This is a genomic window from Azospirillum sp. A23, assembly GCF_042938965.1.
In the GTDB taxonomy this organism is placed as follows: domain Bacteria; phylum Pseudomonadota; class Alphaproteobacteria; order Azospirillales; family Azospirillaceae; genus Azospirillum; species Azospirillum melinis.
This window is the reverse complement of sequence record NZ_CP170667.1, coordinates 1,908,457-1,965,255: the sequence shown is the minus strand read 5'-3', so window position 1 is coordinate 1,965,255 and position 56,799 is coordinate 1,908,457. Positions and strand designations below refer to the sequence as shown.

The following is a 56,799-nucleotide window of genomic DNA, read 5'->3' as shown; positions in this document are numbered from 1 at the left end:
TGACGATGCTGGCCTCGTCCACCTCCGGCGCCGACGACCCCCAGACGGGGAAGCGGGCGAAGACGGTGGTGGAGGTGTGGTCGTGGTATTCCACCTCGGCGTCGGCCAGCGCGGTCTTCTCGACCACCGACCACATCACCGGCTTGAAGCCCTTGTAGAGGCCGCCGTTGACCGCGAACTTGTGGATCTCGCGGACGATCTGCGCCTCGGCCGGGAAGGTCATGGTGGCGTAGGGCTGCTTCCAGTCGCCCTCCACGCCCAGACGGCGGAACTCGGCGGCCTGGATGCCGACCCACTCCTCGGCGAACTGGCGGCATTCGGCGCGGAACTGGATGAGCGGCACGTCATCCTTGTTCTTGCCGGCCTTGCGGTACTTCTCCTCGATCTTCCACTCGATGGGCAGGCCGTGGCAGTCCCAGCCGGGGACATAGTCGGCGTCGAAGCCCTGCATCTGGCGGAAGCGGACGATGACGTCCTTCAGGATCTTGTTGACCGCATGGCCGATGTGGATGTTGCCGTTGGCGTAGGGCGGGCCGTCATGCAGCACGAACTTCTTGCGGCCCTTGGCGCCGGCGCGCAGCTTGCCGAACAGGTCCATCTCGGCCCAGCGCTTCAGCAGCTCGGGCTCCTTGGTCGGCAGGCCGCCGCGCATGGGGAAGTCGGTGCGGGGCAGGAAGACGGTCGATTTGTAATCGCGGGTCATATCGGATCCCTGGGGAAGGCGTCACGATCGGGCGGCGATTTCCGCCTCCCGACACACATAAGGTCTCGATCCCGGCCCTCCTCAAAGAGCCGGGCCGGTAATTCGCGCGTCTCGCGCAAGGATCCACGGAAAGCCGGTCATCGCGCGCGATATTAGCGGCGTGCGCGGTGCGGTCAAGGATGCGGCGCGGCATTGCTGCCGCGCCGGGGTTTCGATCCTCACTGGGCATGGCGATCGTCAGGCCCGAAGGACGGAGGTCATTCTCTTGGCGACCTGTCGGTGCTGAACGGGTGTGGCCCGATTTTAGACCGCTGCGCTCCAGGCGCTGTGAACGAGCGGAAGCCAGTTGGAGTATTGGGAACCGTTGAAATAGGCGTTCTCAATCGTACCGACATATTCGGTTCCGTCGTTTCTCAAGGCGTTCTTGATGACGATGCCATTGTCGATCCCACTGCCGTTCCATTGCCCGTCCTGGTAGAGGTACAGGGTCGAATGATCGGCGCCGAAGCCTATCTGGAGATTGCTCGGCAGGTTAACCGCCCAAAGAACGTCACCGTTGTTCAGTTCATTTCCGCTGGCATCGTCAATGACCGTGACGCCGGCGGTGGCGAAGTCATGGTAATAGACATCATTGCCGGCCCCGCCTTGCAGAAGATCGGCGTTGAACATGCCGGCGGCAGCGCCGCCACCCAGGAGCGTGTCGGCTCCGTTGCCGCCGAAAAGCTGGTCCGTTCCGGGGCCGCCATCCAGATAGTCGTTCCCGTCATCTCCCCAGAGCCAGTCGTTGTCTTCCTGACCATAGAGGACATCGTTGCCTTGAAGGCCATTCAATCGATCATTGCCATAACCGCCGTAGAACGTGTCGTTTCCGGTGTATCCGATTACCGTATCATTGCCGCCGAGCGCGAACACTCTCCAGTCGCCAACATAACCCCCGGATGTCGGCACTTGGACGGAGTCATTGTTTTCGGTCAATTGAGTCTGAAACGCCATGTCATTCTCCAGTATGTATTGGCCGGCGCATTGACGCTGCGCAGGTAAAATTTCTGTATCTGGCAAGGAGAGTCAACATACATAAATCGCTGACGTTTCTAATGATTAGAAAACTAAGGGAAGGATTGTGGCGCAGTAATGATGATTGCTGGTTAGATCGCGGTACAATGGGGTTGTTTGTTGAAATTGACTCCCATTATATTTTATGAATAATTGTCCCGAGGAATTTTCAGGGGGTGCGGACAAATGGATGTCTTGAAAGCAGGAAAAGGGGGGTACGATGTCAATAGTGCGCTGATCTCACGATCAGCGAATGGTGCTGCCCCGACCTCTCCCGCAACCAAGCCTTCAACCGGAATCAACACCGATGGGAGCGATGGCGGTCGTGCCGCCGGCCCCGTCGATACGGTATTCCTCTCCGAGCAGGCGAGCCGTGCCTTGCGCGTCGATCTCAGCGCGGAAGCTTTCGCAGCAGGGCCCGCCGCCAATTCCGGTGTCGCCGCCGCCGTCAAGGACATGGACAAGATCGTTCCGGCGATGCAGCGCCACGCCGAAGAAAGCAGCCGTTACATGGAAAAGCTCAGCGCGCTGGCGCGGAGCACGTTCGGGCTGGGTGACAATGTCAGCATCACGACCAGCGGAGCCGGGAACGCCATGCTGGACAATCTCGCCAAGGAGAACGGCCTCCAGAAGCCGGCAATCCCTGACATTCTGAAACAGAGCGGCCTGTTGAAGGACGATACGGAGGTGGACGCCCAATCGCGAACCGGGCTCTTCGGCATGAGCGTCACTGCGGCCGGCGATCCCGACTTCGGGAAACGCATGGACCTTGCGTTCGATCGCGGAGCGAAGGTTCCCGATGGAAAACTTTCCCTTGTCGCCTTGAAGGACGGGAACCCGGCTACGGCCGGAACGATGAATGCCGTCAGGAATGGAGCGCTCTCCAGCCTGACCAATCTGGGCGCGCAGGATGGGGGAAGCCTGTTCGCGATCACCGACGGCTCCGAAGATGGCAAGGCCACGGTTGCGGCGTCGGTCCGTTCCTTCGGTATGGACGACCGGGTCAAGACCTCGGCGATCGGCATTCTGAAGACGATAGGGCACTACCTGCCTGGCTGACGGCGGCAGTCAGCCAAGCAATGCCTGACCATATCCACAAGCGAGGTGCGGAATATTGGCGGCGTGTGCGGTACGGTCCAGGACGGCCCATCAGGACGGCCCATGTCCCGCCGGCGCACGGCAGGGTCCGAAAATACCGCTGGTCACGGGATGGTGGTAAATCTTAGGGTGTTCGCGCCGCGGACGAAGGGACAGGGAAATTCCTGAACGGCGGTTCCGGGCATGCGGCACGCGCAAGGGCATTGGCGGGCATGATCGACCAGCGGACCAGCGTCTTCCTGTCGGAGTTCCTCGACACCCCCAACAGGGATCCGGCGGTTCTGGACCGCTTCCTTCTACAAGGGCCGGACGGCGGCCGGCGCGGGACGAAACCGCGCCTGAAGGTCGCCTTCTTCGATTTCTGGCCGGAGTTCGATCCGTCCGTGAACTTCTTCGTGGACATCCTGTCCGCCCGCTTCGAGGTGTCGGTGGTCGAGAACGACAGCGACCTCGCCATCGTCTCGGTGTTCGGCACCCGTCACCGGGAAGCGCGGACGGCCCGGTCGATGTTCTTCACCGGCGAGAATGTGCGGCCGCCGCTCGACAGTGTCGATATGTCGGTGTCTTTCGACCGCATCGACGACCCCCGGCATTTCCGCCTTCCGCTCTACGTCATGCATGCCTACGACCATCTGCGCGAAGGGGCGGCGCCGTATTTCTGCCATTCCGTCCTGCCGCCAGTGCCGCCGTCGCGGGAGGACGCCGCAGAGCGGAAATTCTGCGCCTTTCTCTACAAGAACCCCAACTGCGCCCGCCGCAACGACTTCTTCCACATGCTCAGCGCCCGGCGCCATGTCGAGTCGGTGGGCTGGCTGCTGAACAACACCGGCAGCGTGGTGAAGATGGGCTGGCTGCCGAAGATCCGGGTGTTCTCCCGCTACCGCTTCGCCTTCGCTTTCGAAAACGCAAGCCATCCCGGCTATCTGACCGAGAAGATCCTGGACGCTTTCCAGGCCGGTGCGGTGCCGCTCTATTGGGGCGATCCCGGCGTCCTGCGCGATGTCGCGGCCGGCAGCTTCATCGACGTGTCGCGATACTCCTCCGACGAGGAGGCCATCGACGCCATCCTGGCCGTCGACGATGATTACGGCGCCTACCGCCGCTACCGCAGCACGCCGCCCTTCCTCGGCACGGAGGATTTCCATTTCGATGCCTACCGTCTGGCCGAATGGATCGAAAGCCGTCTTTGACCGTGGGGAGGTGGAGCGATGAGGCGGGTGTTGTTGAATTATGCCGACGGTGCCTTCACGACGGCGCAGAAATACAATGGCAAGACCGGCATGGAGACCGGTGGCTTCGACGGCGTCGCTATGATGGGGCGCCAGCGCATCGATGCCGCTTTCGCATCGCGGAACCGGCATGTGCTGGACCAGCCTCGCGGGGCCGGCTATTGGCTGTGGAAGCCTTACTTCATCGACCGGTTGCTGCGCGAGACTCTGAAGGACGGCGACATCCTGTTCTACAGCGACAGCGGCGCCCATTTCGTCCACAGCGTCGATCCGCTGATCGAGATTTGCCGGCAGCGGCGCGATCTGCCGATCCTGCTTTTCACGCTGGAGGATGATCACCGCAACGGCGTCTGGACCAAGCGCGACTGTTTCCACTTCATGGGGCTGGACCGACCCGATGTCGTCGAGGCGCCGCAGATCATGGGCAGCTTCATCATGTGCGAACGCGGGCCTGAAACCATGGACTTCGTCGCGCAATGGCTGCGGCTTTCCCAGGATGCCCGGCTGATCACCGACGCGCCCAATGAATGCGGCCTGCCGAACTATCCGGAGTTCCGCGACCATCGCCACGACCAGAGCATCCTCAGCCTGCTCGGCCGCCGCCATCGCGTGACAACGATTCCCGACATCTCGCAATGGGGGGACGGGAGCCGTCCGGCCGGGATTCCCCGCATCATGGAACACACGCGCTGGCGCGACTAGGGCCGATTGTGGCAGACAGAAGCCCGGTCCATTCCCTTCAACCGCCAGCGGCGATCGGCAGCAGCGCATGACCAGTTTTGCCCGTGCCGTGGCGGCGGAAAACGCCGGCAGGCTGGAGGAGGCCAGGGCCCGCTACCTCGACGTCCTACGGGCCGAGCCGCAGAACCCGGCGGCCCTGCACCGGCTGGGGGTGGTGGAGTTGCGGCTGGGCAACCCGCGCGACGCGGTGGTCCTGTTCCAGAAGTCGCTGGCCATCGCCAAGGACCTGGAGGTCTATCTCGATTTCGGAGCGGCGATGGCCGGCATGGCCCGCTGGGATGCGGCGGCGACGGTCTATGGCGCCGCCCTGCGGGTCGCCCCCGCATCGGCCGACGCCCATTACGGTCTGGCGATGGCCCTGCACCGGCAGGGGCGCCCGCAGGATGCCGAGCCCCATTACCGCAAGGTGCTGGCGACCTTTTCCTATCTGGGAGAGGTCCACAACAACCTCGGCGTCGCCCTTCAGGACCTCGGCCGGTTCGCTGAAGCCGCCGCCGCTCATCGCGAGGCGGCGCGGATCGATCCCGCCGACGCGGCGTCCTGGTCAAAGCTGGGCGTGGCGCTCCATGCCATCGGACAGGGGGCCGAGGCGGAAGCCGCCTTCCGCAAGGCGCTCGGCCTTGCGCCGCAGGATGCCGACTGCTGGCACAACCTGAGCGGCCTGCTCGACGCCGGCGGTCGCCCGGCGGAGGCGCTCGCCGCCGGCCGTCTTGCGGTCGCGCTTGATCCGGGGAGCGCCCGCAACTGGCTGGCCCTGGGCAATGCCGCCGGTGCCGCGCGGCGCCTGGAGGAGGCATGGCGCGCCACGTCGGCTGCGGCCCGGCTGGAGCCGTCGAGCCCGGCGGCGCGCAACAATCTCGCCAGCGCCTTGCATGAACTCGGGCGCTGGCGCGAAGCGGTGGCCGAATACCGTGCGGCGCTGGAACGGCAACCGGACTTTCCGGTGGCCGAGATCAATCTGGCCCAGGCTCTGTCGGGGCTGCGCGAGGCGGACGGGGCGCTGGCGGTCCTGCGGGCCCTGCTGGCCAGGCAGCCGGCGAACGGCGAGGCCTGGCGGCGGCTGGGCAGTGTGCTGGCGGAGGCCGTCCGCCCCGATGCCGCGGTGGCCGTTCTGCGCAAGGCGGTGGCGCTTGCCCCCGGCGAGCCGGACGCCCAGGCCGATCTGGCGATGGCCGCCGCGCTGGCCGGCTGGAGCACGCAGTCGGTGGATGCCTGCCGGCGGGTCCTCCGGCTGGTTCCCGGCCATGCCGCAGCCCTCGGCCAACTCGTGCATCAGCAGAGACTTCTGTGCGACTGGCGCGATCTGGACGGGCTGGAGGCGGAGCTTCTCCGGCAGGTGCGCGCCGGGGCGGAGGGGGTGTCGCCCTTCGACGTCCTGTCCTGCGCCTCGACCCTCGCCGACCAGCAATCCGCCGCGGCCCGCTGGGCGGCGGCGAAGGCCCGCGGCGCCAGGACCGTCACCCGGCCGGCGGCGGCCGCAGGCGATGGGCGGTTGCGGATCGGCTATCTGTCGTCGGATTTCCGTGAGCATGCCATGGGCCACCTGATGGTCGATGCGCTGGAAACCCATGATCGGTCCCGCTTCGCCATCACCGCCTATTCGACCGGCCTCGACGACGGCAGCGCGCTGCGCCAGCGGTTCCAACGAAGGATCGAGCGCTTCGTCGACCTGCGCCGCCACACCGACGCCGATGCGGCGCGGACGATCGCGGCGGACGGCATCGACATCCTGGTCGATCTGACCGGCTTCACCTCCTTCTCGCGCACTTCGATCCTGGCGGCCCGTCCCGCCCCGGTGCAGGTCAATTGGCTGGGCTATCCCGGGACGCTGGGCGCGCGCTATGTCGACTACATCGTCGCCGATCCCACGGTGATCGCGCCGGGCGAGGACGGCTTCTTCAGCGAGCGGGTGGTGCGGCTGCCGGATTGCTATCAGCCCAACGACCGCCGGCGCGCCATCGCCGAGGCCACGCCGACGCGCGGGGACTGCGGGTTGCCCGAGGACGGTTTCGTCTTCTGCTGCTTCAACAGCGCCTACAAGCTGACGCCCGCCTTGTTCGACGGCTGGGCGCGCATCCTGGCGGCGGTGCCGGGCAGCGTGCTGTGGCTCTATGCCGGGACTCCCCAGGTGGCGGTCAACCTGCGCCGCGAGGGCGAGGCCCGCGGTCTTGATCCCCACCGGCTCGTCTTCGCCCAACCCCTGCCGCACGCGGAGCATCTGGCGCGGCACCGGCTGGCCGATCTGTTCCTCGACACGCTTCCCTACAACGCCCACACGACGGCCAGCGACGCGCTGTGGGCGGGCCTGCCGGTGCTGACCCGGCGCGGGACGACCTTTGCCGGGCGCGTGGCGGCCAGCCTGCTGCGGGCGGCCGGATTGCCCGAGCTGATCGTCGACGGGCAGGAGGCCTACGAGGCGGAGGCGGTGGCACTCGCCCGGTCGCCCGGACGGCTCCGCGACCTGCGGCAGCGGCTGGCACTCAACCGGCCGGTCTGCCCGCTGTTCGACACGCCGCGCTTCACCCGGCATCTGGAGGCGGCCTACCGGGCGATGTGGGACATTCACCGGGCCGGCGGTGCGCCGCGCCCGATCACCGTCACGGCTGAGGACGCCGGTGGTCCGGCATCCGCCATGGAGGGAAGAGGGGAGAACGCATGACCACCGGCGAGAGCACAGGAGCGCGGCTGCACATCGTCGTCCCCTACCGGGATCGCGAAGACCATCTCCGGCAGTTCGTTCCCTGGGTGAGTGCTTATTTCGACCGTCTGGCGCAGCCGATCGATTATCGCGTCACCTTCGTAGAGCAGGAGGCCGGGCTTCCCTTCAACCGTGGGGCGCTGAAGAATGCCGGCTTCCTGCTGGGCAAAGGGCAGAGCGACTATGTCTGCCTGCACGATATCGATTATCTGCCGGTCGATGCCGATTATTCCTGGGCCGACTGCCCCACCCCGATCCTATGGTACGGGGCGGAGCTGCGCCCGGTGGCGCCGGGACGCTCGGACCGCACGGTGACGACCAACCTCGAAAGCACGATGGGCGGCGCGTTGTTGATGCCGAACGCGGCGATGCGGCAGATCGACGGCTATTCCAACCTCTTTTGGGGCTGGGGATACGAGGATTTCGACTTTTCGCTGCGCATCCGGGCGCGCCGCATCCCAACCGGCCGGCGCAAGGGGCGTTTCCAGCCGCTCGACCACGTCAACGACGGCTTCACGCCGGACGCGACGCCATCCCCCATTTCCCTGGTGAACCGCCGGGTGCTTCAGGAGCTTTGGTCTTCCGGCAAGATCCCGGCCGGCGACGGTTTGTCCTCGCTGTCCTTCGAGGTACTGGACCGCAGGCCTTGCGATGGGTGCGTCCTGGGCGCGCAGGACCGTTGGGAGATCGTCCGGGTTCGCTTCGCCCATGTCCCAACGCCGGAACAGGCGGCGGCGGACGGCACCCACGCCTGACATCGGCCTGACATCCGCGGGGGGGGGGGCGGCGGCTCCACCGCCCCCCGGTATCGTCACATGCTCGACTTGCCGCCGTGGGCGGACGACCAGCCGACCGGGTCGTTCAGGAACTTTTCGACTTCCGACAGGGTGTTCTCGTCGAAATAGCGGTTGTCGCGGGCGACCTTCAGCACATCCCACCAGGTGCACAGCGCGTGCAGGCGCACGCCGATGGCGTCCATGTTGACCTTCGACTGCGGGAAGATGCCGTAGTGGAAGATCACGAAGGTGTCGGTCACCTGGGCGCCGCCGTTGCGCAGCGCGGTGACGAAGTTCTCCTTGCTCTTGCCGTCGGTCGCCAGATCCTCGACCAGCAGGACGCGCTGCCCCTCGGTCAGCAGACCCTCGATCTGGGCGTTGCGGCCGAAGCCCTTCGGCTTCTTGCGCACATACTGCATCGGCAGTTCCAGCCGGTCGGCGATCCAGGCGGCGAAGGGGATGCCGGCGGTCTCGCCGCCCGCCACCGCGTCGATGGCCTCATAGCCGATCTCGCGCTCGATGGTGGCGACGGCGAAATCCATCAGCGCCTTGCGGGCGCGCGGGAAGGAGACGATGCGGCGGCAGTCGGTGTATACCGGGCTGGCCCAACCCGAGGTGAAGATGAAGGGCGTCTCGGCGTTGAAGTGCAGCGCCTTGATCTCCAGCAGGATCTTGGCCGCGGTGGCGGCGATGGTGGCCTGATCGGGCAGGGTCGACATGGAAGAAGGGCTCCGGAAAACGGGATGGCATCGCGCGGATGCCCATTGTGTAGCGGGGGAGGGCGCGATTCGCAATTCCCGACCATCCTTGCCCGCTCATCCCGGCAGCAGGCGGGCATTCGCCGTCAGGCTGTCTGCACGGTGCGGGTGTAGCTGTCGACATCCGTCCGCAGCTGCTGCATCTCCCGGCGCAGCTTGGCCGCGGCCCCGGCCAATTCGCCGGCGGTGCGGTCGGTCCGCACGATGACGTCGTGGACGCCGCCCAGCATGCCGGACATCGCCGTCACCGCGCCCGACCCGTCCTTCATCGCCCGCAGGATGCCCTCCGCCGCGTCCGATTGGCGCGACACCGCATCCGCGATGGCCGCCCCGCTGTCCCGGGCCGCATCCACCGTCCGGGAAACCCCATCCATGGCATGGACCGCTTCGTCCACGATGGTCTGGATGCCGGCGATCTGGCTTTGGATGTCATCGGTCGCACGCGCGGTCTGGCCCGCCAGGCTCTTGACCTCGCTGGCGACCACGGCGAAGCCCTTGCCGGCCTCCCCGGCACGCGCCGCCTCGATGGTGGCGTTCAGCGCCAGCAGGTTGGTCTGGCTGGCAATCGAATTGATCAGGCCGACCACCTCGCCGATGCGTTGCGACGCCTCGGCCAGTTCGCGGATGCGGCCCGCGGCTTCATCGGTCCGCTGGACGGCGTCGGCGGTCATCCGGGCGGCCTTCCCGCTGTGGCGGCCCACCTCGTCGATGAGGGCTCCCAACCCATCGGCGCCAGCGGCGGCGTCGCTCACGATGCGGCTCGCGGTGTCCGCATGCCCGCGCACATGACCGACCTCGTCCGCCGCGCGGCCTGCGTCCTCGGACATCGTGCCGGCGGTGGATTGAAGCTGTTCGCTGGTGGTGCCCAGCCCGCTGAGAATGATCTCGGTCTGATGGGTGAAGCGTTCCGTGGCGTCGTTCAGGGCGGCAAGTTTGCGCTGCTCTTCGTCCCGCCGCGTCTCCTCCTCGGCCCGGCGGCGGTCGAGATCGCTTGCTTGGCTCTGCATCAGCATCACGGCCGCGGTCACCCGGCCGATGGCATCGTCTACCGGATACCTCAATGCAATATCGCGTCGTCCGCGCCCGATCTCGGCGATTCCGTCCGCGGCGCGGTCGAGCGGCCGGGTGATCGAGCGGCCGATCACCAGCGCCATCAGGGCCGATCCGCCGATGGCCAGTGCGGTCACCACGCCGATCAGCCCATAGGCATAGGTCGTGATGGTGGCCGAATTGCCGTTGCTCGCCTGGTTTTCCGCCCGGATCAAGGTGGACAGCGCTTCGTTGCGCTCCTCCAGCCGATGGAAACGCTCCAGAAAGCCGGCAAGCCCGTCCTTCGCCTTCGCCCTGTCGCGCAGGGCCACCTCGATCAGCCCCTCCGCCGCCCGGATGTACTCCTCCATCTCGGGCAGCAGTTCATCCAGCCCCCTGCCGATGGCGGGACTGAGGGCAAGGTGCCGGTTGGCGCTCAACGCCTCGCGAAACGTGTCGGCATGTTCCTTGAGATCCTTTCGGACCTCGTCCCGCTCCGCTTCCGCTCCGTCCGGTCCGGTCAGAAGAGCGGCAAGCACGTCGGCACGCAGGGCGTCGTGCATCATGTCGCCCGCCTGATGGTTCGACAGGGCTTCCCCCGTGATCAGAACCTGACGGTTCGCACCATCGACCACGGAGAGCGCCGAGACGGCGACGCCCCCCACGACCAGCAAGGCGAAAGCGAAGGACAAAGGCAGCAGAGACAGTTTCCGGGACAGGGTCAGGACGGACATCTGCACAACCCTTCATTGGTGCGCGAAATGGGATTGACGCATCATCCGTGCAGGATAGGCAATTTTACATGCCGATTCCCATAGGGGTTTTTCGGGGTGTTGCGCGAACGCCCGGCCGTTCGCGCACTTCGTCAGACCTTGCCGCGCACGCTGCCCAGGAAACGGTCCACCTGGGTGTGCAGCAGCTCCGCCTGCTTCGACAGTTCCCCGGACGAGGAGAGCAGGCGCGATGCGCCGCTGCCGGTTTCGGAGGCCGCCTGGAGCACGCCGCCGATCGAGGATGAGACCTCGTTGGTGCCGGCTGCCGCCTGCTGGACGTTGCGGGCGATCTCCATGGTGGCGGCGTTCTGTCCGTCGACCGCCTGGGCGATGGTGCCGACGATGACGTTCACCTCGCCGATGGTGGCGGCGATGCTCTGGATCGCCTCCACCGCGTCGGCGGTGGCCGTCTGGATCTCGGCGATCTGCTGCGAGATGTCGCCGGTCGCCTTGGCGGTCTGGTTTGCAAGGCTCTTCACCTCGCTGGCGACGACGGCGAAGCCCTTGCCCGCCTCTCCTGCCCGTGCCGCCTCGATGGTGGCGTTCAGCGCCAGCAGATTCGTCTGCCCGGCGATGGAGTTGATGAGGTTCACCACGTCGCCGATCTGGTTGGCCTTGGACGACAGGCCGTCGACGATGCGATTGGTGCCGTCGGCCTGATCGGCGGCCTGCTTGGCCTTACGGCTGCTTTCGCCGATCTGGCGGCCGATCTCCGAGATGGAGGCGGCCAGTTCCTCCGCGGCGGCGGCCACGGTCTGGACGTTGACCGATGCCTGCTCCGACGCGGCGGCGACGGTGGTCGCCTGGGTCTCGGTATGGTCGGCGGTGGTCGCCAGCGACTTCGCCAGTGCCCGCACCTCGGTGGAGGAGGAGGCGACGCTGTCGACCACGCCCTTCACCTCGTTCTCGAACCGGTCGGCCAGCGCGGCCATCTCGGCCCGCTTGCGCTCCTCGGCGGCATGTTCCGCCTCGGCCTGACGGCGGCGGAAGGCATCGGCTTCCACCGCGTTGGCCTTGAACACCTCGACCGCACCGGTGATCTGCCCGATCTCGTCCTTGGAATCCGATGCCGGGACGGTGACGGTCAGATCGCCGCGCGCCAGCGTCAGCATGGCGTTGGTCAGGCGACGCAGCGGACGCAGGGCGGCGACCGTCCACAGGCCGAAGGCGCCGGCCATCAGCAGGGCGGCACCGCACAGCGACAGCATCAGCGTCTGGAACCCCTTGGCGACATCGCGCGCACGCGCGGCGATGGTCTGGTTCTTGCGCTCCTGCAGGTCGATGAAGGCGTTGATGCGCTTCAGCCATTCGGTGAAGGCCGGGCGGGCGTCCTGCATCAGCCCCTTCTGCGCCGCAGCCATGTCGTTCGCCTTGCGGGCGGCGATGACCGTCTTGATCGCCGGCAGGCTCTTCGCCTCGATCTCCTTGATGCCGGCCAACAGCTGCCGTTCCTCCGGCTCGATGTCGGTCATGCCGGCAAACATGGCGTCGAGCGGCTTGGCGGAGTCCTCGTAGAAGGCCGCCAGCCGGTCGATGTCGGCCAGCACCAGCGACAGCGTCGCCGGGTCGGTGGTCAGCACCACGTCGCGCAGGGCGATGGCCCGGTCATGGACGCTGCCGCGGAAGTTGATGGCATAGCGCTGCTTGACGCTGTTGACCTCGTTGATCCGGGTGAGGTCGGAGTCGATTTTCCGCACCTCGCGGACACCGATGACGGTCAGGCTGATCAGAAGGACAAGAACCACGCCGAAGCCGAGAAACAAACGTGTGCGGATCGTGGCGTGCCGTGGAAGGAACATGTCGGCGCATCCCGTCAAAGTTGGCCCGCATGGGCAATAAACGGACTTTATCCTAAAAGATGTTACCTTTTTGGGTTACTCAAGATGTGCTTTTCCGTCGGCCCGGCAAGGCGGCTGGCGCAAGCCTGCGCAAAAATGTGCGGGTTGCGGATCGAAGGCGCTGCCGCAATATGCGAGGCCCGGAAACCGATCCGGAAACCGCCTTGGATTTGCCGATGCAGCCCCTGCCCACGTCCCGCCGCAGCCGCAGCCTGTCACGTCTGCTGGCGACAGCCTTGCTCCCGGCCCTGCTGCTTGCGCCGCTGGCGCCAGCGTCCGCCGCCGATGCGGATGGGGGCGCCCAGCAGGACCGGCCTGAGCGCGCCGGATCGGCGGCTGCCAAATCAGAAGGGGCCAAATCCGAAACCGCAAAGGCCGACGCTTCCAAAGCGGATGACCTCCGGGGGTTCGATTCGCAGCGCAGCGTGACCAGCCACAGCCTGCCGCTGCCGGACGGTGCGTTGGCCTACACCGCGACGGCGGAGTTCCTGCCGCTGCGCGACGGCGCCAAGGAGGAACTGGCGGCGCGGATCTTCACGGTGACCTACACCGCCGATTCCAAGACGCCGGCCGCCGGTCCGCGCCCGGTCACCTTCGTCTTCAACGGCGGGCCGGGGGCGGCGTCGGCCTACATGCATCTGGGCGCCGCCGGTCCGAAGGTCGTCGCCTTCGGTCCCGATGGGGCTCTGCCGCCGCCGCCGGCCCCGCTGGTCGACAATCCCGACAGCTGGCTGGCCTTCACCGATCTGGTCTTCATCGATCCGGTCGGCACCGGATACAGCCGCGCGGTGAAGCCCGACGAGACGGAAAAGCGCTTCTGGTCGGTGGACGGCGATGCGCGGTCGATGGCCGAGATCGTCCGGCTCTGGCTGACCCGGAATGGCCGCTGGTCGTCTCCGGCCTTCCTGGCGGGGGAGAGCTACGGCGGCTTCCGCATCGCGAAGATGGCGGACGAGCTGATCGATCAGGTCGGGCTTGCGGTGAACGGGCTGATCCTGGTTTCCCCCGTCGTCGATTTCGCCGCCATCGACGAGGACGGCATCCTCGGCCCGGCCTGGAAGCTGCCGTCGATGGCGGCATCCGCCGCCGTGCTCGGCCGCACCTCCGGCACGCCCGAACAGGCGGCGGAGGCGGCGGAGCGCTTTGCCCTCGGCCCCTACCTCACCGGGCTGGCCAGTCTCGACTACGGACGGCTCGATGACGCCCGGGACGTCTTCGCCGAGGTGGCGCGCATCACCGGCCTGCCGGTGGAGACGGTGCGGCGCCAGCGCGGGCGCGTGCCGATGGGTGTCTTCACCCGTGAGCTGCTGCGCGACCGCGGCCGCATTCTCAGCATCTATGACGGCACCTTCACCGCTCCCGATCCCGATCCGGGTGCGCCGCGCGTACCGTTCGATCCCTTCCTGAAGGGCACGGTGCCGACCTATAGCACCGCTTTCGCCGCCTATGCCCACGATGCGCTGGCGGTGCGGACGGAGCAGCCCTACCGGCTGCTCAGCGACCGGGTGAACCGGAACTGGGAGTGGCCGCGCATGTCGGTGCCGAGCGCTGTGGATGCGCTGCAAACGGCGCTGACCCTTCAGCCGGCGCTGCGGGTGCTGATCGTCCATGGCCGCACCGACCTGATCACGCCCTACATGGCCTCGCGCTGGGTGGCGTCGAGGCTGGAGCTGCCGGAGGGCGAACGCGGCCGGGTGGCGGTGACGGTGCATCCCGGCGGCCACATGATGTACACGCGGGGCCAGGGCCGCGCTGCGCTGGCGGCCGACGCCCGTGCGCTGATCGCGGAGAGCCTGCGCTCGCGGTGACCGGCGCCTGCCGGCGTCGGAAAGCCCGGAATCGGAAAGGGGCGCCCCGGTGGGGGCGCCCCTTTCCTTGTGTCGGATCGCTGTCCCGGATCAGAACAGACGCAGGATCGACTGCTGCGACTGGTTGGCGAGCGAGAGGGCGATGGTGCCCAGCTGCTGCCGGGTCTGCAGCATCAGCAGGCTGGCGCCTTCCTCGTTCTGGTCGGCCAGCGTCAGCTTGCTGGCGCCTTCCGTCAGCACGTCGCTGAACTCCTTGGTGAAGCTCTCGCGGGTCGTGATGATGTTCAGGTTGGTCGACAGCGACTGCGAGGCCGAACGGATCGTCGCCTTGGCGTGATCCAGACCGGCGACCGCCTTGTCGATGTCGGAGCGGTCCATCCAGCTGTTCTGTGCGCCGTCCAGCTGCAGGCCCTGGCCGCTGGTCGACAGGTTGACCGCGTTCACCGTGATCGCGTTCGTGTTGCGCTCGTTCAGCTGGACCGTGATGTCGTTCGACGTGTTGGCGTCGGAAATCTGCTTGGTGACGATGTTGGCCGAGCAGTTGGCCGAAGCCGCCTGCTTGATCGTCTTGGCGTCGATTTCCATGCGGACGGTGCCGCTGTCGAAGTTGAAGGACTGCTCACCCCCCGTCAGCTTGCCGTCGCCCTTGTCGTTCATGGCGTCGCGGGTGACCTGGGCGCCGTTGGAGTTGGTGACCTGGATTTGCAGGTCGACCTTCTTCTCGATGACCGAGACGCCGTTGCCCTGGTTGTTGGCCGATTCCAGCAGGCGGCGGTCGACCGTGAAGGACACGATGGTGCCCGACGCGAAGCTTTCCGAAATCTTCTTGGTCAGCGCGTTGGTGGCGCTGGTCGTCACCGTCATTTCGCGCACCGCGCCGGCCGTGGCATTGCCGGTGAGGGTGATCGTGCCGGTTGCCGTGACGGTTGCGGTGGCGACGTCCTTGCCGACCAGGCGGCCGGTACCGGTGAGGGCCGTGCTGATCGAGGCCTTCAACTGGGCGGCCACCTGGGCCGAAGCGTTCTGGCCGACGGCGACGTCGCCCTTCGTGGCGGTGTAGCTGAAGGACTGGCCTTCCACCGTGATGGTGAAGATGTCGCCTTCTTCGATCGTTCCGCCGACATTCACCGTCGACACCTGCGCCGAACCGGTCTTGGCGGCCGTCGTCAGCTTCGCTTCGATGGTCTGGGTGTTGTCGAAGTAGGAGATCGTGCGGCTCTCGTCGCCGTCCGTCACGATGAAGTCGCGGGAACGGCCGTTGGCACCGCGCACCTCGATCTGGACGTCGGAGAAGCTGCCCAGCGAGCCGGACATCGTGCCCGACAGCTTCAGGCCGATGAAGCCGTGCGCGTTCTCGGTCTTGGAGATGTCGGCGGTCTTGCCTTCGATCGAGCCGTCGCCCTTGACGCGGATCGAGTAGGTGTCGGCCGTGATGACGTTGGTGACGCGGGCGTTGTCGACGCCGGTCATGCTGTTGACGGCGGCACGGGACGCGCTGGTGCTGTCCATGCTCATGCCGTTGCCGTTGATCAGGTTCTTGCCCTGATAGCCGCTGTCAGCGGCCAGCTTGTCGATCTGATCCTTCAGCGTGTTGAACTGGCTGGCGAGCGACTTGCGGGTGGCGACGGAGGCGGCATCGTTGCCCAGCGCCGCATAGGCGGCGGTGGTCAGGCCCTTGGCCTGGTCGACCAGCGAGTCGATCGAGGTCAGGCCCTTGTCGGCGGCCTGGATGGTGCTGATCGACTGGCCCATCGCGTCCTTCAGCGAGGACAGGTCGCCGGCGCGCTGGTTCAGGCCCTTGGCCGAGAAGAAGGAGGTGGGACCATCGAGAGCCGAATTGATCTTGTTGCCCGTCGACAAGATGTTCTGCTTCTTGTCGATACCGGCCTGCGTGCTCTGCAGCTGCAGCAGATTGGTGCGCATCGAAGCGGTCAGGGTCACATTTCCGGCCATGGTCCTAGTCTCCTTCTGAGGCTGTCCCCGCCCCTGGTCATTTGACCGGCGAGGCAACGTGCGTTTTCCTGACACCACTCTTTCAAGCGCCGTGCCAACTGCTCCGGTGTGCCATAAGTGACTGAATTCGCTATGAAATAAAAATAGGTCGGCAAAAAGGGCAGGGTTGGGCCCAAAGGTTCGGGCCGGGCTTCCGAAAAACTTTCCCGGAATCTTTTGCCGATGACGGACGGTTCTGCCGGGATGCTTGGCGGCAAGAATCTTCCCACCGCCCTGCCGGCAAGGGCTATGGTCGGGCTCCAAACCACGTCCCAATCATCGAACGCACGGCCCTTTCATGGGCCAAAGCAGGGAAGGGAGAAGCATCATGACCGGTCGGATCGACGCACGCCTGGCGGAGCTGGGCATCGAGTTGCCGCAGGCCGCCGCCCCGGTGGCCGCCTATGTGCCCTACACCCGTTCGGGCAACACCCTTTACATCTCGGGCCAGGTGACGGTCTGGAACGGCGAGCGCAAGTTCGTCGGCAAGGTCGGCCAGGACTTCACGGTGGAGCAGGGCAAGGACGCCGCGCGCCTGTGCGCGCTGAACATCCTGGCCCAGGCCAAGGCCGCGCTGGGCGGCGACCTCGACCGCGTCACCCGCGTGCTGCGGCTGGGCGGCTTCGTCAACTCCGGCCCCGACTTCCACGACCATCCGCTGGTCATCAACGGCGCGTCCGAGCTGATGCGCGACGTCTTCGGCGAGGCCGGCCAGCATGCCCGCGCCGCGGTCGGCGCCCCGTCGCTGCCCGGCAACGTCGCGGTCGAGGTCGATGCGATCATCGAGGTGGCGTAACGGCAGCGGCCCGATGGGCGTCGGGGCGGTGGCCAGGGCGGCGGCGGTGCCTTGCTGTCTTGCGGCATGAAGCCTACCTCCTTGCCATCGTTCAAGGAGACGCATGCATGCCCGACGGCAACGATGCCATCACCGTCAAGGTTCTGACCGGGATCGACGAGGCGGACCAGCAGGGCTGGGACGCCTGCGCCGGTCCCGGCAACCCGTTCCTCTCCCACGCCTTCCTCCTGGCGCTGGAGGACTCGGGATCGGCTTGCGGGAAGTCCGGCTGGCAGCCCAGCCATCTCGCCGCCTTCGACGGGTCCGGCCGCATGGTCGGCGCGGTGCCGGCCTATCTGAAAAGCCATTCCTACGGCGAGTATGTGTTCGACCATGCCTGGGCCAATGCCTTCGAGCGGGCGGGCGGCAGCTATTACCCCAAGCTGCAGGTGGCGGTGCCCTTCACCCCGGTGCCGGGTCCGCGGCTGCTGGTGGCGCCTGGGCCGCAGTCCGAGGCCGTCGCTGATGCGCTGGTCGCAGCGCTGGAGCAGGTGACGGAGCGCTACGGCGTCTCCTCCGCCCACGTCACCTTCCCGGAGCGGGCCGATTGGGACCGGCTGGGCACGGCCGGGTGGCTGCAACGGCTTGGTGTGCAGTACCACTGGCACAACCGCGGCTACGGCAGTTTCGACGAGTTCCTGGAGGCGCTGAACTCCCGCAAGCGCAAGGCGATCCGCAAGGAGCGCCGCGAGGTCGCCGAAAGCAGCGTGCGGCTGCACACCCTGACCGGCGACGACCTGAAGCCGGAGCATTGGGATGCCTTCCACCGCTTCTATCTGGAGACCGCCGACCGCAAATGGGGCGGCGGCTATCTCAACCGCCGCTTCTTCGACCTGCTTGGCCGGACCATGGCCGACCGGGTGGTTCTGGTGATGTGCGAGGATGGCGGGGACTGGGTGGCCGGCGCGCTCAACCTGCTGGGCGACGATGCGCTGTACGGCCGCAACTGGGGCTCCGACGGGAGCTACCGCTTCCTGCATTTCGAGGCGTGCTATTACCGCGCGCTGGATTTCGCCATCGAGCGCGGGCTGGCACGGGTCGAGGCCGGTGCGCAGGGCGAGCACAAGATCCAGCGCGGCTACCTGCCGGTGCCGACCTACAGCGCGCACTGGATCGCAGACCCCGGCTTCCGCCGCGCGGTGGACCGCTATCTCAAGCAGGAACGTCCGGCGGTGGAGGCGGAGATCGACGCGCTGGACGAGGAACTGTCGCCCTACCGGCGGGAGGGCTGAGGCCTACTCCCAGCCGGCCAGCACCGATGCGGCGTCGCTCTCCTGCACCGGCGCGCGGGCAGGCGGCGGGGCGCCATCGACCCGCAGGCCCATCAGCGTCTCCACCAGCGGCTCCGGGCCGGCCGAGACGCGGACCTGCCCGCGGGCGGCGATGTGCGGATGGTCGTGGACCTCCGCCAGTTCCGGCACGGCCTCGAAACAGCAGTCGACCGGATCGAGCAGGGCCTTCCAGTCCGTCAGCGTCCGGCCGGCGAACAAGGCCTCCAACTCCGCCGTCAGGGCGGTCTGGGGCAGGGGATCCTCCTGCCGGGCGATCCAGTCGGGACGGCCGACCGCCTCGCAGAAGCCGGCCCAGAACTTGGCCTCCAGTGCCGACAGGGTGATGAAGCGGCCGTCGGCGGTGCGGTAGATGCGGTAGCAGGCGGCCCCGCCCGACAGCAGAGCCTCGCCGCGCTTCGGCAGGGTGCCGCGGGCCGCCGCGGTCAGGGTCATGCCCTGCCAGCCCAGCACCGATTCCATGATCGACAGGTCGAGGAAACAGCCCTCTCCCGTCCGCTCCCGCCCCAGCATCGCGCCCGCCACCGCCAGCGCCGTCTGCTGGGCCGAGGCGAAATCGGCGACCGGCAGGTAGCTGATCACCGGTCGGTCCGGCAGTCCGGAGGCGTCCAGCCCGCCGCCGACCGCCATGTAATTCAGGTCGTGCCCGGCCCGCGTCGCATAGGGGCCGTCATAGCCCCAGCCCGACAGGCTGGCATGGACCAGCCGCGGGTTGATCTCCCGCAGCCGCCCGCGGCCCAGCCCCAGCTTGTCCATCACGCCCGGCCGGTAGCTCTCGATCAGCGCGTCTGCCTTCGCCAGCAGTCCTTCCAGCGCCGCGCGTCCCCCGGCCGATTTCAGGTCGATGCGGATGACGGTCTTGCCGGCGTTCAGCAGCTTGTAGGCGGCGGTGGTGCCGTCGCTGTCAGTGGGGCCGAGCCGGCGCAGCGGATCGCCCCCCGGCGGCTCCACCTTCACCACCGTGGCGCCCAGGTCGCCGAGAAGCTGGGCCGCATAGGGGCCGGGCAGATATTGCCCGAGGTCGATGACGCGCAGTCCGGTCAGGAAGGGCAGGGGCATGGCGGTGCTCGCTCTTGGTTGGTGATCGGACCTGCGGGATTTCAGTCCCTCACCCCCCGGTGACGCTCATGTGCCGCCCGACGGCCGGCCCCTGGTGGCGGCGGTCGATGATGAAGTCGTGGCCCTTGGGCTTGCGGGTGATCGCCTCGCGCACCGCGTCGATCAGCGGGCCGTCCTCGTCGCTGACGCGCAGCGGCGTGCGCAGGTCGGCGGCGTCCTCCTGGCCCAGGCACATGTAGAGCGTGCCGGTGCAGGTCAGCCGCACGCGGTTGCAGCTTTCGCAGAAATTATGGGTCAGCGGCGTGATGAAGCCGACGCGCTGGCCGGTCTCCTCCACCCGGACATAGCGGGCGGGGCCGCCGGTGCGGTGGTCGCTCTCGGTCAGGGTCCAGCGCGTCTGCAACTCGGCCTTCAGCATGGTCAGCGGCCAGTACTGATCGAGCCGGGCGCCCTCGCCGATGTCGCCCATCGGCATCACCTCGATGAAGGTCAGGTCGAAGCCCTGCTCGCCGCACCACGCCACCATGCGGTGGATCTCGTCGTCGTTGACGCCCTTCAGCGCCACCGTGTTGATCTTGATCTTCAGCCCGGCTTCCTTCGCCGCCTGGATACCGCCCAGGATCTTGTCCAGCTTGCCCCAGCGGGTGATGGCCTGGAACTTGTGCGGATCGAGCGTGTCCAGGGACACGTTGATCCGCCGCACCCCGGCCTCATAGAGCCCGGCGGCATGCTTGAACAGCATGGTGCCGTTGGTGGTCAACGTCAGCTCGTCCAGGTCGCCCGCCTTGATGTGGCGGCCCAGCGAATGGATCAGCCGCATCACGTCGCGCCGCACCAGCGGCTCGCCGCCGGTCAGCCGCAGCTTGCGCGTGCCCAGCTTGACGAAGGCGCTGCACAGCCGGTCCAGCTCCTCCAGCGTCAGCACCTCCGCCTTCGGCAGGAAGCTCATGTCCTCGGCCATGCAATAGACGCAGCGAAGGTCGCAGCGGTCGGTCACCGACACGCGCAGATACTCCACCTTGCGGCCGAACGGATCGACCAGCGGAGCGACGGCGGCTGACGGCAAGGCTTCGGACACAGGGTTGGTCATCGCTGGACTCCAGGGGCGGCCGCTGACGGGCCGCCACAGTATATGTTCGCCACACGCACCATGTGCAACGGTGACGGGAGCGTATTCCACATCACGGTATGCCGACTTTGACGGCGATCAAGGGGTCGTGGCGTCACATCAGCTTTTGCCGCACCGCCGCCGGTTGTGCGTTCCGTTCGGCTTCCTCGCGTTCGCGCAGGTCGTCGTCGGTGGTGCGCGGCACCGGCCGCTGGCCCAGGGCGAAGGGCTCGTTGCCGCGTTCGAACTGGTCGCGGACCCGGCAATCCTCGCACATGCGGATGCGGTTGGCGGCCTCCGGCGTGGCGAACATCCAGTGCTTGCCCGCCAGCGTCGTCACGATCTTCTCGATGGAGGATTTGGTGGCGAAGGGCTTGCCGCAGGACACGCAGCAGAAGGGCTCCTCCTCCTTCACCACCGCGGCACCGCGGGCCTGATCGCGGAAGTCGATCTCCGGCACCAGGGAGATGACCTTCTCCGGGCAGGTGGTCTTGCACAGGCCGCACTGCACGCAGGCGTCCTGGGCAAAGGACAGCATCGGCTTGTCGGCATTGTCGAGCAGCGCGCCCGTCGGGCAGGCGCCGACGCAGGACAGGCACAGCGTGCAGCCCTCGACTTCCACCGACACCCGGCCGAAGGGCGCGCCCGGCGGCAGCGGCAGAACCTCCACCGGAGCCGGGGCGGCCTTGTGCAGATGGCGCAGCGCCAGCATGGTGACCGTGCGCTTCGGCCCCATCGGTAGGAACATCCCCGCCTCGACCGCGTCGGCCGGCAGGGCCCACAGCTCGTCCGCCACCGCATCGGGATCGGCGGCGTCGATCACCGCCACCCGGCCGGAGCCGTAGCCGAGCCCGCTGAAGGCGGCCTCCGCCAGCCCGATCTGCGAGGCGAGGCCGGCGGTCTCGCCGTCGTTCTCCGGTCCGGTCAGCAGGCGGACATGGGTGCAGCCATAGGCCAGCGCCAGGGCGAACAGGTCGAAGCCGACCTGCGTCACCTCGTTCAGCGCGAAGGGCAGCACGCGGGCCGGCAGGCCGCGGCCATGCCGCGCCATCATGCCGACCAGTGCGTCGCCATGGCGCGGATCGTGGATCAACAGCGCCGGAGCGGCGCCGCCGGCCTTGCGGTAGGTGGCCAGCAACGTCCGCAGCCTCTCATAGACGGTCGCGGCCGGCGGCAGGGCGTAGGTCGCGGCGCCGGTCGGGCAGACCGCGGCGCAGGATCCGCAGCCGGCGCAGACATGCGGGTCGATGGCGACATGGTCGCCGTTCGGTGTGATCGCCCCGGTCGGGCAGACATCGAGGCAGCGGGTGCAGCCGGTCTTGCGGCTGCGCGAATGGGCGCAGAGATCGGCCTTGAAGTCGACGAAGCGCGGCTTCTCGAACTCGCCGACCAGATCGGCGATGTCCAGCAGCGCCTTGGCGACCTGCGCCGGGCTGTTGGGATCGGGCCGCAGATAGCCGTCGCGGCGCTTGTGGTCGGGGAACAGCGGCGTGCCGCCGGTCAGGTCGAGGATCAGGTCGCAGCGGGCCGACGCTCCCTGCCGCACCGGCTCGAAGCCCAGGGCGCCGCGGGAGGAGGGCAGGGCCGGGGCGTAGTCGTCCACCACGATCTCGAAGGCGCCGACCCAGCCGCGGCCGCTGCGGATTCGGCCGCGGAAGATCGCCGCGTCCATCACCGGCGGCGGCGGGATGTCCTTGGCACTGGTCAGCAGGACGGTGACGTCCAGCCGCTTGGCCAGTTCCCGGCCGGCCTCGATGGCGCGCTCGTCGTTGCCATAGACCAGACAGGTGCCCTGGGAGGTCAGGGTCAGCGCACCGGTGGGCGGGATCGGCAGGGCGGCTTCGGCCAGCAACGCCGCGATCTTCGGCAGCGCCTGGGCGCCCTCGTCCGACCAGCCGGCGCGCTCGCGGATGTTGGTGAAGGTCACGGAGGTGTCGGGTGCGACTTCCGCCGCGATCTCGGCAAACAGCGGGGCTTCCTGCGTGCAGGCGACCAGCAGCGGCTGGCCGGTGGCGACCGCCGCCTCGAAACGGTCGAGCTGCGCCCGGCAGAGCTGGGTGTGCACGGTGGGGGTGCCGCCCTCGCCGCAAGCCTTGCCCAGCGCCGTCCCGTCCAGCGCGATGCTGTGCGCACAATCGCAGACGAGCACCGTCCGTTCGCCGATCTTCATCGTCCCCAAAACTCCTGTCGCTTGGGGCTGACGCCCCTGGCCTGAGGACACTCATATGGGGGAATGCGGGGCGATGGGAATGGGAATCTTGTCAGGGGCGATCCGGACAAACGTTGGCTGGACGGTTCCCGCGACCCTTCCGGACGGCAGGATCGCAGGAACCCGCCGCTCCTTACGCCCCCGGCTCGTTGGCGTTCGGGAAGAACAGCTGCTCGCCGTTGATCTGGTAGTCGGCGATGGCCTTCTGCCCCTCGGCGGAGACCAGCCAGTCGACGAAGGCCTGGCCGTCGGCCGCCTTGACGTGGGCGAACTTGGCCGGGTTGACCAGCATCACGCCATACTGGTTGAACAGGCGCTTGTCGCCCTCGACCAGCACCGTCAGCGGGCCGCGGTTCTTGAAGTTCAGCCAGGTGCCGCGGTCGGTCAGGGCATAGCCGTTCATCGCGGCGGCGGTGTTCAGCGTCGGGCCCATGCCCTGGCCGATGGAGCGGTACCAGCCGCCATCCGCCTTGGCCGGGTCGAGGTTGGCGGTCTTCCACAAGGACAGTTCGGCCTTGTGCGTGCCGCTGTCGTCACCGCGCGACACGAAGGGCGCCTTGGCCCCGGCGATCTTCGACAGGGACTGGGCAACGTCCTTGCTGCCCTTGACGCCGGCCGGGTCACTGGACGGGCCGACGATGACGAAGTCGTTGTACATCACCGGCTTGCGCACGGTGGCGAAGCCCTCGGCGACGAACTTGTCCTCCGACGGCTTGTGGTGGACGAACAGCACATCGGCGTCGCCGCGCTTGGCGAGGTCGATGGCCTGGCCGGTGCCCTTGGCGACGACCCGCACCTCGATCCCGGTCTTGGCGGTGAATTTCGGCAGAAGCGAGCCGAACAGGCCCGAATCCTCGGTCGAGGTGGTGGAGGCCACCGTGATGAAACGGTCGGCGGCCAGTGCGGCCGACGGGGCAGCGGCCTGGATCAGACCGGCCACGACCGCGGCGGCGGCAAAGCCCAGCACGAATGAACGGCGCAGCATCCCTCAACTCCTCCCGCATCGTTGTTGTCTGGCTGACATAGCGCAGTCGGGCCGCGGGTGCAAAGGCCTGGCCGATCTTTTCCAATCCCTGGCCGGACCAGAGCTGGGGCTGGGGCCGGGCCGGGGCTCACGCCGGTCTGGCAGCCGTCTCCTTCAGCAGCGACGCCGTGAGGTTCACCGCCAGCGACAGGGTCATCAGCACCAGCCCCAGCCCCAGCGCCATCGGCAGGTCGCCCTTGCTGGTCTCCAGCGCGATGGCGGTGGTCATGACGCGGGTGACCTGCTCGATGTTGCCGCCGACGATCATCACCGCCCCGACCTCCGCCGAGGCGCGGCCGAAACCGGCCAGCACCGTGGTGACGAGGCTCCAGCGCGCCTCCGCCAGCAGGGTGGTCAAGCGCCTCAAGGGGCTCGCTCCTGTGACGCGCAGCAAATCGTCATATTCGAGCAGCAGATCCTCCACCGTCTGGCGGGCGAGCGACGCGACGATGGGCACGATCATCACCGTCTGGGCGACGATCATCGCCGTGGGCGTGAACAGCAGTCCCAGCACCCCGAACGGGCCGGAGCGCGACAGCAGCAGATAGACCACCAGACCGACCACCACCGGCGGCAGCCCCATCATGGTGTTCAGCGCGACAGCGACGGCGCGGCGGCCGGGAAAGCTGAGCGCCGCGACGGCGGCACCCAGCGGCAGGCCGATCAGCGTGGCGATGGCGACGGCGGACAGGCTGACCCGCAAGGACAGGCCGATGATCCGCATCAGCGCGTCGTCCATCGACAGGATCATGGAAAAAGCTACGGCCAGGGCTTGGGAAAAATCCTGCATGAAGTCCAAATCACTGTTCGAATAACTTCGGCGAGGGCTTGTCCGACGGACGCCGCTCGCCCACACTCGCGCGCATGAGCCCGACCATGAGCCTGAAGACCTTCACCATAGCGCCGGACCCGGCGAATCCCAAGCTGACCGAGCGCGTCCGCGGCCTGGACCAGGACGGCCGCGAGATCGAGACCGCCGTGACGGTGGAACGGCCGCTGACCCTGTACCTCAACGGGCAGGAGATCGTCACTATGATGACGATCGGCGACTATCCCGACTGTCTGGCCGTCGGCTATCTGCTGAACCAGAACATGCTGCGGCGCGACGACCGCATCACCGGCATCGACGTGGACGAGGAGACCGACACCGTCGTCGTCCGCACCGAGCGCGCGACCGATTTCGAGGCCAAACTGAAAAAGAAGACGCTGACCTCCGGCTGCGCCCAGGGGACCGCCTTCGGCGATGTCATGGAAACCTTCGAGTCCGTCAGCCTGCCGGCCGATGTGCGGCTGCGCACCTCGTGGATCTACGCGCTGTCGAAGCAGATCAACCTGCAGCCCAGCCTGTATCTGGAGGCCGGCGCCATCCATGGCAGCGTGCTGTGCCAGGAGGACAGGCCGCTGGTCTACATGGAGGATGTCGGCCGCCACAATGCGGTGGACAAGGTCGCCGGCTACATGCACCTGAACGGCATTTCCGCTTCGGACAAGATTTTCTACACCACCGGCCGCCTGACCTCTGAGATGGTCATCAAGACGGTGCAGATGGGCATTCCGATCCTGGTTTCGCGCTCCGGCTTCACCGCCTGGGGCGTGCAGCTGGCGCGGCAGGCCAACCTGACGCTGGTCGGCCGCGCCAAGGGCAGGCGCTTCATCGCGCTGGCCGGCACCGACCGGCTGGTCTTCGACACCGATGCCGCGGGAGCCGACGACGAAGATCGCCGGCATGGACGCAAGGGAAGCCGCGATGACGACTAACTCAACTCATCCCGACATTGGCGGCGTGCTGCTGGCCGGCGGCCTGTCGCGCCGGATGGGCGGCGGCGACAAGTGCCTGCGCCCGCTGGGCGACCGCAGCATCCTGGAGCGCATCGTCGCCACCGTCCGGCCGCAGGTCGGGCCGCTGGTGCTGAACGCCAACGGCGACCCGGCGCGCTTCGCCCATCTCCATTTGCCGGTCGCTGCCGATGTGGTGGAGGGCTATGCCGGCCCGCTGGCCGGCGTGCTGACCGGCATGGAGTGGATGCGCGGCACCGCCCCCGGCATCGCCTGGGTCGCCAGCTTCGCCACCGACGCTCCCTTCATCCCGCGCGACCTCGTCACCCGCATGGTGGCGGCGCTGGAGCATGAGGGCGCCGACCTCGCCTGCGCCCGGTCGGGCGGGCAGGAGCATCCGGTCTTCGGGCTGTGGCCGATCCGTCTGGCCGGCGACCTGCGCCGCGCCATGGTGGAGGAGGGCATGCGCAAGGTCGATGCCTGGACCGCCCGCCACCGGCTGGCCGTCGCCGACTTCGCCCTCGATCCGGCCAATCCTGTCGATCCCTTCTTCAACACCAACCGGCCGGAGGATCTGGCCGAGGCGGAACGCCTGCTGGCGTCGGGACACGCGTCATGACGGACAAGCCCGTTACCCAAGCTCTTGAGCGCATTGAGACCATGCCGCTTGGCATCGTGGTGGAGCGCCGCCGCGGCGTCACCGCCTGGGTCGACTGGAGCTGGCGCCCGGTCTCGGTCATCCCCGGCGCCGGTCCGGTCGAGCCGCCCGGCCTCCTGCTGATGGAGGGCGACGGCTGGAGCCACAGCCACGCCGCCACCCTGACGCTGGAGCTGTTCCGCACCGACACCGAGGGCTACCGCCTGAACCTGTCGCAGGACCCGCCGCGGTTGTGGGTGGTGATGCGTCCCGGTGCGGACTCCGGTTCCGATGGGGAGGAACTGGTGCCCTTCACGGTCACCGCGTCGGCCCATGAAGGGGAGGGCTATCAGATCGGGGCCGACGTGGTGGAGACGGTGCCGATGCCGGCGGAGGTGATCGCGCTGGTCCGCGACTTCGTCGAGCAGCACCATGTCGATGTCCCCTTCCACAAGCGCGAGCGCAAGCGCCACTTCGAGAAGGAGGAGGGGCGGCGGTGAGCGGCGAAGCCTTCCTGTCGCGCTGGTCGCGCCTGAAACGCACGGCGGTCAAGCCGGAGCCGGTCCCGCCGGAGGTGCCGCCGGCCGAGGAGGCTGCGGAGCTTCCCGTCGCTGCCGTCGAGGGGAGCCCGACCGATGCCGCCTCACCGGAAGCCGAGCCCGACGATCCGCTGCAGGATCTGCCGCCTATCGAGGACCTGACCGGCGAGTCCGACTTCACTCCCTTCCTGCGCGCCGAGGTGCCGGAGGATCTGCACCGTCAGGCCCTGCGCAAGCTGTGGACCTCCGACCCGATCTACGCCAACGACGACGGGCTGAAGGACTACGCCGACGATTACGCCAGCCTGTTCACCGGCGGAGTGCCGGTAAAGACCCTCTACCGCGTCGGCAAGGGCTTCCTCGACACGCTGGACGAGGTTGCCGATGGCGCCCTTGAGGCTCCGCCCGCGACTGACGCCGAGGTTGCTGAGGTAAGCGACACCCCCACTCCCCCACCGCCAATTCCCTCTCCCCCCCGGGGAGAGGGTTAGGGTGAGGGGGACGCACAGCGAGACCTTCTCGATCCGTGCGCGGTCCCCACATCCCCATTTTTCCACGCCACGCCTCCCCCTCACCCCGACCCTCTCCCCAGGGGGGGGAGAGGGGGCATGTCCCCGAAGCAAGTCCCCCCTCGCAAATTCACCCCCAGTATGCGACGGATCGTCGCGCCGTCACGGACCCCCTCAAAACAAAGGGGCGCTCTGTTACCGCGAGCATAGCGGCGCGATAAAGTTTCATTTGTCCCCACTTCCGGGTGCGTCCTTAGTTGACAAAAGGATAGGTTCAGTCCTTCTATTGTCTGCCTGTGGATTGCTAAGTCACTGTAAGGCAACGGCTTTTCGCAGGTGCATCAAAAGGGGTGCGACATCGGTTCCAAAAACGGCGCGCGGCAGGACCGCGGACGCCGACGCCGCTGTCTTGCGTTTCCGGGAGGAGTTTGCGGCACGTGTCCAGCGCCGTCGATCACATCGTCCCCCCCGCGGTGGCGGAGGAAGAACTGTTCCGTGCGCAGGTCTATGCCCTGCTGGCGCGCCTGTTCGCGCGCCCGCCCGATGCGGCGTTCCTGACCGCGCTGGGCGGGCTGGCGGGGGAGGGCGGCGAGTTCGGCGCGGCTCTCGACCGGCTGGCCGAAGCGGCACGCGACAGTGACCCGGCGGCGGTGGAGGAAGAGTTCACCACCCTCTTCATCGGCGTCGGCGGCAGCGAGCGCACTCCCTACGGATCCTTCTATCTGACCGGTTTCCTGAACGAGAAGCCGCTGGCGGAGCTGCGCGTCGCCATGGCGCGGCTGGGCATCGCCCGCGCCGACGGCGTGACGGAGCCGGAGGACCACATCGCCGCCCTGTGCGAGATGATGGCCGGCCTGATCGGCGGCGAGTTCGCGCCGGAGGACGGCGACATCGTCGGTCTCGATGGGCAGCGGGCCTTCTTCGACCGCCACATCGGTTCCTGGGCCGGGCGGTTCTTCGCGGATTTGGAGACCTCGCCGTCGGCCCGCTTCTATCGGGCGGTCGGTGCGGTCGGACGGAGTTTTCTGGCGGTCGAGGCGCGCGCCTTCGACCTTGCGGCCTGAAGTGAGGAGCGAAGCCATGACGCGGAACGCGGTCAAAGCCACTGAGGAAGCTGTCAAACAGGGCAAGGATACGCAGAGCACGGACAAGGGGCTCGCCCGTCGCGACCTGTTCCGCGCCGCCGGCCTCGGTGTCGGCGCGCTGGGTGCCGTTGCGGCCGGCGTGACCGCCACCGGCGGAACGGCCGAGGCCGCGCCGGCAGAGACGACCTCCACGGGCTACCGCGAGACCGACCATGTCCGGAAGGTCTACGAAGTCAGCCGCTTCTAAGAGGAACGCCCCGATGCTCATCAAGAAAAGCTCGGCCACCTCCGGCGGCCGCCACCTCGCCCGTACGCTCACACAGACGCTGGCGACCGCCACCGGCGTCACGGTCGACCGCCGCGCCTTCCTGCGCACCTCCGGCATCGCCGCCGGCGGCGCCGCGCTGGCCTCCGCCATGCCCTTCGGCATGGTGAAGAAGGCTGACGCCGCGACCGCGGCCGCCGTCGCCGGCGCTCCGGTCAAGCAGGTCAAGTCGGTCTGCACCCACTGCTCGGTCGGCTGCACCGTGGTGGCCGAGGTGCAGAACGGCGTCTGGATCGGGCAGGAGCCCGGCTTCGACAGCCCGATCAACCTCGGCTCGCACTGCGCCAAGGGCGCCTCGGTGCGCGAGCACGCCCATGGCGAGCGCCGCCTGCGCTATCCGATGAAGATGGTCGACGGCAAATGGACCCGGATCGGCTGGGACCAGGCCATCGAAGAGGTCGGTTCCAAGCTGCTGGCGATCCGCGAGCAGTCCGGTCCGGATTCGGTGTTCTGGCTCGGTTCCGCCAAGCACAGCAACGAGCAGGCCTATCTGTTCCGCAAGTTCGCGGCGCTGTGGGGCACCAACAACGTCGACCATCAGGCGCGCATCTGCCACTCCACCACCGTGGCCGGCGTGGCGAACGTCTGGGGCTACGGCGCCATGACGAACAGCTACAACGACATCCAGAAGTCGAAGGCGCTGTTCTTCATCGGCTCCAACGCCGCCGAGGCGCATCCCGTCGCCATGATGCATGTGCTGAAGGCGAAGGAACAGAACGCCGCTCCCCTGATCGTCGCCGATCCGCGCTTCACCCGCACCGCCGCCCACGCCAACGAATATATCCGCTTCCGTCCCGGCACCGATGTGGCGCTGGTCTGGGGCATCCTCTGGCACGTCCTGCAGAACGGCTGGGAGGATAAGGACTACATCGCCAAGCGCGTCTACGGCTTCGACGACATCCGCGCGGAGGTCGCCAAGTGGACGCCGGAAGAGGTGGAGCGCGTCACCGGCGTTCCGGGCTCGCAGCTGCACCGCGTCGCCCGCACCCTGGCCTCCAACCGCCCGGGCACGCTGGTCTGGTGCATGGGCGGCACCCAGCACCACATCGGCAACAACAACACCCGCGCCTATTGCGTGCTTCAGCTGGCGCTGGGCAATGTCGGCGTGTCGGGCGGCGGCACCAACATCTTCCGCGGCCACGACAACGTCCAGGGCGCGACCGATTTCGGCGTCACCTCCGACAGCCTGCCCGGCTATTACGGCCTGGCCGAGGGCGCGTGGCGCCACTGGGCGCGCGTCTGGGATCTCCCCTATGACGGCATCCTGAAGCGCTTCGGCTCCAAGGCGCTGATGGAGAGCACCGGCATCCCGGTGTCGCGCTGGTTCGACGGCGTGCTGGAAGCCAAGGAGAATTTGGACCAGCCGAATCCGGTCAAGGGGATGGTCTTCTGGGGCCATGCGCCGAACAGCCAGGTCCGTCTGCCCGACATGAAGAAGGCGATGGAGAAGCTGGAGCTGCTGGTCGTCGTCGATCCGTACCCGACGATGACGGCGGTGCTGCCCGACCGCAAGGACAACTTCTACCTGCTGCCGGCCGCGACCCAGTTCGAGACCTCCGGCTCCGCCACCGCGTCCAACCGGTCGGTCCAGTGGCGCGACAAGATCATGGAGCCGCTGTTCGAATCGAAGACCGACCACGAGATCATGTATCTCTTCGCCAAGAAGTTCGGCTTCGCGGAGGATCTGGTCAAGAACGTGAAGGTCAACGGCAACGAGCCGTCGATTGAGGACATCACCCGCGAATGGAACCGCGGCATGTGGTCGGTCGGCTACACCGGCCAGTCGCCGGAGCGCCTCAAGCTGCACATGCAGCATCAGGGCACCTTCGACAAGACGACGCTGCGCGCCGTCGGCGGCCCGTGCGACGGCGATTATTTCGGCCTGCCCTGGCCGTGCTGGGGCACGCCGGAGATGAAGCATCCGGGCTCCGCCAACCTCTACGACACCTCGCTGCCGGTGGCCGAGGGCGGCGGCGCCTTCCGCGCCCGCTTCGGCGTCGAGCGCAACGGCGTGACGCTGCTGGCCGAGGGCTCCTATCCGGAAGGGTCGGAGATCAAGGACGGCTATCCGGAAGTCACCATGGCGATGCTCCAGAAGCTGGGCTTCGACGCCGACCTGACGCCGGAGGAACTGGCGGTCATCCAGAAGATCGGCGGCGACAAGATCGGTGCGGTGTCCTGGACCACCGACCTGTCCGGCGGCATCCAGCGCGTGGCGATCAAGCATGGCCTGAACCCGCCGGGCAACGCCAAGGCCCGCTGCGTCGCCTGGAACTTCCCGGACCCGGTTCCGATCCACCGCGAGCCGCTCTACACCCCGCGCCGCGATCTGGTCGCCAGCTATCCGACCTACAAGGACACCAAGTCCTGGCGTGTGCCGACGCTCTACAAGTCCATCCAGGACCGCGACGTGTCGAAGGACTACCCGATCATCCTCACCTCCGGCCGTCTGGTCGAGTATGAGGGCGGCGGCGACGAGACACGCTCCAACCCCTGGCTGGCCGAGCTGCAGCAGGACATGTTCGTCGAGATCAACCCGTTCGACGCCAACAATGCCGGCGTCAAGGACGGCCAGCTGGTCTGGGTCGAAGGCCCCGAAAAGGGCAAGGTGAAGGTCAAGGCCATGGTGACCGAGCGTGTCGGCCGCGGCGTCGCCTTCATGCCCTTCCATTTCGGCGGCGTGTATCAGGGCCAGGATCTGCGCTCCAAATACCCGGCCGGGGCCGACCCGATCGTGCTAGGCGAGGCCGCCAACACGGCGACCACCTACGGCTACGATTCGGTGACCCAGATGCAGGAAACCAAGACCACCCTTTGCCGCATCCAGGCGGCCTGACGCGCGGGAGTTTGAACCATGGCCCGGATGAAATTCCTGTGCGACGCCGAGCGCTGCATCGAGTGCAACGCCTGCGTCACCGCCTGCAAGAACGAGCATGAGATCCCCTGGGGCATCAACCGCCGCCGTGTCGTGACCATCAACGACGGCAAGCCGGGGGAACGGACGATCTCGGTCGCCTGCATGCATTGCTCCGACGCGCCCTGCAAGGCGGTCTGCCCAGTCGACTGCTTCTACCAGACCGACGAAGGCGTGGTCCTGCACAACAAGGATCTGTGCATCGGCTGCGGCTATTGCTTCTACGCCTGCCCGTTCGGCGCGCCGCAATATCCGCAGGCCGGCAACTTCGGCACCCGCGGCAAGATGGACAAGTGCACCTTCTGCTCCGGCGGTCCCGAGCCCGACAATTCGGAGGCCGAGTTCAAGAAGTACGGCCGCAACCGTCTGGCCGAGGGCAAGCTGCCGCTCTGCGCCGAGATGTGCTCGACCAAGGCCCTGCTGGCCGGCGACGCCGACAAGGTGTCGGACATCTACCGCGAGCGCGTCGCCGCCCGCGGCTTCGGCTCCGGCGCCTGGGGCTGGGGCACCGCCTACCAGACCAAATCGGGCCAGGAGCGCGGCCAGCCCGGCGGCTCGCTGTTCCAGGGCACCGGCGGTCCGGCCGGCGGTCTTCCTGTGCAGAAGCAGGGGCTGTGACGGTGGCCTTGAGCATCGTTCGGACGACTCTGTTGGCGTTCAGCGCCGTCGTCCTGCTGGCAGGCTGCCAGGAGGACGGTGCGCCGCGCCCGGTCCATCTGGACAAGGGCGTCTACCGGGGCGCGGCCGACACGCCGTTGACCGCCGAACAGGTGCGGGCGCTGCAACAGCGCACCGCCTATCAGGGTGTGCGATAGGGAGCGTCCGATGGAAGTTCATCGCATGAAGACGGCTCTGGCCGCTCTGCTGCTCGGTATCGGACTTGCCGGCGGTCTTGCGCTGCCGGCCGCCGCCCAGTCCAGCGTCCGTATCGGCGGACCGGCGGCGGAGCAGCCGGTCGACCGCGACGGGCCGATGGTGCCGACCCAGATCCCGGGCCAGAGCCGCGGCGACAGCTGGCACGCCATCCGCCTGGGCGAGCAGGGCACTGTCTCGATTCCCAACAAGCAGGCCGGCGTGCTGATCCAGTCGGAAGGCGAGGCGTGGCGTGCGGTGCGCAACGGTCCGCTCAGCCAGTACGGGTCCTGGGTGCTTGGCGGCATCCTGGCCCTGCTGGTTCTGTTCTTCCTGGTCCGCGGTCGCATCCGCATCGACGGCGAGAAGACCGGCCGCACCATCCAGCGCTTCAACGCCTTCGAGCGCGGCGTGCATTGGATGACCGCCGGCAGCTTCGTCGTGCTCGCCATTTCGGGCCTGAATGTGCTGTACGGCCGGCACACGCTGCTGCCGCTGATCGGCCCGGAACCCTTCGCCGCGCTGACCCATTACGGCAAGCTGGCGCACAACTTCCTGGGCTTCGCCTTCATCCTGGGCGTGGCGCTGATCTTCGTGATGTGGGCGCACCACAACATCCCGTCGCGTCATGACCTGACCTGGTTCCTGAAGGCGGGCGGCCTGTTCTCCAAGGGCGTCCACCCGCCGGCGCACAAGTTCAACGGCGGCCAGAAGGTGATCTTCTGGTCCACCGTCGTCGGCGGTGCGGCGCTGGGCTTCACCGGTGTGCAGCTGATCTTCCCGTTCAGCTTCGCCACGCTGGAGGAGATGCAGCTCTACCAACTGGCCCATGCGGCGATTGCCGTGATCATGATCGCCATCATCCTGGCGCACATCTACATCGGCTCCGTCGGCATGGAGGGCGCCTTCGACGCCATGGGCGACGGGCAGGTCGAACTGCAATGGGCGCGCGAGCACCATTCCCTGTGGGTCGAGGAGGTGACCGGCGAAAAGGTGCGCCACGGCCATCATCACGGGACATCGGCGGAGTAGGGCAGGGGCGTGGGATGCGTCCAGCTTTCCCTTCGCTCCCCCTTGACCCTGTCGGCACTCCGTGGCCCCTTTGGCGTTCCCGCGATTCCGGATGCGCCCGCCATGACCAGCCATCTTTCCGAACGTCAGGCCGTCATCGACGGCTGTCTCGCCATGAACCGGCTGGGCATCAACCAGGGCATGTCGGGCAACCTGTCTCATCGGATCGACGGCGGCTTCCTGGTCACGCCGACCAGCATGCCCTATGACGCGCTGACCCCGGCCGACATCGTCGAGATGGGGTTCGACGGCACCTATCTCGGCGGCCGCCGCCCTTCGTCGGAATGGCGGATTCATCGCGACATCCTGCGGGCGCGGCCGGACGTGACGGTCGTGCTCCACGCCCATCCGGCCTTCGCCACCGCACTTGCGGTGCATGGCCGCGGCATTCCGTCCTTCCATTACATGGTGGCGCTGGCCGGCGGCGATTCGATCCGCTGCGCCCCTTACGCCACCTTCGGCACGCAGGACCTGTCGGATCACGCCCTGACGGCGCTGGACGGGCGGCTTGCCTGCCTGCTGGCCAACCACGGCATGATCGTGCTGGGGACCAGCGTGGCAGGGGCCCTGGCGCTCGCGGTCGAGGTCGAGACGCTGGCCCGCCAGTATCTCTACGCCCAGCAGTTCGGCGAGCCGGTGATCCTGCCGCCCGACGAGATCGCGCGGGTGGCGGAGAAGATGCGGCGGATGAAGTACGGCCAGCCCATCGACGACAACGACGCGCCCGAGGACACGGCGCGCCCGCGCTTCTGATCGGCTGCTCCGATCCTTCGGCCTTACGGGCCGATCTGCGTCATCGAGGTGGTGGTGGCCAGATGCCCGGCCGGCTTGAGGGCGGCGACCCGCAGCAGCGGCTTGGCGTTGCCGACCGCCTCCACCTGAAGCGGGCGTTCTTCGGCCGGCGGTTCATAGACGGCGGGCAGGGCGATGGCGATGCGGGTGCCCTGCCCGGGCTCGCTCGCCACCTCGATGTCGCCGCCCAGCATGGCGGTGTAATGGCCGACCAGCGTCAGTCCCAGCCCGGCGCCGCGCGGCTTGCCCTGGCCGCGGGTCGCCACGGTGCCGTTGCCGGCGCCCTGGACGAAAGGCTGGAACAGCCGGCCGGTCTGGGCGGTGGCAAAGCCGCGGCCGGTGTCGGCGACGGTGAAGCGGTACCAGCGGGCGCCGTCGCGCTCCATCCGCTCGGCCGACAGGGTGACGGTGCCGTCCTGGGTGAACTTGCAGGCATTGTCCAGCAGGTTCAGCAGCGTCTGCCGCACCTTGGTGAAATCCGAATGCATCTGGCCGAGCGCGGACGGCGTCGACAGCTCGAGCGCATTGCCGTAGAGGTCGGCTGCCGGCATCGACCGCTCGCGTGCCTCGGTCAGCAGCCGGTTGACGTCGAAATCCTGCAGGCAGACATCCATCGCCCCGGCTTCGACCTTGGCATAGTCCAGGATGGCGTCGACCAGACCGGTCAGCTGCTCGCCGGTCCACTGGATGTGCTCGACGTCGGTCGCCAACTCGTCGACGCCCAGCCGGTGCAGGTCGGTCATCAGCGCCTGGCTGGCATTGACGATCTCGGTCAGCGGGCCGTGCAGTTCATGGCCCATGTTGACGAGGAAATCGCTCTTGGCCCGGCTGGCGGCGTCGGCCATCGCCTTCTCGCGCAGCAGGCGGGTGTGCTCGACCTCCGCCTCGCGGCGCTCGCGTTCGGTGTCCTCGGCGGTGCCGCGCAGGACTTCCACCGCGCGGGCCATGGTGGCGATCTCGTCCTGTCCGGTCAGCGCCGGCAGCGTCAGGTCGGTGCGGCCGGCGGCCAGCGCCGTCACCGCGGTCGCCATCGTCCTCACCGGACCGGCGACGCTGCGCTGGACAAGCCACAGCGCGGCGATGCCGGCCAGCAGGACCAGCCCGCCGATCCACAGCGCGACGCTGGTGTAGCCCGACAGGCCGCTGGTCAGCGTGCCGCGCAGCGCCTGGGTTCCGGCCTCCGCCCGGCGGCGGATCTCGCCCAGATTGGCGGCGATGCCGGCGGCGTTGGCCGCCATCGCCTCGGCGCGCAGATTGTCCTCCTCGACCACCGAGCCTTCGATGGCGGACAGAACGCCGCCCGCCTTCGCCAGCAGGGCGGTGACCTCGTCGATGGACTGCTTGGTGCCGGGAACCCACAGATAGCGGTTCATCTCCGCCAGCCGGTCGCGGGCGGCGGCAAGCTGGGTGCGCATCGCCTCCGCATCCTGCGGATCGCGACGGTCGACGTAGCGGGTCAGATGCTCCTGCATCAGCAGGGTGGCGATGGCGGCATCGCTGGCGAGTGCGGTCGAGTCGACGCCGCCGGCATTCTTGAGCTGGTCGAGCTTGCGGCGGGTTTCCGCGACCAGCGGTTCCAGAACGCCGGTCATCTGGCCGTTGCGGTCGCTGCGCAGCGCGATCAGCTTCTGCACCGCCGCCCAATAATCCTCCAGCGCGGCGCGGGCCTTGTCGACGCCCTGGCGATCCGCGGTTTCGACCACGGTCCTGGACAGCGCATCGAGCCGGTCGCGCAGCGTGTCGTGCCGCCAGGAGGCGTCGAGAAGGCTCTGGTCGTCACCGTAGGTCAGATGGTCGCGCACGGCGACTTCCATGTCGCGCAGGCTGACATCGGCGTCGGCCGCCACCTGCGACAGGTCGGCGCGGCCGGAGAAGGCGCCGATGTCGCGCGACACCGCGTAGAACCAGCCGAGCCCGACCAGGGCCAGCAGGACCACCAGCCCGAGGGCGATGCCGAAGCCCGCGCCCACCCGCGCCGACACGGTCATGTCGCGGAATCGGGTCCGGCGGCCGCTCCGGGACAGAATGCCGTTCCGCTTCACACCGACTCCCGCTCGCGCTGTGCCTGACGATTCCCGCATCCGACCGGCCACAACCATTGAGCGGCCGGTCGCCGCGCGCGCGGATTGTAGCTTGGCTATCCCCCCAGGCAAACAGACAAGTGTGCGACGGAGTACCGCCAAAGGTCAGGCAGCATCGGCCTCTGCGTCGGCACCGGCGTCCGTATACTCGCCGGTGAAGGCGTAGGCGTGCATGCCCAGGCTGCCGTGCTCGAAGCCGGCATGCAGCCGTTCGGTCTTCGGCCGCGGCCCGGCGGCGCCCAGGGCCACCGGCAGCGGCAGGAAATGCTCGTCGGTCGGGTGGGCGCGGCGGGCGTCCGGGCTGGCGTCAAGCCAGTTACCGACCGCTTGCGTGTCGCCGGCCTCCAGCGTCCTGTCCAGCCAGCCGGCGAAGCCAGTGGCCCAGGGGGCGGCGCTGTTGCCGCCGAACCGGAACTCCCGCAGGTTATGGACGGCGCCGCCGCTGGCGAGGATCAGGACGCCGTCGCGCCGCAGCGGCTCCAGCAGGCGGCCGAGCGCGATGTGGTCGGCGGCGCTGCGGTAGGGCATCACCGACAGCTGCGCCACCGGGATGTCGGCCTCCGGATACATCAGCATCAGCGGCACCCAGGCGCCATGGTCGAGCCCCTGCGACGGGTCGACCACGGCACCGGTCATCTCCGCCACCCGGGCGGCCAGCGCCGGAGCGCCGGGAGCTGCGTAGCGCATGCGGTAGAGTTCGTCCGGGAAACCATAGAAATCGTGGATGGTCTCGGGCGCCGTCGCCCCGCTGACCGCCGGCACCCGCGTGGTCCAGTGGGCGGAGACCGCCAGGATGGCGCTCGGCCGGCCGAGCTTGCGGCCCAGCCCGGCGAGGAAATCGCGGCCGGCGCTGGTCTCCAGGATCAGCGTGGGGGCGCCGTGGGAAACGAAGACGGAGGGGAAGGGGGCGGTGTCGGACATCGGTGAACGGAACTCCGGCCGGGCGATGGGGGAGGGCGGTGGAGAATTACGGGGCAGTTCCATTCGACCAAAGAAAAACCCCGGCGCCAAGGCCGGGGTTTTTCTAAAGTCCGTTGCTCACGCCGCAACAATCGTCGCGACGGACCTGGGTAGGCGTACCGATCAGTGCAGGTGCTTCGGCAGCTCGCCGATCGACTGCTCGATCAGCTTGTCGGCCTGGGCCGGGGGCAGACCGCCGGCCAGGACGCGCCGGCTGGCGCCGATGGCGACGTCGACCGTCAGGTTGCGGACCTCGGCCAGCGCCGCGGCTTCCGCCTGGGCGATGCGGTCCATGGCCTGGGCCTCGCGACGCTTCAGCGACGCTTCCAGGTCGGAACCGGCCTGGGCCTGCAGACGGGCGGCTTCCTCACGGGCGTGGGCCAGAACGGCCTCCGCTTCCTTCTTGGCGTCGGCCAGACGGCTCTGGTAGCCGTTCAGCAGGGCCTGGGCGTCCTTGTGAAGACGCTCGGCCTCGTCCAGTTCGGAGCGGATGCGCTCGGCGCGGCCGTCAAGAGCGGTGCCGATGGTGGCGGACGCCTTCTTCCAGACCAGGGCCATGAAGATGACGAAGGCGACGAAGACCCAAAATTCAGGTGCGTTCATCCCCGGCGCTCCTCAAGCACGGCCGCGACGGCGGCGTCCGCCTGGGCCTGATCGACGTCGACGCCGGCCAGACGGCCGGTGATGTCGCGAACGATGCCGGCCGACTCGGCGCGGATGTTGGCCAGGGCCTGTTCCTTCGCCGCGGCGATGGAGGCCTCGGCGGTGCGCAGGCGTTCGGCGATGTCGGCGTTCAACTGGGCCTGACGGGCCTGGTTGTTCGCCTCGATCCCGGCGGCGGCCTGGGCGATGACGCCCTGTGCCTCGGCGCGGGCGCCGGCGAGGGACTTCTCGACCTGGGCCAGGATGGCCTCGGCCTCTTCCTTCAGCTGGGCGGCCTTCGCCAGATCGCGCGAGATGCGCTCCTGACGCGCTTCCAGAACCTCGGCCACGCGCGGGAGCGCCTTCTTGGACATGAGGTAGTAGAGAACGCCGAAGGTCAGAGCCAGCCAGAAGATCTGGGTCGGGAAATTGGCGGGATTGAGCTGCGGCAGGCCGCCGGAAGCGTGCTCGCCGCCGTGCGCCGCGTTCGGAGCGTGCTCCGCCGCGGCCGCCAGGACGGTGCCGGCCATCGTGGTGAGGGTGGCGAGCGAAGCGCCCGCCACGCCCGACCAGCGGGCCAGCCGGCCTTTGGCCAACAGGTTCGGCATGATCGGTCCCCCTAGGCAAAGGAGCGGCGCCGAAACTTCGATGAAGAAGCCCGGCGCCGCGTCAGAGCTGTTTTTTTTGAAAGCCGCTCTGGCCTTAGGCGAACAGGATCAGGAAGGCGATCAGCAGGGCGAACAGCGCGACGGCTTCCGTCAGCGCGAAGCCCAGAATGCCGATCGGGAAGACCTTCGGCTGGACGGCCGGGTTGCGGGCGATCGAGCCGATCAGCGTCGAGAAGATGTTGCCGATACCCAGGCCGACACCGGCGAGGGCGATAACGGCAAGACCGGCACCGATGAACTTGGCGGCTTGAGGATCCATAGTACTCTCTTCCTCTAGGTAAGGGTGAACTTGTTGGAACTGTTGGTGGACTTAGGTCCGACGACTGTCAGGCGCTGCTTAGTGCAGTTCCAGGGCGTCGCGGATGTACAGGCAGGTCAGGATCGAGAAGACGTAGGCTTGCAGGAACGCCACCAGGAACTCGAATCCGGTCAGGGCGACGTTGATCGCCAGCGGGATGAGGCCGGTGACGAAGCCCAGCGCGCCGAGACCGCTGATCATCATGACCGTGAAGCCGGCAAAGACCTTCAGCATCGTGTGACCGGCCATCATGTTGGCGAACAGTCGGATCGAGAGGCTGACGGGGCGCATCACGTAGGAGATCACCTCGATCGGGATGAGGATCGGGGCGAGCGCGATCGGAGCGCCATGCGGCATGAAGAAGGAGAAGAAGTGCAGGCCGTGCTTCAGCAGGGCCAGGATGGTCACGAACACGAACACCGTCGCCGCCAGCGCGAACGTCACGATGATGTGGCTGGTGAAGGTGAAGGTGTACGGGATCATGCCGATCATGTTGCCGATCAGCACGAACATGAAGATCGAGAACACGAACGGGAAATAGGGCTTGGCGTCGTGGCCGGCGTTGTCGCGCACCAGGTTCGCGACGAACTCGTAGAACATCTCGGCCAGCGACTGCAGGCGGCCCGGAACCATCGACTTGTTCGCCACGCCCATGACCAGCAGGGCGTAGATCGCCGCCACGGCCACGACCATGAAGAAGGCCGAGTTCGTGAAGGACACGTCGTAGCCGCCGAGCACGATCTGGAACAACGGGTTGATTTGGAACTGGTGCAGCGGATCCAAGGTCGTCCTCGCTCAGTGTGCGTCGCCGTCTTGGCGCTCGTTGTCGTCCCCAGGGGGCCGGCGGTAGCCGGCGGCGATGCCGAAGCCGGTGACGGCCCGGTAGACGTTCAGCACTCCCGCCGCAGCCCCCAGGAAGAACATGACGATCAGTCCCCAAGGCGCGGTGCCGAGCCAGCGATCGAGCAGAAGCCCGCCGCCGACGCCGACGATCATGGCGGCAACCAACTCCGTCCCGATGCGCCAGGCGGTGCCGAGAGCGCCCTGCGGCGGACGGTGGTATTTACTACCGGGTCCGCCCGACCAGCCGCGTTGTCCCTCACGCGCCTTCCGCAGCCGGGCTTCGAGGTCATCCAAGGGATCGGGGGGCGATTTGTTGGTCATTCCGCCTCTCAATCACGCTTGGCTCGCAGCCATGCGAAAGCGGCGAGACCATACGGTCGGGGCGTTACCCTGTCAAGTCGCAAAACCTGTGGTGTAAGTCATTGAAAAGAATAGGAAAGAGCGGAAAAGTCATCGTTTTTGCCGCGCTGCGGCGCGTTGTCCCGCTCCAGCATGCGAAAAAACCCGGTGGTATGACCGCTTTTCAGGGTTTTTTCGCCGCTTTTCACCCGGTCCGCGGCCGGTCCGCCCCGATCAGCCCGCGATGCGCCCGGACAGATCCTGCACGATCTTGTCGGCACCGGTGCCGCCCGGATACACCCCGACGAATTTCCCGTCCGGACCCATCAGGTAAATAAAGCTGGAGTGATCCATCAGGTACTCGTCCGGTTTCGCGTCCTTTTGCGGCGCTTTAGCATAATAGACGCGGTAGGCGCGCGCGGCCTCCCGGACCTGCTCCGGCGTGCCGGTCAGCCCGACCATCCGCGGGTGGAACAGCGCCACATAGTCCTTCATGTGCGCCACAGTGTCGCGGTCCGGGTCGATTGTGATGAAAACCGGCCGGACCTGCTCCGCTTTCGGCCCCAGCTGGTCGAGCGCCTGGGTCATCACCCCCAGTTCGGTCGGGCAGACGTCGGGGCAATAGGTATAGCCGAAATAGATCAGCATATATTTGCCGCGGAAGTCGGCGTCCGTGACCGTCTTGCCCTGATGGTCGGTCAGGGTGAAGGGACCGCCGATGGGAACGGCGGACTTCGTGCCGCTTTCCACCGTGGTGGTGGCGCTGCGCACCTGCCACCAGGCGATCCCGGCGGACACGGCGATGGCGAGGACGGAGGCGGCGGCGATGCGCAGGAGACGTGTCTTCATGGTCCGTCAGGAATGGGGCTGCCCGCCGCCCAGGTCAAGAGGTGAGGTCTTCGCAATGTCCCGTGCCGGTCAGGCCGCGCGCGGCGCGACATGTCCGTTCCTGGCCGCCAGATGCTCGCCGATGCGCTTGTCGGCGCGCTGGATATGCTCGAACAGCCATTCGCGCACCAGCGCCAGCAGTTCGTCCGCCACGGAGTCGCCGGCGTCCAGGCGGCGGCGCAGGTCATCGGCACGGCTGCGCAGCGCCTCGTGCTGCGCCTTGTGGACCCTGGTATCGGGATAGCCGCACTGCTCCATCAGCCGCTCCTCCTGCTCGAAATGCAGGGCGGTGTAGGCGAGCAGCCGGCCGACGGCCTCGCCCAGCGCCCGGGCCGACGCCCGGCGGTCGCCGCCGCTGCGGCCGGCCCGCCCCGCCAGGGCGGCCGCCTCGTTCATCAGGGCGATCAGGATCATGTGGTCGGTGTCGATTCCCTCCTCGCCCACCGCCAGGGCATCGGTCCAGGGCATGAAGAGTCCAGACCCTTCCGGGTTCGCTCCGGCTGGCGCGCCGTGCAGATCGGCGAGCGGGGCGGCGTTGATCGCCTCGACATTGACCAGGAAGGAATCGACCATGCCGCGCAGGCCCTGCGCCTGACGGGACAGCCCGCCGGCGGCATCGAGCAGGGCATCGGCCGACCGTTCGGTTTCGCGGGCGGCGTCGGATACGGCATCGATGCTGGTGGAAACCTGACGGGTGCCGTCCGCCGCCTCGCCGGCGCTGCGGGCGATCTCGCCGGTGGCGGCCCCTTGCTGCTGGACGGCAGCGGCGATGGAGGTGCCGATCTCGTCGCTGCGGGCGACGATGGAACCGATCTCGCGGATCGCGGTCACCGCGGCGCGCGTGGCCTCCTGCACGTCGGCGATGTGGCGGGCGATCTCTTCGGTCGCCTTGGCGGTCTGGTTGGCCAGGGTCTTCACCTCGCTTGCCACCACGGCGAATCCCTTGCCCATCTCGCCGGCGCGGGCGGCCTCGATGGTGGCGTTGAGGGCCAGCAGGTTGGTCTGGCCGGCGATGCCGGCGATCAGGTCGGCCACCTCGCCGATCTTCTGGGCGGCCTGACCCAGCCCGTCGATCCGCTCGCCCGCCTTGTGCGACGCCTCCACCGCCTGGGTGGAGATGGTCGAGGAGGTCACCACCTGCTCGCCGATCACCGCGATCGAGCCGGTCAGCTGCTCCGCCGCCGAGGCGACGGTCTGCACGCTGCTGGACGCCTGCTGCGATGCGCTGGCGACGGAGGTCGCCTCGCGCCGGTTGCAGTCGGCGGTGGCGGACAGGGCGCGGGCGGTGGTTTCCAGCGTGGCGACGGCGGCCCCGACGGTGCGGATCGTCTCGGCGATGGTGGCGTCGAAGCGGTCGGTCAGGCGCTTCAGGGCACCGGCGCGCTGCTCGGTGACCCGGTGCTCGATCTTCTGCCGTTCCCAGTGTCGGGCGAGGTCGATCTGCTGGACGCGGAAGATCTCGACGGTGCGGGCCATGGCGCCGATCTCGTCGCCGCGGCCCAGCCCGGGAACCGCGACCGCGCTGTCGCCGCCGGCCAGATCCTCCATGACGCGCCCCAGCCCGTCCAGCGGCCGGACGATGGCCCGGCTGACCAGCAGGGCAAGCAGCACGGCGGCCAGCCCGATCAGCAGGCCGGTTCCGGCCAGCCGCAGCGCGGCCTCGCGGAACGCAATGTCGACATCGTCGATGTAGATGCCGGAGCCGATCAGCCAGCCCCAGGGGGCGAAGCCCTTGACGTAGGACAGCTTCGCCACCGGCTGCGCCGACCCCGGCTTCGGCCAGAGATAGTCGACGAATCCGGCACCGTCGGCTTTCACCACCCGGACGAACTCCTGGAACAGCAGCTTGCCGTTGGGATCGGCGTTGCGCGACACGTCGGTGCCGTCCAGCTCCGGCTTGATCGGGTGCATGATCATGCGCGGGGCGAGGTCGGTGATGAAGAAATACTCCTCACCATCGTGCCGCAGGGACTTCAGCGCCGCCTTGGCCTGCGCCTGGGCTTGGACGCGGGGCAGGGTGCCGGCGCGCTCCTGCGCCTCGAAATGGGCGATCAGGCTGTGGGCGACCTCGACGACGTTGCGGGTCTTGTCCTGGCGGTCGGCCATCATCTCGGCCCGCAGGCTCATCAGGCTGACCGCGGCGACCAGGGCCAGCCCAAGGCCGGCTGCGGCCAGGATCAGGGCGATCTTGCCCTTGATGCTGATGCGTTCGAACAAGGCAACGGTCACGGCTGCGGTCCCTTCCGGCAACGAAACGGCGATATCCCCAAAATTTTCGGGACTTTTGCCGCGCCGCGGCCGAAGGTCAAGGCATATTGTTCGTATATCCTATGTTCTGTTCAACGAAATGTCATAATTGCAACCATAGCAGGGTGTGTCCGGCGAACTCAGTCGCTACGGCTCGCACGAGGAGCGGCGACCGCTCCTCGCACGCAAGCCGCCGGTGAATTCTGCCGCTCAGAGCACGGTCAGCATGCTGGCGACCAGCGGATGGCGGACGATGTCCTTTTCGGTCAGTCGGGCGACGGCGATGCCCTCCACCGCCTCCAGCCGGCGGGCGATGTCGGCCAGCCCGGACAGATTGTCCAGCAGGTCGGTCTGGTCGGGATCGCCGGTCAGAACCATGGTGGAATGCCAGCCCAACCGGGTCAGCAGCATCTTGATCTGGGCATAGGTGCAGTTCTGCGCCTCGTCGATCACCACGAAGGCGTTGTTCAGGGTGCGGCCGCGCATGAAGCCGACCGGGGCGATCTCGATGGTGCCGTCGGCCATCATGGTGCGCAGCCGCTTGGAGCCCAGCCGGTCGGTCAGCGCGTCGTAGAGCGGGCGCAGGAAGGGCGCCATCTTCTCATGCATGTCGCCGGGCAGGTAGCCGATGCTCTCGCCCGCCTCGATGGCCGGGCGGGACAGGACGATGCGGTCGACGCTGCCCGATTCCAGGGCCTCCACCGCCGACGAGATGGCGATGTAGGTCTTGCCGGTCCCCGCCGGGCCCAGCGCCACCACCAGATTGTGCGCCTTGATGGCGTCCATCAGGAGCTTCTGGTTGGGGTTCTGCGGCTTCACCTTGCGGAGATAGCTCTGGTCGCGGCGATCCTCGCTCCCACCGAGCGGGTCCCAGCCGAAGGCGGCGGGGGCGTTCATACCGGGGAAGAGCGGGTGAACGGTGGAGTCGCCCGCCGCAGCGATGCCTTTGCTCGAACGCTTGGCCATGTCGCATCTCCTCGAATGGTGGGGGTGGAGCCGATTACGCAAGCAAGACGTCTGGGCACAAAAAAGCCTCCCGCAGGGGGGAGGCTCGACCGGTCGCATGGGTGCATGCTGATGAGTGCTTCGTCGGGGGCTGCTGCCGGGCCTCGTGCCGGATCCCAACATGCCGGAACCGGACATGCCCGGTCCGGACATACGGGTGCGGGCCGACGGGGGAGGTGCTCTGGAGGCGAAGCAAGGTGCAAGAGAACCTCGTCGTCGATGGAAGCCACGCAACCTGACTGTACCGGTCATAACGCGGCGCGTCAGGCAAAATTGCGGCCGACGCAAAATATTCATACCAGATGTGGTGTGGGTGCCGCAGGAAAGCCGCCAGAGCGGGTTTGGTAACCCTTTCCGCCGAGCCGGTCCGGCCGGTGGCTTAGCCTTCCGACTGAGGCGGCCGAAAGGCTTTGCCGCTGCCGCGGGCTTTCATTACTATGGTCGGCCACGGGGGAAATCGAAAGACATGTTGCAACCCTGGCCTGTTCCCTTCCGGGGCGGGCTGCGATCTCAGGTCGTCGTGCCTGACGTCCCCGGGCGTCGTGGCCGCCGATGGCCGGAGACGGCGGGTGTTTGCCGAAGGGCAGGCGGCGGCACGGCTTCGGATTGTCACCCGTGCCGGCGGGGAATCTCTTGAATCCGACCGGTGTGGACGGCTAGAAGGCGCTGATTGGCTGGCTCGATGCCGGGACTGCGCAACAGCGGTTCCGGGGCGGGACCGGGCACTCGGGTGAGCCGGATGCGGTGAACCCGATGCACGGCACGGGACGGCAGGAACGAACGGGAAGGCTACGGTGAGCAGCGCCAGTCAGGTCGCCGAACGGGATGTGCCGTTCCAGTTGCGTGGCAACTCCTTCACCATGATGGTGCTGAAGGTTTTCGCCCCGACATCGCCGAATTTCTTCACCCAGCTGAACGTAAAGGTGCGCCAGGCGCCCAACTTCTTCCACAACGCGCCGGTCGTGCTGGATTTCGACGATCTGCCGGAGAGCATCGTCTTCGATCTGGGCGCCTTCGTGGCGCAGGTGCAGGCGCTGCATCTGCTGCCGGTCGGCTTCCAGGGCGGGCCGCAGCCGGTGCGCGAGGCGGCGATGGCCGTCGGGCTGACGCCGATGCCGTCGGGCCGCGCCGCCAAGCTGGAAGAGGTGGTGAAGGCCCCCGATCCGCGCCAGCCGGATCAGCAGACCCCGATCCCGGCGCCGCAGGTGCTGATCGAGGTCGTCCACCGTCCGACGCTGGTGGTGACCGAGCCGGTGCGCTCCGGCATGCGGGTCTATGCCGAGAAGACCGACCTGATCGTCACCAGCTCCGTCTCTCCGGGGGCGGAGCTGCTGGCCGACGGCAACATCCATGTCTATGGCGCGCTGCGCGGCCGGGCGCTGGCCGGTTTCTCCGGCGACACCAACGCCCGCATCTTCTGCCACAGCCTGGAGGCCGAGGTGCTATCGGTCGCAGGCAATTATCGCGTCAGCGAAGACATCGGCAGTGACTTTTACAGGAAAGCCGTGCAGGTTTTCCTGCGCGACGGCGTCCTCAGCATGGATCTGCTGAAGACCGCCTGAGGACTATAGCGGCGGAATCTTGTCCGGAGGCGGCAATCTTCGGACGGTGTTCGGTATCGGTGACGGCAACTTTGGGATTATGGGAGAGGCTCCGTTGAGCAAGATCATCGTCATGACCTCCGGCAAGGGCGGTGTCGGCAAGACGACCTCGTCCGCGGCCTTCGCAACCGGGCTGGCGCTTCGCGGCTTCAAGACGGTCGTCATCGATTTCGACGTTGGCCTGCGCAACCTGGACCTGGTGATGGGTTGCGAGCGCCGGGTGGTCTTCGACTTCATCAACGTCATCAACGGCGAAGCGAAGCTGAACCAGGCGCTGATCAAGGACAAGCGGATCGAGAACCTCTACATCCTTCCGACCTCGCAGACGCGCGACAAGGACGCGCTGACCCGCGAGGGCGTGGAGAAGGTGCTGAACGAGCTGTCCAAGGACTTCGACTACATCCTGTGCGACAGCCCGGCCGGCATCGAGCGCGGCGCCCTGATGTCGCTCTATTTCGCCGACCACGCGATCATCGTCACCAACCCGGAAGTCTCGTCGGTGCGCGACAGCGACCGCATCCTGGGCGTGCTGAACTCGCGCTCCCGCCGGGCCGAACAGGGGCTGGAGCCGGTGACACAGCAACTGCTGCTGACCCGCTACGACCCGGAGCGCGTCGAGAAGGGCGAGATGCTGAAGGTCGACGACGTGCTGGAGATCCTGGCGATCCCGCTGCTCGGCGTCATTCCGGAAAGCCAGGCTGTGCTGCGCGCCTCCAACGTCGGCATGCCGGTGATCCTGGACGAGGTTTCCAACGCCGGCCTGGCCTATTCGGATGCGGTCGGCCGCTTCCTGGGCGAAGACATCGAGCACCGCTTCGTCACCCCCCAGAAGAAGGGCCTGTTCAGCCGGCTCCTGCGGAGGAGCGCATGAGCATCTTCAACTTCTTCCGCGCGGCACCCCGCGCGTCGGCCGTCCAGGCCAAGGAGCGTCTGCAGATCGTCATGGCGCACGAGCGCGCCGGGCGCAGCGGCCCCGACTATCTGCCGATGCTCCAGCAGGAACTGCTGGCGGTCATCGCCAAATACGTCAACATCGACGAGAACAAGGTCGAGGTGAAGCTGGACCGCGGCGGCGACTGCTCGACGCTGGAGGTCAACATCGAGCTGCCGGCGCGCGAGCAGGCCAAGGCCGCCGCGGCGGCCAAGCCGGCGGAGAAGTCGGCCGGCAACGACGCCGGCGCGGCCAAGCGCCCGGCCGGCGGCGCCGTCGGCAATGGCGGCGCGAAGAAGCGCATCTGAAGCCAAGCCGTCGTTCGAACGGTTCAAGCCCCTCCGGCGTCCTCGCGCCGGAGGGGTTTTTCGTTCCAGGCCTGCCGCCGTCCGCCGCGGATTCGGGATGCGGCATCGGACATAGGCCGTCCCTGATCCTCCGTCCGGGTTTACGGCCGGGCAGGGACGGGGTATCAACAGGGATACGCCGCACGAAAGCCCAATGGCTCCAAAGGCCTGTCTTGAACGGCCTTCCTTGAATGGACTCATGGGCGACGGGGTGGACCGACCACGGGACAAGAGGGTGCCGATGTTCCTCGATTGCTCGTCGCTGATCGCCGAGAACCCGCCGCGGCCGTCGAACGGGATTGCCGTCACGGACATCGACGGCGACGGCGCCCTCGAGTTGGTCGTGGCCGGCTACCGCTCCGCCAACCTCGTCCTGAAATGGGTCGATGGGCGTCTGGTCGACATCGCCAACCCGCTGCTCGCCGATCCCGCCGGCCCGGCGCTGGGGCTGGCCGCTGCCGACATCGACGGCGATGGGCGGGAGGAGCTGTACATCGTCAATTCCGACCGCGCCACCGGAGCCAAGGACATGGCCGACCGGCTGTTCGCATGCTTCGGCAATCATTGGCTCGACCTGTTCGCGCAGGCGGAGAATGCCGGGGCGGCCAACCACACCGCTGCGGGCGCGGTGGCGGCGATCGACCGCTGGGGCCATGGCCGCTATGGCTTCCTGGTGGCGACCGACGGCGGTCCCTTGCGCCTGTACGAGCTGACCCGGCGCGGCCGGCTGGAGGATGGCGCGGAGGAGGCGGGGCTCGACTCCATCGGTGCCGCGCGCGGTGTCACGGTTCTGCCCATCGTGTCCGACCATATGGATGTGGTGACGGTCAATGACGGCGGCCCCAACCAGCTGTTCCGCAACCTGGGCGACGGCAATTTCGAGGAGATCGCCGAGGAGCGCGGCATCGCCGATTCGCGTCCGTCCGGCCGTGCGGTCGCGGCGCTGGATGTCGATGGCGACGGGCTGTTCGATCTGGTCGTCGGCACCTGGGACGGGGCGCAACGCCATTTCCACCAGCGCATGGGCGGCGCCTTCGTCGAATCGGCCGGGGCCGACCTGTCGATGCCCGGCCGCATCTTCACCGTCGTCGCCGCCGATTTCGACAATGACGGTTATGAGGAGCTGTTCTTCCACGCCCATGGCGAGCCCAACCGGCTGTTCGGCTGGCGCAACGACCAGTGGCAGGAACTGGAGCTTGGCGACGCGGCCGAGCCGAAGGGGCTGGGCACCGGTGCGGTCGCGGCCGACATCGACGGCGACGGGCGCCTGGAGCTGGTGCTGGCGCACGGCGACAGCCATGGCGTCCACGACGGAGCCGGGCAGCCGCTGTCCATCTACCGCCCGGCGGCCTCCAACAATGGCTGGCTGCGTGTCCAGCCGCTGACCCCCTTCGGCGCTCCGGCCCGCGGCGCGGTCGTCATCCTGACCGCCGGCGGCCGGCGCCAGCGCCGGGCGGTCTGCGCCGGGTCCGGCTATCTGTGCCAGGGCGAACCGGTTGCCCATTTCGGGCTGGGGCCGCTGCACGAGGTGGAGCAGGTCGAGGTGCGCTGGCCCGACGGCACCGTGGTGACGGTGGACAACCCGCCGGCCGACCGTTCGCTGACTGTGCCCTATCCGCCGGAATGAGCGGAATTTCATCCACCCGGATGATGGTCACCCAAATATTTCGGCCTCGCAATGGGTAGGGTCTTTCCTGTCGCCTTCCGTCACATTAGAGTGCATTTCGTTGCGGCTCCCGTATTGCGGGATATCGTGCGGCATGCCGATCCGGACATATTCCGTTCCTGCCGCCGAAACCTGCTGCAATCGGGCGCTTGAGACCGTGCGGGTTTGGGAAGCGGGAGACCGGAAGGCACATGGCACGACGCGACGTCCCCCTGACGGGGGTGGAACGCTTCTTCGACCCGGATGAAGTCATCGTTTCCAAAACCGACCTGAAGGGGCGGATCACCTACGCGAACCGGGTGTTCCAGCGGGTCGCCGGCTATGACGAGGCCGACCTGATGGGGGCGCCCCATTCCATCGTCCGCCATCCCGACATGCCGCGCTGCGTCTTCAAGCTGCTGTGGGACACGCTGGCGGCGGGGAAGGAGATCTTCGCCTATGTGGTCAACCGCGCCCGCAACGGCGACCATTACTGGGTCTTCGCCCATGTCACCCCCAGTTTCGACGCCGAAGGGCGGGTGATCGGCTACCACTCCTCCCGCCGGGTGCCGGAACGGGCGGCTCTGGACAAGGTCATCCCGCTCTACCGCCAGCTTCTGGACATCGAGAACAGCCATGCCGACCGCAGGCAGGGGATGGAGGCGGGATTCGCCGCCGTCCTCGCCCTGCTGGCGGAGAAGGGGATCGGGTATGACGAATTCGTCTTCTCCCTTTAAGCCGTCCTCCAAGCCGTCCTCTTCCGGGTCATCGTCGCTGACGCGGGCCGGCGGACTGGCCGTGTTGGCTGGCGTGGCTCTGGCGGCGCTGCTGGCTGCCGATCTGCTCGAGATGGGCGGGCTGGCTCTGCGTGCCGGTCTGGCGGTGGCCGGTCTGGCGGCACTGGGCGGGGCGCTGCTGTACCTGCGCCGTGCCGGCGCGGCGGTCGATCGGCTGACGCGGGTGAACCGTGCCGTCGCCGCCGGCGATTTCGAGGCGCGGGTGATCGGCATCCGCGAGGGCGGGGCGCTGGGCGAGCTGATGCACGCCACCAACGACGCCATCGACCGCACCGACGCCTTCGTGCGCGAGGCGACCGCCTCGATGCATGCGGTGTCGGAACACAAGTATTTCCGCCGTATCGTGCTGCGCGGCATGCAGGGCGGCTTCCTGCACGCCAGCCGGACCATCAACGCGGCGACGGAGAGCATCTCGCAGAAGGTTGCCGGCTTCGCCGGCGTGACCCAGCGTTTCGAAGGTCAGATCCAGAGCGTGTGCAGCGAGGTGGCCGATACCGCCCACCGGCTGGAGGTCTCCGCCCGGACCATGGAGACCGACGCGACCCAGGCCACCGGCAAGGCGTCGTCGGTCGCGGCCTCCGCCGCGCAGACCGGCAGCAATGTCGGCAGCGTCGCCGCCGCGACGGAGGAGCTGTCCGCCTCCATCGCCGACATCTCCCGCCAGATCGGCGATGTCGCCCGTGTCGCCGAGACCGCGGTCGGCGAGGCCGAACGCTCCAACGCGCTGGTCGGCACCCTGTCCGGTGCGGCGCGCACGGTCGGCGACGTCGTCACCCTGATCAACGACATCGCCAGCCAGACCAACCTGCTGGCCCTGAACGCCACCATCGAAGCGGCACGGGCCGGCGAGGCGGGCAAGGGCTTCGCCGTGGTGGCGCAGGAGGTGAAGCGGCTGGCCGATCAGACCGCCAAGGCCACCGGCGACATCGCCGCGCAGATCTCCGCCATCCAGTCCTCCACCGACGAAGCGGTGACCTCCATCGTCGGCATCGGCCACACCATCCAGTCGATCAACCGGATCGCCGCCGGCATCAGTGCCGGGATCGAGCAGCAGGGCTCCGCCGTGCGCGAGATCGTCGTGAACATGGAGCAGGCCGCCGCCGGCACCCGCGCGGTGTCCGACGACATCCGCGATGTCACCGACGCCGCCGGCCGCACCAGCGGCACCGCGCACGAGGTGTTCGCGGCATCGGGGCGCATGGCCGCGGAGGCGGACCGCCTGACCCGGGAAGTGCAGCATTTCCTGGACGAGATGCACCGCGTCGCCTGAGAGGGATGATGCGGTGCATCGGTGCGCGCCGCATCAACTGCCCGGCGAATGTGCACAGAATGTGGATGGGCTTTTTGCAATGCGGAATTGATCTGGCGTCTGGGAGCGTAATTAAGAATTTTTATTGCGAATTCGTGGCGAATTCGTGTTACGTCTCCGCAATATGAGTGTCGCGCCGATGGCAAGTTCGCAACCTGTTGAGCAACCCGACGCCAGTATGCCCGTTGTTTCAGCAGCTTAACCGGATGCTAACCCTGATGGGACGGGTGGCGGACTGTCGGTTGCGGCCAAGTGCCGCGGAAACCGGGAGGGGTGGCCCGCTTAACGAGCGTCGGTGACCGTTGGCATGGCTTTTGATTTGGAGAATGCAGGGACGGTCATGACGGGGGACAAGACGATGAGCATGGCGGGCACCGATCTGTTCGAGCTGTCGCGTGGCGTGCTGGATGTTGCGTCGAAGAAGGTGTCCTTGATCGAGGACATCACCCGGCGCACCAAGATGCTGGCCATGAATGCCCTGATCGAAGCGGCGCGGGCCGGCGACGCCGGGCGCGGCTTCGCCGTCGTCGCCAACGAGGTGTCGGAGATCTCGACCCAGGTCAACAGCATCACCAAGGAACTGCGGTCGGAGATTGTCGCCCGCGTCGATCACCTGACCACCACCGGCAGCGCCATGGTGCAGGAGATGCACGGCAAGCGGCTGGCCGACCTGTCGCTCAACATGATCGAGATCATCGACCGCAACCTGTATGAGCGGTCCTGCGACGTGCGCTGGTGGGCGACCGACAGCGCGGTGGTCGATTGCGCCGCCGATCCGACGGAGGAGGCGCGCCGCCATGCCTCGCGCCGGCTGGGCGTGATCCTGGAATCCTATACCGTCTATCTCGACCTCTGGATCGCCGACCGCAACGGCACCGTCATCGCCAACGGCCGGCCCGACCGCTATCCCGGTGCGCGCGGTGCCAATGTGTCGGACGAGCCGTGGTTCCGGCAGGCGCTGGCCACCCGCAACGGCGGCGAGTTCACCGTCGGCGACGTCGCCCGCAACCGCAGCCTGGACGACCGCGTCGTCGCCACCTACGCCACCGCCATCCGCCGCGACGGCGAGGCGGACGGCGACGCCATCGGCGTGCTGGGCATCTTCTTCGACTGGGAGCCGCAGGCTGCGGCGGTGGTCGAGGGCGTGCGGCTGGAAGCCGGCGAGCGCGAGAAGTCGCGGTGCCTGCTGCTCGACGCCCGCCACCGCGTCATCGCATCCTCCGACGGCCGCGGCATGCTGACCGAAACGGTGCCGCTGCGCCGCGCCGCCGGCACCATGGGCCATTACATCGACGACAAGAACCGTCTGGTCGGCTACGCCCTGACACCGGGTTACGAGACCTACAAGGGGCTGGGCTGGTACGGCGTCATCCTTCAGGAACGCTGAGGCCGCCAACCCTTACGCTTGAAGCCTGTCGCCTTATGGAACGGGGCCGGGATACACTCCCGGCCCTGTTCCGTTTCGGGGTTGCAGAGCATGTCCGCCCAACAGCTGACCGTCCGTCGCGAGAGTTTTCCCATACGCGGGGCCTTCCGCATCTCGCGCGGGGCCAAGACCGAGGCCGCGGTGGTGGTGGCGGAGGTGACCGACGGTCCCCACCGCGGTCGCGGTGAATGCGTGCCCTACGCCCGCTATGGCGAAAGCGTCGACGGGGTCGCCGCCGCGCTGGAGGCGATGGCCGACGCGGTCGCGGGCGGACTCGACAGAGAAACGCTGGGCCGGCTGATGCCGCCGGGTGCCGCCCGCAATGCGCTGGACTGCGCGCTGTGGGACTTGGAGGCCAAGCGCAGCGGCGTGCCGGCCTGGACGCTCGCCGGGTTGGCCCAGCCGCCGGGGCCGCTCATCACCTGCTACACGCTGAGCGTCGACGAGCCCGCCGCCATGGCCGCCGCGGCGCGGGAACGGGCGCCGCGTCATCCCCTGCTGAAGATGAAGCTGACGGGAGACGGCGACCTCGACCGTGTCGCCGCCGTCCGTGCCGCCGCTCCCACCGCCCGGCTGGTGGTCGACGCCAACGAGGGCTGGACGCTGGACCAGTTGCACCGCTTCGCCCCGGTGCTGGTCGGGCTGGGCGTCGAGATGATCGAGCAGCCGCTGCCCGCCGGCCAGGACGAGGCGCTCCGCGGGGTCGATTGCCCGGTGCCGCTCGGCGCCGACGAATCCTGCCACGGGCTGGAGTCGCTGGAGCGGTTGCGCGGGCTGTATCGGGTGGTGAACGTCAAGCTGGACAAGACCGGCGGCCTGACCGAGGCGCTGGCGATGACCGCCGCCGCCCACGCCATGGGCTTCGAGGTGATGGTCGGCTGCATGGTGGCGACGTCGCTGGCGATGGCGCCGGCGATGCTGGTGGGGCAGGGGGCGCGCTATGTCGACCTCGACGGCCCGCTGCTGCTCGCCCGCGACCGCGAGCCGGGGCTGGTCTATGACGGCGCGGTGGTGCAGCCGCCGTCGGCGGAGCTGTGGGGGTAGGGCAAGGCCTTGCCCCCACCTGTGCTCCTCACGCCCCCTGCACATAGGGCGGCGGCGGGGTCCCGACCGATGCCGGCACATAGGGCGCGTCGGCCAGCCCGTTGACCTTCGCCGCCATGACGAAGTCGTTCTCGTGCAAGCCCTTGATCTTGTGGGTCCAGAAGGCGACGGAGCAGTGGCCCCAGCCGTAATGGATCTCCGCATGGTGGCCTTCCGCCTCGCACAGGTTGCCCACCTGATTGGCGAAGGCCTGGGCCTGGACGAAGTCGGGGAACCTGAAGTCGCGCTCGATGCGGTCGGGACCTTCCTTCAGGACCCAGCCCGGCACCTGCACCAGATAGGACTCGGCCATCGCGCGGTCCATCGGCGGTATCCCACCGCGGCAGGGTTCGCAGGTCTTCGCTGCCAGTTCCTGCGTCGTCGGCGCCTGTGGTGTCATCCCGGTCTCTCCCCTGTTGGTGGCCTTGACTGGTGGTCTGCGCTAGAAGCGTACCGCCTAGAAGCTTGGGTTCCGGGCGACGCTTCGGCAAGTCCGGCACCCTGCCTGCATCCTCGCGATGCACTTTTGCCAGATGCACTTTTGGAACCGATCCGATGACAGACCTGCGCACCGACATGCCCTTCGCCGACTACCAGTATCCGACCAAGCCGGTGGACGGGCCGCGGCTCGCCATCGTCGGCGAGGCGCCGGGGGCCGAGGAGGCGCGGCAGGGCACCCCCTTCGTCGGACGCAGCGGCAAGCTGCTGGACGAATCGCTGGCCGCCGTCGGCATCGAGCGGGCGGAATGCCTCGTCGCCAACGTCTTCCGCCACCAGCCGCCCGGCAACAAGGTGGGGCACTTCTTTTCTTCGCGCGCCCGCGCCCGCAAGGAGGGGCGGGAGATCGACGAGAGCTGGGGCGCCTTCGGCACCTCGGACCGGCTGCTCGCCGAGTTCGCCGGCGAGATCGAGCATCTGCGCGCCACCCTGGCCGACTACCGCCCGTCGGTGATCGTGGCGCTTGGCCGGACGCCCACCTGGGCGCTGACCGGGGAGAACGGCATCCTGCAGCTGCGCGGCACGGTGCTGCCTTGCCGCCTGCTGGAGGGGGTGGAGGTGGTGCCGACCTTCCACCCCAGCTATCTGCTGCGCGGCCAGCTGGTGGAACAGCCGACCTTCCTGGCCGACCTGCGGCTGGCCGTGTCGCGTCTCAATCGTCAGTAGGGATCAGGCGTCAGGCATCAAGCTTCAGGCATCAAGCGTCAGGCAACAGGCGCCAGATGGCGGTTTCGCGCGCCTCCCGGTCCTCCAGCTCCAGCGAGGTCGGGACGGTGTAGGCCGCCAGCTTCTCGATGCCGCTTGCCGGGAAATAGGCGCGGCCGGGATCGCCCAGCAGCACCAGCGTGCCGGTGGCGGCGATCCCGCGCAGCCATGCCGTGACCCGCTCCGCCATCGGCCGCTCGTAACAGACGTCGCCGGCCAGGACCACGTCGATGCCCGGCAGCGGCCGGCCGACCAGATCGGCGCTGACCGGCTTGACCTCCACCCCGTTGGCTTCGGCGTTCAGCGCGATGGCGGCCAGCGAGAAGCGGTCGATGTCGCAGGACTGGACCCGCGCCGCCCCCGCCTTCATCGCGGCGATGCCGACCAGCCCGGTGCCTGCGGCAAAATCGAGCACCGACCTGCCGGCCACCAGCTCCGGCCGGTCGAGCACCAGCCGCGCCACAGCCTGTCCCCCCGGCCAAGCGAAAGCCCAGTATGGCGGTGGCAAATTCGTGGCGGCCAAGGTCTCCTCGGTTGCCTGCCAGAGTGGAGTGACTTCGGTGGCAAGATGAAGCTGGATTTCCGGCAACAGCGGCGTGGTCGTCAGCGTCGTGTTATCGCGGACGAAATCTGGCGGGGATGCATTGTTCATACGAGGTTTCCCAAGGGGCTCCGCTGTTGGGAGGAAGGCTGGCGGCGGCTTATGAATGTTACATAATTCAAACGGTGTAGACACAGCTGCGAACCCGTGTTACCCGTTTCCACCAGGGGAAAACAGAGGGATTGGGGGAGTCATGCGGCAGAGGGGAACCGCCATCGGCCTTTCGTTTGCGGCTTTGATCGCGCTGAGCCCCCTTACCGTGTCGACGGCTGCCGCACAAGACGGCGATTGCGTTCGGACGGTCCGCTCCATCTCCGACTTCACCATACGCGGCGACGCCTGGACCTGGTGGGATCATGCCGCCGGCCAGTATGACCGCGAACACCGCCCCGCCATCGGCTCCGTCCTCGTCTTCAAGCGCACCGGCCACATGCGCCGCGGTCACGTCTCGCTGGTCAGCGCGGTGATCGACCGCCGCACCATTGAGGTCGACCACAGCTGGATCGATGGCGACGGTCTGCGCCGCGGCATGCGGGTGGTCGACGTGTCCCGCAACAACGACTGGTCCGCCGTCCGCGTCTGGCACGAGCCGACCGACCAGATGGGTCTGCGCGTCTACGCCGCCTACGGCTTCATCCTGCCGGAAGGCGAGTCCGACGACCAGCGCGGCGGCCGGATGCTGGATGCCGGCGACCGCGGCATGGACCAGGGCTTCGCCAGCAGCCCGCGCGGCCGTGCCAAGGCCAGCGGCCCGCGCATGATGGAAGCCTCCCTGCAGCCGCAGAAGAACCTCAGCGTGTCGGTCCCCGGCCGCAAGCCGCAGAGCTTGGCCACGACCGCCGTCGCCTCCCACACGCCGCAGAAGCCGCAGCGCATCGACGTTGCCGTGCTGCCGTCGCGCAAGCCGTCCAGCGCGCAGTCCGCCCCGGTCACGGTCGCCGAGCTTTCCGGTCCCGGCAGCCATCGCACCGTCGCCCCCGGTCGCAAGCCCGGCTCCGGCAACGCCGTCGCCCAGCTGGCCGACACCAGCGAGCGCTGAGCGGCATAGCGTCAGGTTTTCAGGAAGGGCGGGGCTTGGCTCCGCCCTTTTCGTTTGCCCTCTTGCTTGTGCCGGTGTGCCGGCATCGCGGCCGACACCCGCAGAGCGCCTGCCTAGATCTTCCCCGCCAGGATGGCCGCCAGCACCAGCCAGCCGAACCAGCGGTTGGACTTGAACTTGTCCAGGCAATCGCCCTGATCGTCCGGCCGCCAGGTCGCGACCTGCCAGGCCAGCTGCAGTGCCGCCAGCGACAGCACCGGCAGGAACAGCCCGCCCAAGCCCGCCAGGCGTCCGGCGATGCCGATGCCGACATAGGTCAGGGTGTA

52 protein-coding genes and 1 pseudogene (2 of these 53 cut by a window edge) are annotated in these 56,799 nt (G+C 67.8%); 29 read left to right on the top strand and 24 right to left on the bottom strand.

Annotated elements, in window-relative coordinates:
- Positions 1-703, bottom strand: partial view of an isoleucine--tRNA ligase gene (gene ileS, locus ABNQ40_RS26635; protein ID WP_109049861.1) — the 5' portion only. It extends 2,141 nt beyond the left edge of the window; the window shows 703 of its 2,844 coding nt (coding positions 1-703); its start codon is at positions 701-703; its stop codon lies beyond the left edge, outside the window.
- A 303-nt stretch (positions 704-1,006) separates the two neighbouring features.
- On the bottom strand, positions 1,007-1,696 hold the full coding sequence (locus tag ABNQ40_RS26630; RefSeq protein WP_109049860.1) for a calcium-binding protein: 690 nt from the start codon (positions 1,694-1,696) through the stop codon (positions 1,007-1,009).
- Positions 1,697-1,942: 246 nt separating this feature from the next.
- Here ABNQ40_RS26630 and ABNQ40_RS26625 point away from each other — a divergent pair, with 246 nt between their 5' ends.
- The 5 genes from ABNQ40_RS26625 (at position 1,943) to ABNQ40_RS26605 (ending at position 8,277) form a co-directional block, all read left to right on the top strand.
- A complete protein-coding gene (locus tag ABNQ40_RS26625; protein ID WP_146255488.1) occupies positions 1,943-2,815 on the top strand; it encodes a hypothetical protein in 873 nt (290 codons plus the stop codon).
- Between the two features lie 251 nt (positions 2,816-3,066).
- Positions 3,067-4,044, top strand: coding sequence for a glycosyltransferase family 10 domain-containing protein (locus ABNQ40_RS26620; protein ID WP_109049858.1), 978 nt, complete (start codon positions 3,067-3,069; stop codon positions 4,042-4,044).
- Positions 4,045-4,062: 18 nt separating this feature from the next.
- Positions 4,063-4,785: a hypothetical protein gene (locus tag ABNQ40_RS26615; protein ID WP_109049857.1), complete on the top strand. Its 723-nt coding sequence runs from the start codon at positions 4,063-4,065 to the stop codon at positions 4,783-4,785.
- 67 nt (positions 4,786-4,852) lie between these two features.
- Positions 4,853-7,483, top strand: coding sequence for a tetratricopeptide repeat protein (locus tag ABNQ40_RS26610; protein ID WP_109049856.1), 2,631 nt, complete (start codon positions 4,853-4,855; stop codon positions 7,481-7,483).
- The gene (locus ABNQ40_RS26605) at positions 7,480-8,277 is read left to right on the top strand and encodes a galactosyltransferase-related protein (protein ID WP_391347860.1); all 798 of its coding nucleotides are present in this window, start codon (positions 7,480-7,482) and stop codon (positions 8,275-8,277) included. The genes ABNQ40_RS26610 and ABNQ40_RS26605 overlap by 4 nt, the downstream gene beginning before the upstream one ends.
- 56 nt (positions 8,278-8,333) lie before the next feature.
- Here ABNQ40_RS26605 and ABNQ40_RS26600 read toward each other — a convergent pair whose 3' ends face one another.
- The 3 genes from ABNQ40_RS26600 to ABNQ40_RS26590 form a co-directional block, all read right to left on the bottom strand.
- A complete protein-coding gene (locus ABNQ40_RS26600; protein WP_014247028.1) occupies positions 8,334-9,017 on the bottom strand; it encodes an orotate phosphoribosyltransferase in 684 nt (227 codons plus the stop codon).
- A 125-nt stretch (positions 9,018-9,142) separates the two neighbouring features.
- The gene (locus ABNQ40_RS26595; RefSeq protein ID WP_109051811.1) at positions 9,143-10,819 is read right to left on the bottom strand and encodes a methyl-accepting chemotaxis protein; all 1,677 of its coding nucleotides are present in this window, start codon (positions 10,817-10,819) and stop codon (positions 9,143-9,145) included.
- A 131-nt stretch (positions 10,820-10,950) separates the two neighbouring features.
- Positions 10,951-12,657, bottom strand: coding sequence for a methyl-accepting chemotaxis protein (locus ABNQ40_RS26590; RefSeq protein WP_109051810.1), 1,707 nt, complete (start codon positions 12,655-12,657; stop codon positions 10,951-10,953).
- Between the two features lie 215 nt (positions 12,658-12,872).
- Between ABNQ40_RS26590 and ABNQ40_RS26585 the strand changes: the two genes are divergently transcribed.
- Positions 12,873-14,504 (top strand): S10 family peptidase, encoded by a 1,632-nt coding sequence (locus tag ABNQ40_RS26585; RefSeq protein ID WP_109491178.1) that lies wholly within the window; start codon positions 12,873-12,875, stop codon positions 14,502-14,504.
- A gap of 90 nt (positions 14,505-14,594) precedes the next feature.
- Here ABNQ40_RS26585 and ABNQ40_RS26580 read toward each other — a convergent pair whose 3' ends face one another.
- Positions 14,595-16,457 carry a flagellin gene (locus tag ABNQ40_RS26580; RefSeq protein WP_391347854.1) on the bottom strand — a complete coding sequence of 621 codons (1,863 nt, stop codon included), beginning with the start codon at positions 16,455-16,457 and terminating at the stop codon, positions 14,595-14,597.
- 367 nt (positions 16,458-16,824) lie between these two features.
- Here ABNQ40_RS26580 and ABNQ40_RS26575 point away from each other — a divergent pair, with 367 nt between their 5' ends.
- Positions 16,825-17,292: a RidA family protein gene (locus ABNQ40_RS26575; RefSeq protein ID WP_098740384.1), complete on the top strand. Its 468-nt coding sequence runs from the start codon at positions 16,825-16,827 to the stop codon at positions 17,290-17,292.
- Positions 17,293-17,399: 107 nt separating this feature from the next.
- The gene (locus tag ABNQ40_RS26570; protein ID WP_109050508.1) at positions 17,400-18,563 is read left to right on the top strand and encodes a GNAT family N-acetyltransferase; all 1,164 of its coding nucleotides are present in this window, start codon (positions 17,400-17,402) and stop codon (positions 18,561-18,563) included.
- Positions 18,564-18,566: 3 nt separating this feature from the next.
- Here ABNQ40_RS26570 and ABNQ40_RS26565 read toward each other — a convergent pair whose 3' ends face one another.
- From ABNQ40_RS26565 to ABNQ40_RS26545, 5 genes are all read right to left on the bottom strand, one after another.
- Complete coding sequence (locus ABNQ40_RS26565) at positions 18,567-19,679, bottom strand: CaiB/BaiF CoA-transferase family protein (RefSeq protein ID WP_109050509.1); 1,113 nt, start codon at positions 19,677-19,679, stop codon at positions 18,567-18,569.
- Between the two features lie 49 nt (positions 19,680-19,728).
- Positions 19,729-20,769, bottom strand: a complete 1,041-nt coding sequence (moaA, locus tag ABNQ40_RS26560; protein WP_109050510.1) for a GTP 3',8-cyclase MoaA — start codon at positions 20,767-20,769, stop codon at positions 19,729-19,731.
- A 133-nt stretch (positions 20,770-20,902) separates the two neighbouring features.
- Positions 20,903-22,957, bottom strand: coding sequence for a 4Fe-4S dicluster domain-containing protein (locus ABNQ40_RS26555; protein WP_109050511.1), 2,055 nt, complete (start codon positions 22,955-22,957; stop codon positions 20,903-20,905).
- A gap of 172 nt (positions 22,958-23,129) precedes the next feature.
- Positions 23,130-23,981, bottom strand: coding sequence for a substrate-binding domain-containing protein (locus tag ABNQ40_RS26550; protein ID WP_109050512.1), 852 nt, complete (start codon positions 23,979-23,981; stop codon positions 23,130-23,132).
- A 127-nt stretch (positions 23,982-24,108) separates the two neighbouring features.
- Positions 24,109-24,810, bottom strand: a complete 702-nt coding sequence (locus ABNQ40_RS26545; RefSeq protein WP_109491017.1) for an ABC transporter permease — start codon at positions 24,808-24,810, stop codon at positions 24,109-24,111.
- Between the two features lie 86 nt (positions 24,811-24,896).
- Between ABNQ40_RS26545 and fdhD the strand changes: the two genes are divergently transcribed.
- From fdhD to ABNQ40_RS26490, 11 genes are all read left to right on the top strand, one after another.
- On the top strand, positions 24,897-25,778 hold the full coding sequence (gene fdhD / locus ABNQ40_RS26540; protein ID WP_109050513.1) for a formate dehydrogenase accessory sulfurtransferase FdhD: 882 nt from the start codon (positions 24,897-24,899) through the stop codon (positions 25,776-25,778).
- On the top strand, positions 25,768-26,415 hold the full coding sequence (gene mobA, locus ABNQ40_RS26535; protein WP_109050514.1) for a molybdenum cofactor guanylyltransferase MobA: 648 nt from the start codon (positions 25,768-25,770) through the stop codon (positions 26,413-26,415). Before fdhD ends, mobA begins: the two co-directional genes overlap by 11 nt.
- The gene (locus tag ABNQ40_RS26530) at positions 26,412-26,933 is read left to right on the top strand and encodes a DUF3305 domain-containing protein (RefSeq protein ID WP_109050515.1); all 522 of its coding nucleotides are present in this window, start codon (positions 26,412-26,414) and stop codon (positions 26,931-26,933) included. The genes mobA and ABNQ40_RS26530 overlap by 4 nt, the downstream gene beginning before the upstream one ends.
- On the top strand, positions 26,930-27,463 hold the full coding sequence (locus tag ABNQ40_RS26525) for a DUF3306 domain-containing protein (protein ID WP_109050516.1): 534 nt from the start codon (positions 26,930-26,932) through the stop codon (positions 27,461-27,463). The genes ABNQ40_RS26530 and ABNQ40_RS26525 overlap by 4 nt, the downstream gene beginning before the upstream one ends.
- Positions 27,464-27,918: 455 nt before the next feature.
- Positions 27,919-28,545, top strand: a complete 627-nt coding sequence (locus ABNQ40_RS26520) for a molecular chaperone (protein ID WP_109050517.1) — start codon at positions 27,919-27,921, stop codon at positions 28,543-28,545.
- 16 nt (positions 28,546-28,561) lie between these two features.
- Positions 28,562-28,813 carry a formate dehydrogenase gene (locus ABNQ40_RS26515; protein WP_247879859.1) on the top strand — a complete coding sequence of 84 codons (252 nt, stop codon included), beginning with the start codon at positions 28,562-28,564 and terminating at the stop codon, positions 28,811-28,813.
- Between the two features lie 13 nt (positions 28,814-28,826).
- Positions 28,827-31,727: a formate dehydrogenase subunit alpha gene (locus tag ABNQ40_RS26510; protein WP_109050518.1), complete on the top strand. Its 2,901-nt coding sequence runs from the start codon at positions 28,827-28,829 to the stop codon at positions 31,725-31,727.
- Positions 31,728-31,745: 18 nt separating this feature from the next.
- Positions 31,746-32,423, top strand: a complete 678-nt coding sequence (gene fdh3B, locus ABNQ40_RS26505) for a formate dehydrogenase FDH3 subunit beta (protein ID WP_109050519.1) — start codon at positions 31,746-31,748, stop codon at positions 32,421-32,423.
- 32 nt (positions 32,424-32,455) lie between these two features.
- A complete protein-coding gene (locus tag ABNQ40_RS26500) occupies positions 32,456-32,620 on the top strand; it encodes a hypothetical protein (protein WP_158285598.1) in 165 nt (54 codons plus the stop codon).
- A 25-nt stretch (positions 32,621-32,645) separates the two neighbouring features.
- Positions 32,646-33,689 carry a formate dehydrogenase subunit gamma gene (locus ABNQ40_RS26495; protein WP_247879860.1) on the top strand — a complete coding sequence of 348 codons (1,044 nt, stop codon included), beginning with the start codon at positions 32,646-32,648 and terminating at the stop codon, positions 33,687-33,689.
- A gap of 102 nt (positions 33,690-33,791) precedes the next feature.
- Positions 33,792-34,481 carry a class II aldolase/adducin family protein gene (locus ABNQ40_RS26490; RefSeq protein WP_109050522.1) on the top strand — a complete coding sequence of 230 codons (690 nt, stop codon included), beginning with the start codon at positions 33,792-33,794 and terminating at the stop codon, positions 34,479-34,481.
- Between the two features lie 23 nt (positions 34,482-34,504).
- Here ABNQ40_RS26490 and ABNQ40_RS26485 read toward each other — a convergent pair whose 3' ends face one another.
- The 10 genes from ABNQ40_RS26485 to ABNQ40_RS26440 form a co-directional block, all read right to left on the bottom strand.
- Positions 34,505-36,508: a HAMP domain-containing sensor histidine kinase gene (locus ABNQ40_RS26485; RefSeq protein ID WP_247879861.1), complete on the bottom strand. Its 2,004-nt coding sequence runs from the start codon at positions 36,506-36,508 to the stop codon at positions 34,505-34,507.
- A gap of 198 nt (positions 36,509-36,706) precedes the next feature.
- A complete protein-coding gene (locus ABNQ40_RS26480) occupies positions 36,707-37,522 on the bottom strand; it encodes a class III extradiol ring-cleavage dioxygenase (protein ID WP_109050524.1) in 816 nt (271 codons plus the stop codon).
- 162 nt (positions 37,523-37,684) lie between these two features.
- Positions 37,685-38,164, bottom strand: coding sequence for a F0F1 ATP synthase subunit B (locus ABNQ40_RS26475; protein ID WP_109050525.1), 480 nt, complete (start codon positions 38,162-38,164; stop codon positions 37,685-37,687).
- Positions 38,161-38,811 carry an ATPase gene (locus ABNQ40_RS26470; RefSeq protein WP_109050526.1) on the bottom strand — a complete coding sequence of 217 codons (651 nt, stop codon included), beginning with the start codon at positions 38,809-38,811 and terminating at the stop codon, positions 38,161-38,163. Before ABNQ40_RS26470 ends, ABNQ40_RS26475 begins: the two co-directional genes overlap by 4 nt.
- Positions 38,812-38,905: 94 nt before the next feature.
- A complete protein-coding gene (locus ABNQ40_RS26465; RefSeq protein WP_012973363.1) occupies positions 38,906-39,130 on the bottom strand; it encodes an ATP synthase subunit C family protein in 225 nt (74 codons plus the stop codon).
- Between the two features lie 78 nt (positions 39,131-39,208).
- Positions 39,209-39,952, bottom strand: a complete 744-nt coding sequence (locus tag ABNQ40_RS26460) for a F0F1 ATP synthase subunit A (RefSeq protein WP_098740366.1) — start codon at positions 39,950-39,952, stop codon at positions 39,209-39,211.
- Positions 39,953-39,964: 12 nt separating this feature from the next.
- Complete coding sequence (locus ABNQ40_RS26455; RefSeq protein WP_109050527.1) at positions 39,965-40,333, bottom strand: AtpZ/AtpI family protein; 369 nt, start codon at positions 40,331-40,333, stop codon at positions 39,965-39,967.
- 252 nt (positions 40,334-40,585) lie between these two features.
- Complete coding sequence (locus tag ABNQ40_RS26450) at positions 40,586-41,200, bottom strand: SCO family protein (protein ID WP_109050528.1); 615 nt, start codon at positions 41,198-41,200, stop codon at positions 40,586-40,588.
- Between the two features lie 69 nt (positions 41,201-41,269).
- Positions 41,270-43,468 (bottom strand): bacteriohemerythrin, encoded by a 2,199-nt coding sequence (locus ABNQ40_RS26445; RefSeq protein WP_109050529.1) that lies wholly within the window; start codon positions 43,466-43,468, stop codon positions 41,270-41,272.
- A gap of 228 nt (positions 43,469-43,696) precedes the next feature.
- Positions 43,697-44,452: a PhoH family protein gene (locus tag ABNQ40_RS26440; RefSeq protein WP_109050530.1), complete on the bottom strand. Its 756-nt coding sequence runs from the start codon at positions 44,450-44,452 to the stop codon at positions 43,697-43,699.
- An 833-nt stretch (positions 44,453-45,285) separates the two neighbouring features.
- Between ABNQ40_RS26440 and minC the strand changes: the two genes are divergently transcribed.
- The 8 genes and pseudogenes from minC (at position 45,286) to dgcA (ending at position 53,591) form a co-directional block, all read left to right on the top strand.
- Positions 45,286-46,053, top strand: a complete 768-nt coding sequence (gene minC / locus ABNQ40_RS26435) for a septum site-determining protein MinC (protein WP_109050531.1) — start codon at positions 45,286-45,288, stop codon at positions 46,051-46,053.
- Between the two features lie 94 nt (positions 46,054-46,147).
- Positions 46,148-46,963, top strand: coding sequence for a septum site-determining protein MinD (gene minD / locus ABNQ40_RS26430; RefSeq protein ID WP_014247062.1), 816 nt, complete (start codon positions 46,148-46,150; stop codon positions 46,961-46,963).
- Positions 46,960-47,208: pseudogene (gene minE / locus ABNQ40_RS26425) on the top strand (cell division topological specificity factor MinE); the annotation flags it as partial. The gene minD and the pseudogene minE, both read left to right, overlap by 4 nt.
- A 403-nt stretch (positions 47,209-47,611) precedes the next feature.
- Positions 47,612-48,997, top strand: a complete 1,386-nt coding sequence (locus tag ABNQ40_RS26420) for a CRTAC1 family protein (protein ID WP_109050533.1) — start codon at positions 47,612-47,614, stop codon at positions 48,995-48,997.
- 230 nt (positions 48,998-49,227) lie between these two features.
- Complete coding sequence (locus tag ABNQ40_RS26415; RefSeq protein WP_109050534.1) at positions 49,228-49,752, top strand: PAS domain-containing protein; 525 nt, start codon at positions 49,228-49,230, stop codon at positions 49,750-49,752.
- A gap of 61 nt (positions 49,753-49,813) precedes the next feature.
- Positions 49,814-51,082 carry a methyl-accepting chemotaxis protein gene (locus ABNQ40_RS26410; protein WP_282187250.1) on the top strand — a complete coding sequence of 423 codons (1,269 nt, stop codon included), beginning with the start codon at positions 49,814-49,816 and terminating at the stop codon, positions 51,080-51,082.
- A 397-nt stretch (positions 51,083-51,479) separates the two neighbouring features.
- Positions 51,480-52,508, top strand: a complete 1,029-nt coding sequence (locus tag ABNQ40_RS26405; protein ID WP_158285647.1) for a methyl-accepting chemotaxis protein — start codon at positions 51,480-51,482, stop codon at positions 52,506-52,508.
- Between the two features lie 90 nt (positions 52,509-52,598).
- A complete protein-coding gene (gene dgcA, locus ABNQ40_RS26400; RefSeq protein ID WP_109491018.1) occupies positions 52,599-53,591 on the top strand; it encodes an N-acetyl-D-Glu racemase DgcA in 993 nt (330 codons plus the stop codon).
- 28 nt (positions 53,592-53,619) lie between these two features.
- On the opposite strand, the gene ABNQ40_RS26395 is transcribed toward dgcA, so the two are convergent.
- Positions 53,620-54,030 carry a 4a-hydroxytetrahydrobiopterin dehydratase gene (locus tag ABNQ40_RS26395; RefSeq protein WP_109050537.1) on the bottom strand — a complete coding sequence of 137 codons (411 nt, stop codon included), beginning with the start codon at positions 54,028-54,030 and terminating at the stop codon, positions 53,620-53,622.
- Between the two features lie 155 nt (positions 54,031-54,185).
- Between ABNQ40_RS26395 and ABNQ40_RS26390 the strand changes: the two genes are divergently transcribed.
- Positions 54,186-54,794, top strand: a complete 609-nt coding sequence (locus ABNQ40_RS26390; RefSeq protein WP_109050538.1) for a uracil-DNA glycosylase family protein — start codon at positions 54,186-54,188, stop codon at positions 54,792-54,794.
- A gap of 31 nt (positions 54,795-54,825) precedes the next feature.
- Here ABNQ40_RS26390 and ABNQ40_RS26385 read toward each other — a convergent pair whose 3' ends face one another.
- On the bottom strand, positions 54,826-55,485 hold the full coding sequence (locus tag ABNQ40_RS26385; protein WP_109050539.1) for a methyltransferase: 660 nt from the start codon (positions 55,483-55,485) through the stop codon (positions 54,826-54,828).
- Positions 55,486-55,693: 208 nt separating this feature from the next.
- Between ABNQ40_RS26385 and ABNQ40_RS26380 the strand changes: the two genes are divergently transcribed.
- A complete protein-coding gene (locus ABNQ40_RS26380; protein WP_247879862.1) occupies positions 55,694-56,473 on the top strand; it encodes a CHAP domain-containing protein in 780 nt (259 codons plus the stop codon).
- A 113-nt stretch (positions 56,474-56,586) separates the two neighbouring features.
- On the opposite strand, the gene ubiA is transcribed toward ABNQ40_RS26380, so the two are convergent.
- On the bottom strand, positions 56,587-56,799 hold the 3' end of the coding sequence (gene ubiA, locus ABNQ40_RS26375) for a 4-hydroxybenzoate octaprenyltransferase (protein WP_109050541.1). Its footprint extends 735 nt past the window's final position; only the last 213 of its 948 coding nucleotides appear in the window; the start codon falls outside the window, past its right edge — the gene reads right to left on this strand; the stop codon is at positions 56,587-56,589.

Bases quoted from the DNA above. Each gene is read 5' to 3' on its own strand.
- ABNQ40_RS26495 (WP_247879860.1), top strand. From the start codon at position 32,646: ATGAAGACGGCTCTGGCCGCTCTGCTGCTCGGTATCGGACTTGCCGGC.
- ABNQ40_RS26575 (WP_098740384.1), top strand. From the start codon at position 16,825: ATGACCGGTCGGATCGACGCACGCCTGGCGGAGCTGGGCATCGAGTTG.
- ABNQ40_RS26565 (WP_109050509.1), bottom strand. From the start codon at position 19,679: ATGCCCCTGCCCTTCCTGACCGGACTGCGCGTCATCGACCTCGGGCAA.
- ABNQ40_RS26530 (WP_109050515.1), top strand. From the start codon at position 26,412: ATGACGGACAAGCCCGTTACCCAAGCTCTTGAGCGCATTGAGACCATG.
- ABNQ40_RS26450 (WP_109050528.1), bottom strand. From the start codon at position 41,200: ATGAAGACACGTCTCCTGCGCATCGCCGCCGCCTCCGTCCTCGCCATC.
- ABNQ40_RS26415 (WP_109050534.1), top strand. From the start codon at position 49,228: ATGGCACGACGCGACGTCCCCCTGACGGGGGTGGAACGCTTCTTCGAC.
- ABNQ40_RS26615 (WP_109049857.1), top strand. From the start codon at position 4,063: ATGAGGCGGGTGTTGTTGAATTATGCCGACGGTGCCTTCACGACGGCG.
- ABNQ40_RS26405 (WP_158285647.1), top strand. From the start codon at position 51,480: ATGAGCATGGCGGGCACCGATCTGTTCGAGCTGTCGCGTGGCGTGCTG.
- ABNQ40_RS26420 (WP_109050533.1), top strand. From the start codon at position 47,612: ATGTTCCTCGATTGCTCGTCGCTGATCGCCGAGAACCCGCCGCGGCCG.
- ABNQ40_RS26465 (WP_012973363.1), bottom strand. From the start codon at position 39,130: ATGGATCCTCAAGCCGCCAAGTTCATCGGTGCCGGTCTTGCCGTTATC.
- ABNQ40_RS26490 (WP_109050522.1), top strand. From the start codon at position 33,792: ATGACCAGCCATCTTTCCGAACGTCAGGCCGTCATCGACGGCTGTCTC.
- ABNQ40_RS26390 (WP_109050538.1), top strand. From the start codon at position 54,186: ATGACAGACCTGCGCACCGACATGCCCTTCGCCGACTACCAGTATCCG.
- ABNQ40_RS26395 (WP_109050537.1), bottom strand. From the start codon at position 54,030: ATGACACCACAGGCGCCGACGACGCAGGAACTGGCAGCGAAGACCTGC.
- ABNQ40_RS26570 (WP_109050508.1), top strand. From the start codon at position 17,400: ATGCCCGACGGCAACGATGCCATCACCGTCAAGGTTCTGACCGGGATC.
- ABNQ40_RS26555 (WP_109050511.1), bottom strand. From the start codon at position 22,957: ATGAAGATCGGCGAACGGACGGTGCTCGTCTGCGATTGTGCGCACAGC.
- ABNQ40_RS26600 (WP_014247028.1), bottom strand. From the start codon at position 9,017: ATGTCGACCCTGCCCGATCAGGCCACCATCGCCGCCACCGCGGCCAAG.
- ABNQ40_RS26590 (WP_109051810.1), bottom strand. From the start codon at position 12,657: ATGTTCCTTCCACGGCACGCCACGATCCGCACACGTTTGTTTCTCGGC.
- fdhD (WP_109050513.1), top strand. From the start codon at position 24,897: ATGAGCCTGAAGACCTTCACCATAGCGCCGGACCCGGCGAATCCCAAG.
- ABNQ40_RS26580 (WP_391347854.1), bottom strand. From the start codon at position 16,457: ATGGCCGGAAATGTGACCCTGACCGCTTCGATGCGCACCAATCTGCTG.
- ABNQ40_RS26545 (WP_109491017.1), bottom strand. From the start codon at position 24,810: ATGCAGGATTTTTCCCAAGCCCTGGCCGTAGCTTTTTCCATGATCCTG.
- ABNQ40_RS26630 (WP_109049860.1), bottom strand. From the start codon at position 1,696: ATGGCGTTTCAGACTCAATTGACCGAAAACAATGACTCCGTCCAAGTG.
- ABNQ40_RS26475 (WP_109050525.1), bottom strand. From the start codon at position 38,164: ATGAACGCACCTGAATTTTGGGTCTTCGTCGCCTTCGTCATCTTCATG.
- ABNQ40_RS26470 (WP_109050526.1), bottom strand. From the start codon at position 38,811: ATGCCGAACCTGTTGGCCAAAGGCCGGCTGGCCCGCTGGTCGGGCGTG.
- ABNQ40_RS26510 (WP_109050518.1), top strand. From the start codon at position 28,827: ATGCTCATCAAGAAAAGCTCGGCCACCTCCGGCGGCCGCCACCTCGCC.
- ABNQ40_RS26480 (WP_109050524.1), bottom strand. From the start codon at position 37,522: ATGTCCGACACCGCCCCCTTCCCCTCCGTCTTCGTTTCCCACGGCGCC.
- ABNQ40_RS26610 (WP_109049856.1), top strand. From the start codon at position 4,853: ATGACCAGTTTTGCCCGTGCCGTGGCGGCGGAAAACGCCGGCAGGCTG.
- ABNQ40_RS26515 (WP_247879859.1), top strand. From the start codon at position 28,562: ATGACGCGGAACGCGGTCAAAGCCACTGAGGAAGCTGTCAAACAGGGC.
- ABNQ40_RS26385 (WP_109050539.1), bottom strand. From the start codon at position 55,485: ATGAACAATGCATCCCCGCCAGATTTCGTCCGCGATAACACGACGCTG.
- ABNQ40_RS26455 (WP_109050527.1), bottom strand. From the start codon at position 40,333: ATGACCAACAAATCGCCCCCCGATCCCTTGGATGACCTCGAAGCCCGG.
- ABNQ40_RS26585 (WP_109491178.1), top strand. From the start codon at position 12,873: ATGCAGCCCCTGCCCACGTCCCGCCGCAGCCGCAGCCTGTCACGTCTG.
- ABNQ40_RS26625 (WP_146255488.1), top strand. From the start codon at position 1,943: ATGGATGTCTTGAAAGCAGGAAAAGGGGGGTACGATGTCAATAGTGCG.
- ABNQ40_RS26605 (WP_391347860.1), top strand. From the start codon at position 7,480: ATGACCACCGGCGAGAGCACAGGAGCGCGGCTGCACATCGTCGTCCCC.
- ABNQ40_RS26550 (WP_109050512.1), bottom strand. From the start codon at position 23,981: ATGCTGCGCCGTTCATTCGTGCTGGGCTTTGCCGCCGCCGCGGTCGTG.
- dgcA (WP_109491018.1), top strand. From the start codon at position 52,599: ATGTCCGCCCAACAGCTGACCGTCCGTCGCGAGAGTTTTCCCATACGC.
- fdh3B (WP_109050519.1), top strand. From the start codon at position 31,746: ATGGCCCGGATGAAATTCCTGTGCGACGCCGAGCGCTGCATCGAGTGC.
- moaA (WP_109050510.1), bottom strand. From the start codon at position 20,769: ATGACCAACCCTGTGTCCGAAGCCTTGCCGTCAGCCGCCGTCGCTCCG.
- ABNQ40_RS26485 (WP_247879861.1), bottom strand. From the start codon at position 36,508: ATGACCGTGTCGGCGCGGGTGGGCGCGGGCTTCGGCATCGCCCTCGGG.
- mobA (WP_109050514.1), top strand. From the start codon at position 25,768: ATGACGACTAACTCAACTCATCCCGACATTGGCGGCGTGCTGCTGGCC.
- ABNQ40_RS26620 (WP_109049858.1), top strand. From the start codon at position 3,067: ATGATCGACCAGCGGACCAGCGTCTTCCTGTCGGAGTTCCTCGACACC.
- ABNQ40_RS26595 (WP_109051811.1), bottom strand. From the start codon at position 10,819: ATGTCCGTCCTGACCCTGTCCCGGAAACTGTCTCTGCTGCCTTTGTCC.
- ABNQ40_RS26440 (WP_109050530.1), bottom strand. From the start codon at position 44,452: ATGGCCAAGCGTTCGAGCAAAGGCATCGCTGCGGCGGGCGACTCCACC.